This is a genomic window from Aeromonas sp. MR19 (genome assembly GCF_963899305.1).
Classification (GTDB): domain Bacteria; phylum Pseudomonadota; class Gammaproteobacteria; order Enterobacterales; family Aeromonadaceae; genus Aeromonas; species Aeromonas bestiarum.
Genome location: NZ_CAWQWZ010000003.1, coordinates 56,307 through 113,072 on the forward strand (window position 1 = coordinate 56,307; position 56,766 = coordinate 113,072).

At 60.5% G+C, this 56,766-nt stretch carries 48 protein-coding genes, 4 tRNA genes and 1 pseudogene (2 of these 53 running past the window's edge); 20 read left to right on the plus strand and 33 right to left on the minus strand.

Translation table 11 applies throughout. The features are described 5' to 3' along the window. Window positions 1-14 (plus strand): annotated as a pseudogene (locus AACQ95_RS22590) (hypothetical protein); its annotated part reaches 349 nt to the left of the window's first position; the annotation flags it as partial. Window positions 15-230: 216 nt separating this feature from the next. Then, window positions 231-1,493, plus strand: a complete 1,263-nt coding sequence (locus tag AACQ95_RS01780; RefSeq protein WP_241280424.1) for a hypothetical protein — start codon at window positions 231-233, stop codon at window positions 1,491-1,493. On the opposite strand, the gene AACQ95_RS01785 is transcribed toward AACQ95_RS01780, so the two are convergent. The 5 genes from AACQ95_RS01785 to AACQ95_RS01805 all read right to left on the minus strand — a co-directional run bounded on the left by AACQ95_RS01785 (window position 1,431) and on the right by AACQ95_RS01805 (window position 6,015). Continuing rightward, window positions 1,431-2,345: a DUF6216 family protein gene (locus AACQ95_RS01785; RefSeq protein WP_115522994.1), complete on the minus strand. Its 915-nt coding sequence runs from the start codon at window positions 2,343-2,345 to the stop codon at window positions 1,431-1,433. The two genes, AACQ95_RS01780 and AACQ95_RS01785, sit on opposite strands and share 63 nt — an antisense overlap. Before the next feature lie 627 nt (window positions 2,346-2,972). After that, entirely contained in the window at window positions 2,973-3,353 is a 381-nt protein-coding gene (locus AACQ95_RS01790; protein ID WP_241280425.1) for a VOC family protein, read from the minus strand. Window positions 3,354-3,418: 65 nt separating this feature from the next. Continuing rightward, window positions 3,419-4,123 carry a helix-turn-helix transcriptional regulator gene (locus AACQ95_RS01795; RefSeq protein ID WP_241280426.1) on the minus strand — a complete coding sequence of 235 codons (705 nt, stop codon included), beginning with the start codon at window positions 4,121-4,123 and terminating at the stop codon, window positions 3,419-3,421. 71 nt (window positions 4,124-4,194) lie between these two features. Further along, window positions 4,195-5,154, minus strand: a complete 960-nt coding sequence (locus AACQ95_RS01800) for a GlxA family transcriptional regulator (protein WP_241280427.1) — start codon at window positions 5,152-5,154, stop codon at window positions 4,195-4,197. A 90-nt stretch (window positions 5,155-5,244) separates the two neighbouring features. After that, window positions 5,245-6,015, minus strand: a complete 771-nt coding sequence (locus AACQ95_RS01805) for an MBL fold metallo-hydrolase (protein WP_241280428.1) — start codon at window positions 6,013-6,015, stop codon at window positions 5,245-5,247. Window positions 6,016-6,295: 280 nt separating this feature from the next. Between AACQ95_RS01805 and AACQ95_RS01810 the strand changes: the two genes are divergently transcribed. Further along, complete coding sequence (locus AACQ95_RS01810) at window positions 6,296-6,709, plus strand: Hsp20 family protein (protein WP_042873533.1); 414 nt, start codon at window positions 6,296-6,298, stop codon at window positions 6,707-6,709. A 93-nt stretch (window positions 6,710-6,802) separates the two neighbouring features. Next, on the plus strand, window positions 6,803-7,240 hold the full coding sequence (locus tag AACQ95_RS01815; protein ID WP_241280429.1) for an Hsp20 family protein: 438 nt from the start codon (window positions 6,803-6,805) through the stop codon (window positions 7,238-7,240). Between the two features lie 57 nt (window positions 7,241-7,297). On the opposite strand, the gene AACQ95_RS01820 is transcribed toward AACQ95_RS01815, so the two are convergent. Further along, a complete protein-coding gene (locus AACQ95_RS01820; RefSeq protein ID WP_241280430.1) occupies window positions 7,298-8,551 on the minus strand; it encodes a valine--pyruvate transaminase in 1,254 nt (417 codons plus the stop codon). 282 nt (window positions 8,552-8,833) lie between these two features. On the opposite strand from AACQ95_RS01820, the gene AACQ95_RS01825 reads away from it, so the two are divergent. Continuing rightward, the gene (locus AACQ95_RS01825) at window positions 8,834-9,067 is read left to right on the plus strand and encodes a hypothetical protein (protein WP_084214192.1); all 234 of its coding nucleotides are present in this window, start codon (window positions 8,834-8,836) and stop codon (window positions 9,065-9,067) included. Here the strand turns inward: AACQ95_RS01825 and AACQ95_RS01830 are convergent. Then, on the minus strand, window positions 8,997-9,821 hold the full coding sequence (locus tag AACQ95_RS01830) for an AraC family transcriptional regulator (protein WP_241280431.1): 825 nt from the start codon (window positions 9,819-9,821) through the stop codon (window positions 8,997-8,999). The genes AACQ95_RS01825 and AACQ95_RS01830 overlap by 71 nt on opposite strands. A 92-nt stretch (window positions 9,822-9,913) precedes the next feature. Here AACQ95_RS01830 and AACQ95_RS01835 point away from each other — a divergent pair, with 92 nt between their 5' ends. Next, window positions 9,914-11,041 carry a multidrug effflux MFS transporter gene (locus AACQ95_RS01835; protein WP_241280432.1) on the plus strand — a complete coding sequence of 376 codons (1,128 nt, stop codon included), beginning with the start codon at window positions 9,914-9,916 and terminating at the stop codon, window positions 11,039-11,041. Window positions 11,042-11,045: 4 nt separating this feature from the next. Here AACQ95_RS01835 and AACQ95_RS01840 read toward each other — a convergent pair whose 3' ends face one another. The 10 genes from AACQ95_RS01840 to AACQ95_RS01885 all read right to left on the minus strand — a co-directional run bounded on the left by AACQ95_RS01840 (window position 11,046) and on the right by AACQ95_RS01885 (window position 27,920). After that, complete coding sequence (locus AACQ95_RS01840; RefSeq protein WP_043135272.1) at window positions 11,046-11,729, minus strand: response regulator; 684 nt, start codon at window positions 11,727-11,729, stop codon at window positions 11,046-11,048. Window positions 11,730-11,812: 83 nt separating this feature from the next. Continuing rightward, on the minus strand, window positions 11,813-14,401 hold the full coding sequence (locus tag AACQ95_RS01845) for a sensor histidine kinase (RefSeq protein WP_241280433.1): 2,589 nt from the start codon (window positions 14,399-14,401) through the stop codon (window positions 11,813-11,815). A 347-nt stretch (window positions 14,402-14,748) separates the two neighbouring features. Then, entirely contained in the window at window positions 14,749-15,270 is a 522-nt protein-coding gene (locus AACQ95_RS01850) for a potassium-transporting ATPase subunit C (protein ID WP_043141658.1), read from the minus strand. Between the two features lie 158 nt (window positions 15,271-15,428). Then, window positions 15,429-17,486 carry a potassium-transporting ATPase subunit KdpB gene (gene kdpB / locus AACQ95_RS01855; protein ID WP_241280434.1) on the minus strand — a complete coding sequence of 686 codons (2,058 nt, stop codon included), beginning with the start codon at window positions 17,484-17,486 and terminating at the stop codon, window positions 15,429-15,431. Continuing rightward, window positions 17,486-19,168 (minus strand): potassium-transporting ATPase subunit KdpA, encoded by a 1,683-nt coding sequence (kdpA, locus tag AACQ95_RS01860; protein ID WP_241280435.1) that lies wholly within the window; start codon window positions 19,166-19,168, stop codon window positions 17,486-17,488. The genes kdpB and kdpA overlap by 1 nt, the downstream gene beginning before the upstream one ends. Window positions 19,169-19,615: 447 nt before the next feature. Further along, the gene (gene gorA, locus AACQ95_RS01865; protein WP_241280436.1) at window positions 19,616-20,965 is read right to left on the minus strand and encodes a glutathione-disulfide reductase; all 1,350 of its coding nucleotides are present in this window, start codon (window positions 20,963-20,965) and stop codon (window positions 19,616-19,618) included. 76 nt (window positions 20,966-21,041) lie between these two features. Beyond that, window positions 21,042-23,009: an ATP-binding protein gene (locus AACQ95_RS01870; RefSeq protein ID WP_205619636.1), complete on the minus strand. Its 1,968-nt coding sequence runs from the start codon at window positions 23,007-23,009 to the stop codon at window positions 21,042-21,044. 121 nt (window positions 23,010-23,130) lie between these two features. Continuing rightward, entirely contained in the window at window positions 23,131-26,211 is a 3,081-nt protein-coding gene (locus AACQ95_RS01875) for a multidrug efflux RND transporter permease subunit (RefSeq protein WP_098981181.1), read from the minus strand. Window positions 26,212-26,226: 15 nt separating this feature from the next. After that, on the minus strand, window positions 26,227-27,333 hold the full coding sequence (locus tag AACQ95_RS01880) for an efflux RND transporter periplasmic adaptor subunit (RefSeq protein WP_098981179.1): 1,107 nt from the start codon (window positions 27,331-27,333) through the stop codon (window positions 26,227-26,229). After that, window positions 27,330-27,920: a TetR/AcrR family transcriptional regulator gene (locus tag AACQ95_RS01885; RefSeq protein ID WP_042873563.1), complete on the minus strand. Its 591-nt coding sequence runs from the start codon at window positions 27,918-27,920 to the stop codon at window positions 27,330-27,332. Before AACQ95_RS01885 ends, AACQ95_RS01880 begins: the two co-directional genes overlap by 4 nt. Before the next feature lie 257 nt (window positions 27,921-28,177). On the opposite strand from AACQ95_RS01885, the gene AACQ95_RS01890 reads away from it, so the two are divergent. From AACQ95_RS01890 to AACQ95_RS01910, 5 genes are all read left to right on the plus strand, one after another. Next, window positions 28,178-28,254, plus strand: a tRNA-Arg gene (locus AACQ95_RS01890). Between the two features lie 51 nt (window positions 28,255-28,305). Continuing rightward, window positions 28,306-28,381, plus strand: a tRNA-His gene (locus AACQ95_RS01895). Between the two features lie 20 nt (window positions 28,382-28,401). Continuing rightward, a tRNA-Leu gene (locus AACQ95_RS01900) sits at window positions 28,402-28,487 on the plus strand. A gap of 74 nt (window positions 28,488-28,561) precedes the next feature. Next, window positions 28,562-28,638, plus strand: a tRNA-Pro gene (locus AACQ95_RS01905). A 186-nt stretch (window positions 28,639-28,824) separates the two neighbouring features. Continuing rightward, window positions 28,825-29,337: an RICIN domain-containing protein gene (locus tag AACQ95_RS01910; RefSeq protein ID WP_241280437.1), complete on the plus strand. Its 513-nt coding sequence runs from the start codon at window positions 28,825-28,827 to the stop codon at window positions 29,335-29,337. A 28-nt stretch (window positions 29,338-29,365) separates the two neighbouring features. On the opposite strand, the gene pyk is transcribed toward AACQ95_RS01910, so the two are convergent. Beyond that, a complete protein-coding gene (gene pyk, locus AACQ95_RS01915; RefSeq protein ID WP_241280438.1) occupies window positions 29,366-30,844 on the minus strand; it encodes a pyruvate kinase in 1,479 nt (492 codons plus the stop codon). 67 nt (window positions 30,845-30,911) lie between these two features. Further along, window positions 30,912-32,249 carry an MFS transporter gene (locus AACQ95_RS01920; RefSeq protein ID WP_098981175.1) on the minus strand — a complete coding sequence of 446 codons (1,338 nt, stop codon included), beginning with the start codon at window positions 32,247-32,249 and terminating at the stop codon, window positions 30,912-30,914. A 359-nt stretch (window positions 32,250-32,608) separates the two neighbouring features. Between AACQ95_RS01920 and AACQ95_RS01925 the strand changes: the two genes are divergently transcribed. From AACQ95_RS01925 to AACQ95_RS01935, 3 genes are read left to right on the plus strand one after another with little or no spacing between them, the layout of a single operon-like run. After that, a complete protein-coding gene (locus AACQ95_RS01925; protein WP_241280439.1) occupies window positions 32,609-33,823 on the plus strand; it encodes an ABC transporter substrate-binding protein in 1,215 nt (404 codons plus the stop codon). Continuing rightward, window positions 33,820-36,237 carry an ATP-binding protein gene (locus AACQ95_RS01930; RefSeq protein ID WP_241280440.1) on the plus strand — a complete coding sequence of 806 codons (2,418 nt, stop codon included), beginning with the start codon at window positions 33,820-33,822 and terminating at the stop codon, window positions 36,235-36,237. Before AACQ95_RS01925 ends, AACQ95_RS01930 begins: the two co-directional genes overlap by 4 nt. A gap of 18 nt (window positions 36,238-36,255) precedes the next feature. Then, a complete protein-coding gene (locus tag AACQ95_RS01935; RefSeq protein ID WP_241280441.1) occupies window positions 36,256-37,533 on the plus strand; it encodes a sigma-54-dependent transcriptional regulator in 1,278 nt (425 codons plus the stop codon). A gap of 4 nt (window positions 37,534-37,537) precedes the next feature. On the opposite strand, the gene AACQ95_RS01940 is transcribed toward AACQ95_RS01935, so the two are convergent. Continuing rightward, on the minus strand, window positions 37,538-39,181 hold the full coding sequence (locus AACQ95_RS01940) for a methyl-accepting chemotaxis protein (RefSeq protein WP_241280442.1): 1,644 nt from the start codon (window positions 39,179-39,181) through the stop codon (window positions 37,538-37,540). Window positions 39,182-39,390: 209 nt separating this feature from the next. Here AACQ95_RS01940 and AACQ95_RS01945 point away from each other — a divergent pair, with 209 nt between their 5' ends. Next, on the plus strand, window positions 39,391-39,705 hold the full coding sequence (locus AACQ95_RS01945; RefSeq protein ID WP_241280443.1) for a hypothetical protein: 315 nt from the start codon (window positions 39,391-39,393) through the stop codon (window positions 39,703-39,705). A 59-nt stretch (window positions 39,706-39,764) separates the two neighbouring features. On the opposite strand, the gene AACQ95_RS01950 is transcribed toward AACQ95_RS01945, so the two are convergent. From AACQ95_RS01950 to AACQ95_RS01980, 7 genes are all read right to left on the minus strand, one after another. Beyond that, window positions 39,765-40,577, minus strand: coding sequence for a Cof-type HAD-IIB family hydrolase (locus tag AACQ95_RS01950; protein WP_043140359.1), 813 nt, complete (start codon window positions 40,575-40,577; stop codon window positions 39,765-39,767). A 90-nt stretch (window positions 40,578-40,667) separates the two neighbouring features. Beyond that, window positions 40,668-41,708, minus strand: a complete 1,041-nt coding sequence (locus AACQ95_RS01955) for an alpha/beta fold hydrolase (RefSeq protein WP_241280444.1) — start codon at window positions 41,706-41,708, stop codon at window positions 40,668-40,670. Continuing rightward, the gene (trmH, locus tag AACQ95_RS01960; protein ID WP_241280445.1) at window positions 41,698-42,441 is read right to left on the minus strand and encodes a tRNA (guanosine(18)-2'-O)-methyltransferase TrmH; all 744 of its coding nucleotides are present in this window, start codon (window positions 42,439-42,441) and stop codon (window positions 41,698-41,700) included. The genes AACQ95_RS01955 and trmH overlap by 11 nt, the downstream gene beginning before the upstream one ends. Window positions 42,442-42,588: 147 nt before the next feature. After that, window positions 42,589-44,706 carry a bifunctional GTP diphosphokinase/guanosine-3',5'-bis pyrophosphate 3'-pyrophosphohydrolase gene (gene spoT, locus AACQ95_RS01965; RefSeq protein WP_043140283.1) on the minus strand — a complete coding sequence of 706 codons (2,118 nt, stop codon included), beginning with the start codon at window positions 44,704-44,706 and terminating at the stop codon, window positions 42,589-42,591. 135 nt (window positions 44,707-44,841) lie between these two features. Beyond that, window positions 44,842-45,117 carry a DNA-directed RNA polymerase subunit omega gene (gene rpoZ, locus AACQ95_RS01970; RefSeq protein WP_005307060.1) on the minus strand — a complete coding sequence of 92 codons (276 nt, stop codon included), beginning with the start codon at window positions 45,115-45,117 and terminating at the stop codon, window positions 44,842-44,844. A 79-nt stretch (window positions 45,118-45,196) separates the two neighbouring features. After that, complete coding sequence (gene gmk, locus AACQ95_RS01975) at window positions 45,197-45,823, minus strand: guanylate kinase (RefSeq protein ID WP_043140286.1); 627 nt, start codon at window positions 45,821-45,823, stop codon at window positions 45,197-45,199. Between the two features lie 299 nt (window positions 45,824-46,122). After that, entirely contained in the window at window positions 46,123-47,190 is a 1,068-nt protein-coding gene (locus tag AACQ95_RS01980) for a glycosyltransferase family 9 protein (protein WP_241280461.1), read from the minus strand. Between the two features lie 173 nt (window positions 47,191-47,363). Between AACQ95_RS01980 and AACQ95_RS01985 the strand changes: the two genes are divergently transcribed. Next, window positions 47,364-48,077, plus strand: coding sequence for a 3-deoxy-D-manno-octulosonic acid kinase (locus tag AACQ95_RS01985; RefSeq protein ID WP_043557361.1), 714 nt, complete (start codon window positions 47,364-47,366; stop codon window positions 48,075-48,077). A gap of 70 nt (window positions 48,078-48,147) precedes the next feature. Next, window positions 48,148-49,011 (plus strand): GGDEF domain-containing protein, encoded by an 864-nt coding sequence (locus AACQ95_RS01990; RefSeq protein ID WP_181003716.1) that lies wholly within the window; start codon window positions 48,148-48,150, stop codon window positions 49,009-49,011. On the opposite strand, the gene AACQ95_RS01995 is transcribed toward AACQ95_RS01990, so the two are convergent. After that, window positions 49,008-49,862 (minus strand): carboxylate/amino acid/amine transporter, encoded by an 855-nt coding sequence (locus AACQ95_RS01995; protein WP_241280446.1) that lies wholly within the window; start codon window positions 49,860-49,862, stop codon window positions 49,008-49,010. The two genes, AACQ95_RS01990 and AACQ95_RS01995, sit on opposite strands and share 4 nt — an antisense overlap. A 42-nt stretch (window positions 49,863-49,904) precedes the next feature. On the opposite strand from AACQ95_RS01995, the gene AACQ95_RS02000 reads away from it, so the two are divergent. Then, window positions 49,905-50,363, plus strand: a complete 459-nt coding sequence (locus tag AACQ95_RS02000) for a DUF6314 family protein (RefSeq protein ID WP_241280462.1) — start codon at window positions 49,905-49,907, stop codon at window positions 50,361-50,363. Window positions 50,364-50,516: 153 nt separating this feature from the next. Here AACQ95_RS02000 and AACQ95_RS02005 read toward each other — a convergent pair whose 3' ends face one another. Next, on the minus strand, window positions 50,517-50,678 hold the full coding sequence (locus tag AACQ95_RS02005) for a hypothetical protein (protein ID WP_098981153.1): 162 nt from the start codon (window positions 50,676-50,678) through the stop codon (window positions 50,517-50,519). After that, window positions 50,663-51,562: a DMT family transporter gene (locus AACQ95_RS02010; protein WP_241280447.1), complete on the minus strand. Its 900-nt coding sequence runs from the start codon at window positions 51,560-51,562 to the stop codon at window positions 50,663-50,665. The genes AACQ95_RS02005 and AACQ95_RS02010 overlap by 16 nt, the downstream gene beginning before the upstream one ends. Window positions 51,563-51,653: 91 nt before the next feature. Here AACQ95_RS02010 and AACQ95_RS02015 point away from each other — a divergent pair, with 91 nt between their 5' ends. Next, the gene (locus tag AACQ95_RS02015) at window positions 51,654-52,628 is read left to right on the plus strand and encodes a LysR family transcriptional regulator (protein ID WP_241280448.1); all 975 of its coding nucleotides are present in this window, start codon (window positions 51,654-51,656) and stop codon (window positions 52,626-52,628) included. Here the strand turns inward: AACQ95_RS02015 and trpS are convergent. Then, on the minus strand, window positions 52,607-53,620 hold the full coding sequence (gene trpS, locus AACQ95_RS02020) for a tryptophan--tRNA ligase (protein WP_103472802.1): 1,014 nt from the start codon (window positions 53,618-53,620) through the stop codon (window positions 52,607-52,609). The two genes, AACQ95_RS02015 and trpS, sit on opposite strands and share 22 nt — an antisense overlap. Window positions 53,621-53,812: 192 nt before the next feature. Next, the gene (locus AACQ95_RS02025) at window positions 53,813-54,247 is read right to left on the minus strand and encodes a universal stress protein (RefSeq protein ID WP_042873586.1); all 435 of its coding nucleotides are present in this window, start codon (window positions 54,245-54,247) and stop codon (window positions 53,813-53,815) included. A gap of 377 nt (window positions 54,248-54,624) precedes the next feature. Here AACQ95_RS02025 and fabV point away from each other — a divergent pair, with 377 nt between their 5' ends. Then, window positions 54,625-55,812, plus strand: a complete 1,188-nt coding sequence (gene fabV, locus AACQ95_RS02030; protein WP_241280449.1) for an enoyl-ACP reductase FabV — start codon at window positions 54,625-54,627, stop codon at window positions 55,810-55,812. A 61-nt stretch (window positions 55,813-55,873) separates the two neighbouring features. Here the strand turns inward: fabV and AACQ95_RS02035 are convergent, their stop codons facing one another. Further along, window positions 55,874-56,766, minus strand: partial view of a diguanylate cyclase domain-containing protein gene (locus tag AACQ95_RS02035; protein WP_339357745.1) — the 3' portion only. Its footprint extends 889 nt past the window's final position; 893 of the gene's 1,782 nt are visible here — the last part of the coding sequence; its start codon lies beyond the right edge, outside the window — the gene reads right to left on this strand; the stop codon is at window positions 55,874-55,876.

Consider the following 56,766-nt stretch of genomic DNA (forward strand, 5'->3'; position numbering starts at 1 on the left):
CGTCAGTGGTGTGTGCTGAACATGGAGGCTGGCTTAGAGATACCTGTCCGGCCTGTAACAGCCCAATGCTGTTCAAGGCTCGCAGTACCAAGCTTTGTAAGTGTGGTGCAGATCTATCTGAATCAGCCCTGTGCCTGGCCCCAGAAGCTGTGAGACGACAGCAAGGATGGTTGGAGCAAGGCTCCGTATCAAGGGCTTTGATAGCCGCAGGGCACAACCTGGATCTCCAAATGCGATCAGAGCTCATTCTGTTGTTTGCTCGTTTTGTCGGTCGTGACGGTATGGGTAAGACCGGCATCGACACGAGGGTGCTTCATATGGATACGTCAGCCGACGTGATGACCCAAGTAGCAGATGCGCTGTTTGGTGGGTCCGAGGGCTTTACCAAGTTCCTCGACACATCCTTTTCGGTGAGCGCCTCTGAGCAAGGAGAACGGCGGCTAAGTCGATTCTATAAAGCGTTCTACGGGTCTTTTGAGGATGGCTGCTTCGACCCCTACAAGCAACTGCTGGAACAGTATCTCAATGAGCACTGGCCAAAGGCTTTGAGCCGCCGGAACTCACTCTTCAAGGATCGAACCATCCAGTCCCACCCATGGCTCGCGCTGCAAGCTGCTTGCCGGGAGTTCGCAGTTCCCAAATCCCACATGAGGCGTGCTATTGCGGATGATGATGTACGCAGTATGTCAGTACAGGGGCCAAAGCGAGAATCGGTACTGGTGTGGAAGCCGGATGTGGTGAGGCTTAAGGAATGGCTGGCCAACTCCCTAACAGCTAAGGATGCGGCTGACTATCTCGGCGTTACCAAGAAGCAGTTCGGACAGCTACGCCAGAATGGATATATCACATACCAGAAGGCTCCAGGATCAGCCTCCAGGGGCGTTTGGGCCTTTTCAATGGCGCAGTTGTCCGGGTTTCTGAAGTCGCTTGCTCACAGCAGTTCAGCACCTCTCGAGGCTATGACCATGAATCAGGCGCTGAGGCGGTTTCGAGCAGGGGTGAAAGAGCCGTTGGTGATCATCATCGAGGCGATCAAACAGGGCTTGTTGGGTGCATATGCGTCGAGCCCAAAGCCAACAATCCGGGAGCTGGTTTTCGATAGTCACCAGTTCGAAGATTGGTATCGGGAGCGATCTTCCGATTCTGAGCTCTTTTCGATAACCGAAGCCGCGAAGCGTATGGGGATTCATCAGGAGTTTGCTTACCAGCTCGCCAATACAGGTCTTCTTGAAACATATTCCAGCAACCATTCGTCGGGGCAACTGGTCAGCCAGCACTCGATAGACAAGTTCTGCTCGGAGTATGTCTTGCTGCGTGACCTGGCCCGAGAAGCCGGTCGGAGTTCGGCCAGTGTGATGAACGACTTGGCTTCTCGGGGGATTCAGCCGATTGATGCTGTTTGGGATCAGCAGATGCGGCAGAAGGTGTACCTAGCTAGCAACCTCAGAGGTTTCTTGCGTGGGCTCTGTATTTCGAGCGTTGGAGCTGGATGATTGTTCGTTGGCTTCGGCCTTGATCCGTTTCCTATTGGCTAGATACGCAGCTGTTTCAACAGCCGTCAGCCTTCGGAAGATCTCAGTGAATGACGAAATTGCAAAGATTATGAACTGGAGAGCAAACACCAAGAATATTTTTTGACCTTTTATAATCTCGTCGATACGTGCCGCGTCGGCTGCATTGGTGAACGAATCGCAAATGCTGGCGATGGTTTCGGTCTTTAATTGAGTCTCTTTAGCTGCTGACTCTGCACTGAATGTTTCCTGTGAGCAGGTTCGTGCGGTGAACCGCCAGTCTTTGGTGAGATTGTAGGGGGAGTTGTACGCTTGGTCATGATCCAGCCAGATCCATTGGGATTCGCCTTTGAACTTGATCAACGCAGCATTTCTTAACCCAAGGTCGAGCGGCGGGACCGACACCAAAGCAAACGCAATCCCCAAAAGCATGAAGCCAACAGCTTGGGTTCTAGTCGCTTTCTTTATTTCCAGCTTTTCAATGTCAAACCAGCCCTTAAGGCGGGCGAATTTTTTATGGTCCAAGTCATATTCGTCGAACCATTTAATGAGCTTATGAGCGTCATCTAACGATTTGGCTTTGAAGTTGAAAATCGCATTAAAACGCTCAAGTTCCTTATTGCGTCGCCAGAATTCGGCAAGGGTGTCGTCTTGGTACTCTGAGCGACCTACAAGTAATGCATACAGCCTGCTTACAAAACCATATGAGGTTCCTGCTCTATAGTGGAAAAAGAGTCGCAATCCGATAAAAGAGACTACAAGTATGGCCATATTCAACAACGGGCCGGGTAAGCCCGAGATATCAATGACCATTCCGAAAACAGATTCTTCCATGACGATAACTCCTTGTGTATCAGATGGTTTCGAATCGCATAGACTACCGTGTAGCACGCCTCAGCGGAATCACTTCTGAGCCGGGGGGGCTAAGGAGGTTACGAGATGAGTTATCGGCGTCTAACAGAGCAAGAAATAGAAGATCTCAGGAATGAGATGAAGCGGGCAGGCCAATGGGTGAAAGAGGTGTTCAAGCGCCGGAAGCAGAGTAAAGATTCAGATCTTCAGGAACCGAGCTCTCCAACTGACCCGAAACCGCTGCGGGAAAAGCCATAATCTCCTTGGAATTGCTCAAGTCATCAGGTTTGTTCATAACTAACTGAAATTTAAGGCTTTTCATGGCTTATGAGATTTCGTAAGATTCATTGCAACATTGATGAGATTTTTCGTGCGCACGAAGGCCGATAAGTGGCTGTTTTCATTGAATGGTGATTTTCAGTAGGAGTGAGATCCGACAGTCAGACAGCAAAAGCCGCTCCTTGTGAGCGGCTTTTTTACATCTGTCGTCAGCGGTATTGCGTTATCCGTTCGGCAGTCTGGCCCAGGATTGTCTCGCCTCGTCATGGATGTTCCACGTGAAACATCGCGCCCTCCGACCATTGGCAACCAAACCCTTGTGGCTGTTTATCATGTGCCCAGTTCGGGGGCCGGGCAGTAGAGGCGCAGCCGATGGCCATCCGGATCGAGCGCCATGCCGGTGTAACCAAATTCCAGTCGGATCGGCGACTGGGTGATGGTGAGGCCGCGAGCCTGCCATTTCGCAAACTCGGCATCGACGCTGGCATCATCTGGCAGAGGGAAGGCCAGCTCCATGGCTCCGGCTCCTTGCGTGACCTTGGGCTCAACCGTGGCACTGGACCAGAGCGCCAGCCTGGCGCCTGACTCAAACACGAACATGGCGAAGGTGGGGGACTCCTCCACCGGCGAACGACCAAACAGCTCGCGATAGAAGCGGGCGCTGCGAGCCGGATTGGCGACATAGAGGATGGTGAACTGGGGAACAAGCATGGTGACACTCCTTGTTTCGGGATGGCGCATCTGCGCCGACCCCGTCAGCATGGCGCCAGCCGCTGTCAGTTTCTGTCAGCAATGAATTGTGGCTGCGGGATCTGCTGGGTGGCGCGCCACTCCTTGAGCAGGATAGTCCGGCTCCTGGGATAGCCGATCTCCTCCAGCTTCAGCCGGCTGATGCGATCCACCCGAAAGTGGCGAAAGTCCTGCCGCAGCTCGCACCAGGCCACCAGGACCCGCACCTGCTCGAAATAGCCGAGGGCAAATGGCCAGACGGTGCGCTCGGAACTCGCTTCTCTCAGATCGCGATAGCTCAGGGTTACCTTGCGCTGTTGACGGATGGCACTGCGCAGGGGAGCCTCATCGGTGCAGGCGTCGCTGCGGGATGAGCCGATCAGCAGGGTGTTGGCGTGGAGCTGCTGGCGGTACTCGGCGGGCAGCACGGCCTCTATCTTGGCCAGCGCACTGCGGGCACCGGCACTCAGGGTGCTGTCGGCATGTTCGGCCACCCAGCGGGAGCCCAGCACCAGGGCTTCCAGCTCCTCTTCGCTGAACATCAGCGGTGGCAGCATGAAGCCGGGGCGCAGCACATAGCCGATACCGGGCTCACCCTCGATATGCGCCCCCTGGGATTGCAGGGTCGCTATGTCCCGGTAGAGGGTGCGCAGGCTGATGCCGAGCCGGTTGGCCAGCTCTGTGCCTGTGATGGCGTAACGGTGATCGCGCAACAGCTGGAGCAGGGCCAGCAGACGTTCGGAACGGGACATGGCATGGCTCCTTGGGATCTGCGGTTAGGGTGCCATGTTTGGGCGAACCGGAACAGGGTGAGGTGAGAGGCTCACTCCCGGCTGCCACGAAAAGACCGCCGCCATTCGCTCGGCGAAACCTCGAAGCGGGCCCGAAAGTGCTGGCGCAGTGAGGTGGCTGTCTTGAAACCCACCAGTTCGGCGATGCGTTCTATGGGGTGGGTGCTGGCTTCCAGCAGCTCCTGGCAACGCCTGAGCCGCTCGATCAGCAGCCACTCTCCGACGGAGAGGCCGGTGGCCTGATGAAAGCGGCGGGTAAAAGTGCGCCGACTCATCAGGCTGTGGGCCGCCAGGCTGTCGAGGGTATGGGGCTCCGGCAGGTGGGCTCGCAGGTGATCGAGCAGCTGGTTCATCCTGGTGTCCCGGGTAGAGGCGGAGACCGGCTGCTGGATGAACTGGGCCTGGCCACCTTCCCGGTGGGGCGGGATCACCAGTCGTCGTGCCACCTGGTTGGCGATGGCACTGCCATGGTGCTGGCGTACCAGATAGAGGCAACAATCCAGTCCGGCAGCTGTGCCAGCCGAGGTGACCAGCCCCTCATCATCCACATAGAGGGCGTTGGTATCGAGTCGCACGCAGGGAAAGCGGCGGAGGAAATCCTGCTCGTACTCCCAATGGGTCGAGGCCTTGCGTCCATTGAGCAAGCCGGCATAGGCGAGCACATAGGTGCCGAGGCAGAGTCCCACCACCTGGGCCCCTCTGGCATGAGCCGCCATCAGGGCATCCAGCAGTGGCTGGGCCGGGCGCTCGGCCGGGTCTCGCCAGAAGGGAATGACAATGATGTCCGCCTCGGCTAGGGCCTCCAGCCCGTGAGGTGCCTGGATGCTGAACCCCTGTGACGAATGCGAGCTGGCCTTGCCATCCCCGGCACAGAGCCTGAGTTCGAACAGGGGCTGACCCGGCAGTATGTCACCGAAGATGAGGCAGGGTACTGAGCAGTGAAAGGGGCTGAAGTGGTCGAAGGCCACGACGGCAACTATCGGGATGGGCATGACGCTGGCCTCCTCTTTGTGCGATGAGCAACCATGATATGCGCTGGCAGCTGAAAGCCGAAGGGCCATGCGGATGCACGGCCCCAGTTATCACAGCGAGATCATGTCGCCATCTTCCGGCACCCGCACCCGATCCGCCATGTCGTGCTCGGCCAGATAGTCGCGCAACTCCTTGCGTGACAGTACGGCATGATTGACCGCCTCCATGTGGCTGGCAATCAGGGTGGCCTGTGGCGCGGCCTGATAGACGGCCCGCACATCCTCCTTGCCCATGATGATGGAGCCCAACCCCGGCACCTGGGCATCGCCACAGTTGAGGATGATCACCTCAGGCCCGTGTTGTCGCAGGCTCTGTGCGACCATTTCGTTCCAGACGGTATCACCCGCCAAATAGAGGGTTTTCTCTTGCGGGTGGGAGAAGACCACACCGCACACCTCACCCAGCCGCTCGGCCAACACCGCCATGACCTGATCGTTGCCGTGTTGCCCCTTGGTCTGCTGCAGGCGGATGCCGGCAAATTCGGCCTGCTCGCTCAGCAGGCGCACATCCTTGAAGCCACTAGCGCAGATGGTGTCGGCATCTTTCTGATGTTGCACAAACAGCGGCAGATGCTTGGGGATCTGCTGCTGAGCGACCGGGTCCCAGTGGTCCAGGTGATCGTGGGTGACGATCACCGCATCCACATCGAGTATCTCCGCCAGGGGCAGGGGTAGCTCGACCAGCGGGTTGCGCAGGTGGCTGTTGGCTGTTCCGGCGAAGGCGGACAGCGTGCCCTTCGCTGCCAGCATGGGGTCGATCAGAAAGCGGGTGCCGGCGTAGTCGATCAGCAGGGTGGCGTTGCGAACCTGGGTAATCTGCATTGTGTAGCTCCGTGATAGCGGCGAGGTGTGCAACCAGTATGACGGGGGATGCGGGGAGCCATGAGTGGCCCGCGGGTCGATTATCGATCCTATCGGGCCAGCTGAACGATACAGTTGTGCGTCGGACAAACTCGAAAAATTTCTTTGATTCTCGCCCTTGAAAGCAAAAAGCCGGACCCTATATAGGTAACAAGGCCGGAACGCTCGACAGAGGTTTCGACCAGACGCCCGTCCGACAGGAGGGCAAACCATCCGTTATCGCTCACAAGAGGGTAATACTATGCGTTCTATCGACTTTTCTCCGCTCTATCGTTCTGCCATCGGTTTCGATCGTCTGGCCAATCTCATCGAATCTGCGGCCAGCAATGGCAATGCCGGATATCCCCCCTACAACATAGAGCAGCTGGGTGACAACGACTACCGCATCAGCATGGCGGTGGCGGGCTTTACCCAGGAAGAACTGGAGTTGAGCTTTCAGGAAAACCTGCTGACGGTGAAGGGCAGCAAGCAGGCCGAGACCGACCGCAACTACCTGTATCAGGGCATAGCCGAGCGGGGTTTCGAGCGTCGCTTCCAGCTGGCCGATTATGTGCGGGTGAAGGGTGCCGACCTGAAGAACGGCCTGCTGCACGTCGAGCTGGTGCGTGAGGTGCCCGAGGCGATGAAGCCGCGCAAGATCGAGATCAACGGCTAACGCCCGATTTGAATCCATTTTTACCAAGCTTTCCGGGTGCCGATGGCGGGCTCGTGGAAATAGAAACCTGTTGCTTATTAGAAGGATAGGATTATGCGTAACCTTGATTTTTCTCATCTCCATTCCAATGCCGTCGGCTTCGAGCGGATGGCCCGTGAGCTGGAAGACCTGTTTGACCAGAAGGCGGTGGCCTATCCCCCTTACAACATCGAAAAGCGCGATCACGACGGCTATCGCATCACGGTCGCGGTGGCCGGTTTCGAGCGCGAAGAGCTGGAACTGGAAACCGAAAACGGTACCCTCAAGGTGAAGGGGCGCAAGGCAGCCTCTGATGAACGCCAGTTCCTCCATCAGGGCATTGCCGAGCGTGACTTCGAGCTGGCCTTCAAGTTGAGCCAGCACGTGGAGGTGCAGGGCGCCAGGCTGGAGCATGGTCTGCTGACCATAGATCTGGCGCGCGAACTGCCGGAGGCACTCAAGCCTCGCGCCATCCCCATCGGCAAAGCCGAGCCGCTGGCGCTGCCCAACTAAGCCATGAGAAATGAAAAAGGCCTGCGATTGCAGGCCTTTTTGTTTTTGGTTCACAGGTCAGTTGCTGCCGTAGAGGTCGTTGATCTCGTCCGCCAGTATGGCGATGCCACGGCGCACCAGCTCCTCGCTCTGGGAGTAGTTGAGGCGGATGCACTCCTGGCTGTGGCGCCACTTGGGGTCGTCGATGCCGGGGAAGAAGTAGTGACCCGGCACTATCAGCAGGTTCTTCGCCTTCAACCGCTCATAAAGTTCCTGGCAGTGAATGGGCAGATCTTCGAACCAGAGCCAGAGGAAGAGGGCGCCTTCCGGCTTGTGGATGTGGAAGCGCGGATCCGGGATCGCCTCACGCAGCAGCTGTACCGCCAGCTCGGCCTTCTGCCGGTAGAAGGGTTTCACCACCTGCTCGCTCAGGGGGATGATCTCGCCACTTTCGATCATGGGGATGGTGATGGCGGGTCCCAGGCTGCCCGGCGCCAGGTTGATGATGCCGCTCAGGTTGGTGATGGCCTGAATGATCTTCTCGTCGGCGATGACGATGCCGCAGCGGGTGCCCGGCAGTCCCAGCTTGGAGAGGCTCATGCAGAGGATGGTATTGGTATTCCAGAACGGCTTGGCCTCGCTGAAGATGATGCCAGGGAAGGGCACGCCGTAGGCGTTGTCGATAAGCAGCGGAATGCCCTTGTCGCGGGCTATCTGATCCAGATGCTCTATCTCGTCATCGGTCAGCACGTTGCCAGTCGGGTTGGTCGGACGGGAGACGCAGATCACCCCTATATCGTCGCCCACCTGCAGGCTCTCGAAATCCACGTGGTATTTGAACTGGCCATCGGGCAGCTTTTCCATGGTGGGTTTGTACGCCACGAAGTAGTCATCGGTGAGGGCTGAGTCGGCATAGCCGATATATTCCGGGGCCAGCGGGAACAGCACCTTCTTCTTGCGGCCATCGGCGAACTCGCCGGCCAGCAGGTTGAACAGGTAGAAGAAGGCATTCTGGCTGCCGTTGGTCAGGGCGATATTGCGGGAGGTGATATCCCAGCCGAGCTCCTTGCTGAGCAGGGCGGCCAGCGCCTTGGTGAACCTGTCCTTGCCTTGGGGGCCGTCGTAGTTGGCCATGGCTTTGACCAGTTCGCCATTGTCGAGCAGGTTTTTGGCTTCGGTTTGAAAACGCTCCAGCATGGCGGGGATGGGGGCCGGATTGCCGCCACCCAGCATGATGGCGTCCGGATTGGTCAGCCCCTGATTAAGGTCATCCATGAGTTGGGTAATGCCGGCGTGGCGAGTGAACTTCTCGCCGAACAAGGAAAATTCCATTCGGTGACGGATCCAGAGTCAGTTACGGGGATGTAGCACCATAGCTCAGTTTAAAAGCGGGTGTCGATCAAAATAACGGGACGTTCCACGTGGAACATGACTCGGGAATACACCGTGGTAAAAAATACCATTTATGGGTTTAAAAATGACCACATTGCTACCCAGATAAGACACAAATGGGGGATTTTAACTGATTAATTTAAGCAAAATCATCTAGTTATAAATATGGCACAAGTATTGGAATAGCTATCAGGTCATCTCAACCATACCGGAGCACACCAGATGAAAACCCTGATCGCCACCCTGATAATGAGCACACTGAGCCTGAATGTGATGGCAACTGAAAACCCCAGACCCGAGCTGGATACCGCCCAGCTGGATCAGGCTATCCTGGCTCAGCAGCAGGAGGCATCCCATGCCGTGGTACTGGATGCCATCAGCAACCTCAAGCCACTGGCACTGGATACCCTGGTGGTGGAGGTGAGTTCGGCCGATGCGACTCACCCCGGGAGTTGAGATGGCGCAGGGGAGTCTGCCCCGTATGCTGTCTGAAGAAGCTGATGAAGGCGCTGTCGCTGGAGAACTCCAGCGAAGCGGCCACCCGGCTGATGGGCACGTCTTCGGCCAGCAGTTCCATGGCGCGCAACAGACGCCACTGCTGGCGCCAGGCCTGATAGCTCATGCCTGTGTCTCGCATGAAGATACGGCCTATGGTCTTGTCACTGGCACCCACCCGTCCGGCCAGCCGGTTGAGCCGATCGGGCAGGGTGTCACCCCGTTTTACCTCCTGCAACCAGGCCGTCAGGCGCGGGTCTGCCGGTAGCGGCAGTTGCCAGGATTCCCGCGGCGCTTGCGCCAGCTCCTCCATGAACAGCGCCAGCATCCGGCTCTGCTCTACCTCCGGTTTCTCCCATGGCCAGAGTGCCATTCGTTCTATGATCTCCCGCAGCAACGGGTTGACCGCCATCACCTGCACACTGGCTGGCAGCTCGGGTTGTGGCCGGAAGTAGAGGGAGCGATAGGCCACCACACCGCGCATCAGTACTCTGTGAGGAGTGCCCGCCGGCAGCCAGGCTGCCCGGCTGGGTGGCAGCAGACAGACCTGGTTCGCCAGCTCTATGCTCATGCAGCCCGCCTGGGCAAACAGCAGCTGATGGCGCTGATGCTGATGCAGGCCCGAGTCATGCCAGCCGAGTGCGGAGGCAATGCCGATCACGCTGCCAGCCAGGCAGTCCGGGTCAAAAGGGTGATCGGGGAGAATAAAGGCCATGTGTCCGATTATTGATGTTTATAGTCCTGCTTATTGTAATCGGACAGTCGGCATCTCTCTAGAATAACGACCTCTTGTGAAGGAGGTTTGTCATGAACAACAAGTTGCCACCGCTCTGGCTGGTGGTCGGATTGATGATGTTTCCCCAGATAGTGGAGACCATCTACAGCCCTGTGCTGACGCATATCGCGAGCCAGTTCAGGGTAAGCGACGGGCAGGCATCCCAGACCCTGTCGGTCTATTTTCTGGCGTTTGCGGTGGGCGTGGTCTGTTGGGGGCGGCTCTGCGATCTGATCGGGCGACGCCCTGCCATGCTGGCGGGTCTGTTCACTTACGGGCTCGGCACCTTGCTGGCACTGCTGGCCAGCCAGTTCGAGGTGTTGCTGCTGGCCCGTATCATCTCGGCCTTTGGGGCCGCCGTGGGATCCGTGGTGACCCAGACCATGCTGCGCGACAGCTACCAGGGCAGCGATCTGGCCCGCGTCTTCTCGGTCATGGGGGTCGCGCTATCACTCAGCCCCGTGCTGGGACTGGTGAGCGGCGGCCTGTTGGCCGAGCAGTTTGGCTATCTCGGTGTCTTCAGCGGCTTGCTGGTGCTGGCCCTGATGCTGGGGGGGATCGCCGGCTGGCAGCTGCCGGAAACCCGTCCCGTGATGACCACTCGGGTTACCCTCTGGCCATTGGCGTGCCGCATGGTACGGGATGGCGGACTCTGGCGCAGCGCCCTGCTGGTCGCCCTGTTCAATACCATGCTGTTTGGCTACTACAGCCTGGCGCCGTTTCTGTTTGCCGGATTGGGATTGAATGCCAGCGAGTTTGGCTATTCCGGCCTGGCGTTGGCGCTGGCGACCCTGATCGGCAGCCTGCTGAACCGGCGTTTGCTGGGCATGGGCTGGTTGCCATCAGCGCTGATCCGGCTGGCCTCTGTGCTGGCGCTGGGGGCTGGGGTTGCCGTGTGGGCGAGCCAGGATTCGCTCTGGTTCCTGCTGCCCATGATGGGAGTCGTGGTGGCCTTTGGCATCGCCATTCCCAATGTGTTGAGTCAGGCCTTGCTGGGCTATCGGAAGGTGGCAGGCAGTGCCGGTGCCCTGTTCGGACTGGCCTACTACCTGCTGCTTAGCCTGGGATTGGCGCTGGCGGCCGCTTTGCAGGATCTGGGTCTGCTGCTCTTTGGCTGCGGCCTGCTGGCCGTGCTGTGCAGCGGCCGGCGTTCCACGTGAAACATCAGCTGCCGATAAAACGGTAGCCGATGCCGGATTCGGTCTCGATCAGGCTGGGTTGCTGGGGGTTATCTCCCAGCTTCTTGCGCAGGCTGGCGATGACGATGCGCAGGTAGTGGGTATCTTCCTTGTGGCTCGGTCCCCAGATGTCGTTGAGCAGCTGGGTCTGCATCACCAGCTTGCCGGGGTGGCACACCAGCGCCTGCAGCAGGGCGAACTCCTTGCGAGACAGGGGGATCTCTTCATCCTTCATGGTCACCTTGTGGCTGCTGGCGTCCAGGGTCAGGCCGCATTGCGGGAAGTGGCGGCATTCGCCGCTGCTGACCCCGGCTCGCTGGCGCAGCAAGACGCGAATGCGGGCCATCATCTCCCCAATGCCGAACGGCTTGCTCATGTAGTCGTTGGCGCCCGCGTCCAGCAGCCGCACCTTCTCCTGCTCCGAATCCCGCGCCGACAGCACCAGTACCGGGTGTTGATGGTGCTCACGAATCGTCTGCAGTATCTGGATGCCGTCTCCGTCCGGCAGGCCGAGATCCAGGATCACCAGATCGGGATTGAGGTGGCGATACTGCTCCAATCCCTCATTGACGCCCACCGCCTCGCTGACCTGATGGCCCTCGGCGATCAGGCTGATCCGCAGAAAGCGACGGATCGCCGCTTCATCATCAATGACCAGGATATGAGCCATCTAGCCTCCAGCGGCGAATGTTGGGGAGGGAACAGGCGATGGCAACATGCACTCTCTGCCGCTATGACAAAGGATGGGATCCATCATACCTCCGGTGAGTTGAGGGTGAGCGGCAGTGAGATGCGCATGCAGGTGCCGTTGCCGTTGGGGCCGGAAAACGCCCAGATGCGGCCGCCATGGGCCTCTATCATAGCGCGGGAAATGGCGAGGCCAAGCCCGGTGCCGCGACTGCCGCAATCACCGACCGGCTGGGTGTAGAACAGATTGAAGATCTTGTCCCGATCCGACTCGGCGATGCCGACCCCGATGTCGATGATGTCTATGATGAGATCCGGATCCGCCAGCATCACCTTGAACTCTATGGGGGTGCCGGCCGGCGAGTAGCGGGAGGCGTTGTCGAGGATATTGACCAGCACCTGCTCGATCAGGGCGCCGTGCACATAGAGCTGGGGGATCTGCTGATCGAAGTGCACCAGCAGCTTGTGCTGGCGCCAGGAGGACTCCAGCCGCTTGCGGGCGCTCTCCACCAGATCCGCCAGGTCGACCCAGTCCCGCTTCAACTGGAAGTCCGGCGACCCTATGCGGGTCATATCCAGCAGGTTCTGCACATAGCTGTGCAGGCGGCGCGCCTCGTCCTGCACCGAATGGAGCAGTTCGTTGCGATCCTCTGCACTGATCCGATCACCGTATTCCAGCAAGGTGCTGCCGGCCCCCATTATGGTGGCCAGCGGCGTCTTCAGGTCGTGGGAAACCGACGAGAGCAGGGCGGCGCGCATCCGATCCGTCTCCGCCTGCAGCTGGCTGTCGGCCAGCCGCTCGTTGAGATCGATCCGGGCCAGGGCGGCACGGATGTCGGTGAGCAGGGCCTGCAGCTGATGCTCGGCCGAGGAGGCGAGCGGGTTGGCCAATCGAATGCCGAGCACCAGATCATCGGTGAGATGGTGATATTGCGCCTCGGCGGCATTGAGGGTAGCCGTGTGGGCACCGGCGCTCTGCTTCTGGGCCAGGCACCAGTCGATGGCCGCCTTGTCAGTCTGTCCGGGTCTGTGCTGCGCCGATCCCGCCCTGTGCTGATAATCCTGATCGAGGGCGAAGACGGGCTGGGTCAGAGCCAGCGAGATGGCCTGGGTGCCTTGCCTGAGCACCTCTTCCGGGCTGCTGGCGGTGGCCAGCCCCTGGCTCAGCGACAGCAGGGCATTGCCGAGCTGCTGGGTCTCGCGCAGGCCGATCAGCTGTTGCCGCTGGCGGGAGGCGAGTCGTCCCGCCGTCATGCCGACGATGAGCAGCACGAACAGGGTGAGCAGGTCGCTGTGGCTGGCCACGTTCAGGGAGAAGTAGGGGGCGGTGAACAGCAAATTGTGAGCGACGAAGCCCAGCACGGCCGCCAGTATGGCGGGCACCAGACTGGTGGTGAGCGCCGTGGCCAGTACCCCCAGCACGAACAGCAGTGGCAGGGAGGCGGGCGGCAACCAGTGGGAGAGCCCCCAGGCGGTCGCCGAGGTCACCGCCATTATGGTGATGGCCAGCAGGCTCTGGCGAATATCCTTGGGGTGGAGTGGTTGCAGCCCCAGGCCTGGCTTGCGTTTCTCCGTGTCCACCAGGGTTATTTCGAGCCCCTGCGCCTGCTTGAGCAGGTGTTGCACCAGGGAGCGGCGCCAGGGGGCCTTGTGGGGTTTGCCGAGCAGCAGCTGGGAGACCTGCTGCTGTTCGGCGGTTTCCAGCAGGGTGCTGGCCACCGCCGGGCTGGAGAGGGTCAGCACCTTGGCACCTAGGTGGGAGGCCAGCGCCAGCGCCTGCTCCAGCTCGGCGGAGCGTTGCCCCTTGCTGTCGATGTGCACCACCAGCCAGGGCAGCTGGCGGCGCTGGGCGAAGCGGTGGCCGTAGCGCACCAGCGCCGAGCCGTGCTGATCGCCGAGGCAGACCATCAGCTTGCCCCGCAGCGGCAGCGTGGCCTTGCCCGCGGCCTGCCACTGCAGTTGCAGATCCCCCTCCACGTGGCTGGCGGCGGTCTGCATCGCCAGCTCGCGCAGGGCGGTCAGGTTGTTGAGGGAGAAGAAGGATTGCAGGGCGGCCTTGGCCTGATGGGGCACATAGACCTTGCCCTCCTTGAGCCGGCCGAGCAGCTCCTTGGGGGGCAGGTCTATCAGTATGATGCTGTCCGCTTCCAGCAGCACCTGATCCGGCAGTGTTTCCTTGACCCTGACCCCGGTCAGTTGCCACACCAGATCGTTGAGGCTCTCCAGGTGCTGCACGTTGAGGGTGGAGTAGACGTCGATGCCGGCACCGAGCAGCTCCTCCACATCCTGCCAGCGCTTCTCGTGACGGCTGCCCGGCGCGTTGCTGTGGGCCAGCTCATCCACCACCACTATGGCGGGTTTGCGTTCGAGCAGCGCATCCAGATCCATCTCCTCCAGCCGTTGCTGGCGGTGGAGATGGATCTGGCGCGGCTGGATGGCGAGCTTGTCGAGCAGGGCCAGGGTCTCCTGACGGCCATGGGTTTCCACCACGCCGATCAGGATGTCGACCCCTTCCCGTGCCTGTTCCCGCACGGCTTGCAGCATGGCGTAGGTCTTGCCTACGCCGGGGGCGGCGCCGAGAAAGACCTTCAGCTTGCCCTTGTGTTCCTGCTCCAGGCTCGCCAACAAGGCATCGGCCCGCACCTCGTCACGCATTCCCGTACTCCTGCTCCAGGCTTGCCAGCAAGGCGCCAGCCGTTACCTCATCACGCATTCCCGTACTCCTGCTTCAGGCTTGCCAACAAGGCGCCAGCCGTTACCTCGTCACGCATTTCCGTACTCCTCAGGCTTGCCAGCAAGTCGCCAGCCGTTACCTCATCACGCATTCCCGTACTCCTGCTCCAGGCTCGCCAACAAGGCATCGGCCCGCACCTCATCACGCATTCCCGTACTCCTGCTTCAGGCTTGCCAGCAAGGCGCCAGCCATTACCTCATCACGCATTGTTATCCTTATCGAGCAACCGCTGGCTCAGTTCGAAAATGTAGGATACCGGTCCTCTCTATCAAGCGTCCTTGTCGAGCTGCAGGTTCAGCTGGAGGATATTGACCACTTGCGGGCCAAGGATACCAGCTTGTGCACTGGACTTGACCTGCTCCGTCAGCAAGGCGGGATCCAGCCCTCGCTGCTTGGCCACTCTTTCCACCTGAGCCAGCACGGCATCCACTGGCAGATGGGGGTCCAGGCCGGAGGCGGATCGGGTCAGCATGGCGGGTGATGCGTCACCGGTTGGCGCCTGGGCCTCGGTGTTGGCAAACTGGGCCCGCAGCGGTGAGCTCATGCCCAGATTGGATGCACCACCGCCTATGGTGGCGAAGTCGCTGGCGGAGGGGCGGGAATGGAAGTACTCGGCCCGCTCGAATTTCTGCGCCAGCAGGGCACTGCCGATCAGCTGTTGTTTGCCGTTGGTCAGCTGGCTGCCGTTGGCCTGCCAGGGGAACATCAGCTGGGCCAGCCCGGTCACCGCCAGCGGGTAGCCGACACCCAGCAGCAGGGTCAGGGTCAGCAGGGTTCTGATTGCTATCATGATTTTCTTGCTCCAAACAGATTGATGGGGTGCAGGCCAGGCTTGCACCCCGCTATGTCGTTACACCAGACCCAGGCCTGTGATGACCAGATCGATCAGCTTGATGCCCATGTATGGGGGCACGATCTGGCCGTGGATACCATCGTGCGGCGTTTTCATCACACCAACCCCAGGCCGGTGATGACCAGGTCGATCAGCTTGATTCCAATGAAGGGCACTATCAGACCACCGACGCCGTAGATCAGCAGGTTGCGGCGCAGCAGGCTGGCGGCGGATCCCTTCAGGCTGACACCGCGCAGGGCCAGCGGTACCAGCGCCACTATGATCAGGGCGTTGAAGATGATGGCCGACAGAATGGCGCTCTGCGGGCTGCCCAGCTGCATCAGGTTCAGTGCACCCAGCTGCGGATAGGCGGCGATGAACAGGGCCGGCAATATGGCGAAGTACTTGGCCACGTCGTTGGCGATGGAGAAGGTGGTCAGGGCGCCGCGGGTCACCAGCAACTGTTTGCCGACCAGCACCACGTCCAGCAGCTTGGTGGGGTTGGAGTCCAGATCCACCAGGTTGCCAGCCTCCTTGGCGGCCTGAGTGCCTTCGTTCATTGCCAGACCCACGTCGGCCTGGGCCAGTGCCGGGGCGTCGTTCGCACCGTCACCGCACATGGCGACCAGGCGGCCATCGGCCTGCTCCTGGCGGATATAGGCCAGCTTCTTCTCTGGGGTGGCTTCGGCGATGAAGTCATCCACCCCGGCTTCGGCGGCGATGGCGGCGGCGGTCAGCGGGTTGTCCCCGGTGATCATCACTGTTCGTATCCCCATGTGACGCAGGATCTGGAAGCGGGCCTTGATGCCGGGCTTGATGATGTCCTTGAGGAACACTACCCCCAGCAACTTCTCATGGGTACAGACCAGCAGCGGGGTGCCGCCCTGGCGAGCTATGTTGTCGACCGACTTGAGGATCAGCTCGGGCACCGCCTTGCGCTCGAGGGAGAGGTAGTTGAGCACTGCATCCACAGCCCCCTTGCGATATTGATGACCGTTGCGATCCAGCCCGCTCAACCGGGTCTCGGCGCTGAACGGGATCAGCTTGTCACTCTCCAGCTGGCTCGGCTTGGCCATGCTCTTGCCTGCCAGAGTCAGGATGGACTTGCCTTCCGGCGTATTGTCGCCGAGGGAGGCCAGCATGGCTGCCTGGGCCAGCAGGGAGGGATCCACACCGGGGGCGGGGATCAGCTCGTCGGCCATGCGGTTGCCGAAGGTGATGGTGCCCGTCTTGTCCAGCAGCAGGGTGCGCACGTCACCGGCGGCCTCCACGGCGCGGCCCGACTTGGCAATCACGTTCAGCTTCACCAGCCGATCCATGCCGGCGATGCCGATGGCGGAAAGCAGGCCGCCTATGGTGGTCGGGATCAGGGTGATGAAGAGGGCCAGCAGGTAGAGCCTGGGCACCTGGGTGCCGTTGTAGTTGAGGAACCAGGGCAGGGTAGCCACCACCAGCAGGAAGATCAGGGTCAGACCCACCAGCAGGGCATCGAGTGCCATCTCGTTCGGGGTCTTCTGGCGCTTGGCCCCTTCCACCAGCGAGATCATCCGGTCCAGCGTGCTCTCACCCGGATTGTTGCTCACTCGTACCCAGATCTCGTCCGAAACCACAGTGGTGTTGCCGGTCACGCCGCTGCGGTCGGTGCCGGATTCGCGGATGACGGGGGCGGATTCACCCGTGATGGCCGCCTCGTTGACCGAGGCGATGCCGGCCACCACTTCACCATCGGCCGGGATCATCTCGCCGCTGCGCACCAGCACCAGATCGCCTTTCAGCAGGCTGGTGGCTGGCACCCATTCACCCTGTCCATCCTTGGCATCCGTGACCCGGCGCGCCTTGAGCTGGCTCATGCCGGCCTTCAGGCTGTCGGCTCTCGCCTTGCCGCGTCCTTCGGCCAGGGTCTCGGCGAAGTTGGCAAACCAGAGGGTCAGCCAGAGCCAGGCGGTGAGCTGCCAGGCCAGGCTGGGAGCCACGCCCGACAAGGGTTGGCCCAGCAGGGACTCCACGGTCGCCATCACGGCGGCCAGCCAGAGGGTGAACAGTATGGGGCTGCCAAACAGAGCCTTGGGGTTGAAGCGATAGAGGGCTTCGACCATGGCTTGCACAATCTGCGAGCTCTGTTTCTTGGCCTTCACCTTCTCGGTGCTGGCCGTCATTGAGATGGACTTGCTCATTAGAAAGCTCCCTGTATCAGGCTCAGATGTTCGGCCACGGGTCCCAGTGCCAGCAGTGGCAGGAAGGAGAGGCCGCCAATCAGCAGTACTGTGATGATCAGCAAGGTAATAAACAGTGGCCCCCGGATCGGGAAGTCACCTTCACCCGTCTCCTGGCGCGGAGCGCGGGCGAGCTGGCCGGCGATGGCCAGCACGGGGATGATGTAACCGAAGCGGCCGAGCAGCATGGCCAGTGCGATGGCGATGCACTGCCAGCTATCGGCGGCGGCAAAGCCCGCGAAGGCGGAACCGTTGTTGCCGGCAGCCGAGGCGTAGGCATAGATCAGCCGTGACAGGCCGTGCGGGCCTTCGTGACCTATGACGGTGGCGGCATCCGGCATCAGCAGGGTCACGCCACCGATCACCAATACCCCGACCGGCATCACCAGCATGCTGGCGACCACCCACTTCATCTCTGTGATGCCGAGGCGTTTGCCCAGATAGGTCGGTGTGCGACCCACCATGAGGCCACACAGGAACACGGTCAGCAGCACGAACAGCATCATGCCGTAGATACCGGCACCCACGCCGCCGAACACCACTTCACCCAGCAGCATGTTGATCATGGCGACCATACCGGCGAGGGGGGCAAAGCTGTCGTGCATGGCGTTGACCGAGCCGTTGGAGGCGGCCGTGGTCGCCACTTCCCAGATGCTGGATAGCACTGGGCCGAAGCGGCTCTCCTTGCCTTCCCAGTTGCCCATCTGAGTGGTGAGGTGAGCGAGGTTGGGATCCGGCTTCATCTCCTGGGAGAGGGAGAGGCAGAGCCCCAGCACCAGCATGATGGTCATGGCGATGAGGATGGCGCGACTGTGGGCCACATCCTTCACGTAGCGGCCCAGGGTGCAGACCATGGCGGCGGCTATGGTGAGCAGGGCGACCATCTCCAGCCAGTTGGAGAGGGCGGTCGGGTTCTCGAACGGATGGGCCGAGTTGATGCCGAAGAAGCCACCGCCGTTGGAGCCGAGCTGCTTGATGGCGATCTGGGACGCGGCAGGGCCGAGCGGCAGCAGCTGTTCCTGACCTTCCAGGCTGTGGAACGGCAGATAGGCCGACAGCGTCTGGGGCACGCCCTGCCATACCAGCAGCAGCGCCATGATCAGCGCCATCGGCAGCAGCACGTAGAGGCAGAAACGCACCAGATCCTGCCAGAAGTTGCCGATGTGGGTAGTTTGCTGGCGGGCTATGCCGCGGAACAGGGCGATGGCGACGGCCGCGCCCGTCCCGGCGGAGACGAAGTTCTGGGTGGTGAGCCCCACCATCTGACTGAAGTAGGAGAGGCTGGCCTCACCGGAATAGGCTTGCCAGTTGGTGTTGGTCATGAAGCTGACCGCCGTGTTGAAGGCCATTTGCCAGCTCAGGCCGGGCAGTTGCTGCGGGTTGAGGGGCAGCAGGCCTTGCGCCATCAGGATCAGGAACAGCAGGCCGAAACCGGCGCCGTTGAATGCCAGCAGGCTGAGGGCGTAGGACTTCCAGTCCTGCTCTCGCCCGTCCGTGCCGCAGCAGGCCAGGGTGGCGCGCTCTATGGGCGACAGCCAGCGGCTCTGCCCCTCGAATACCCGATACAGGTAGCCGCCAAGCAGGGGGGCCGGCAGCAGGATCAGCAGCACAAAGGCCACCGGATAGATCACTTCTTGCCACATAGTCAGTTCCTCACTCGTGGCTGCGCGTTAACGCACGCAACAGATAGCCCATCAGGGCGAGGACCAGCAGCAGATATAGCCAATTCATATCGACTCCATTGAGATAATTAGCTGCGAGAGTCGATGTAAAACCCTATCGACTCCGTTGGTGTCATTGACGTTGAAAGGGTATGTAAAACCGGCGTAAAGGCGCCATAAAGCGGCATGGAGGGGGCGTAAAATCGGCGTAAAAAGCGCAGGTTTGTCGGGGTTGTCGAAGGGCTGATATGAAAAAACCCGGCCTGGGCCGGGTTTGGTAGCAAGTTGCTGAAGCTAGCCTGATGGTGATGAGGTCAGCTTCATATGCGGTTAGCGCATGGTCACGAACTCTTCTGTGCTGGTGGGATGAAGAGGGGGAACGCAGTTGTTGAAGTTGGCCTGATAGTGACAGGCCAGCTTCAAACGTGCTTATCGCATTGTCACAAACTCTTCCGCGCTGGTCGGATGGATGGCCACGCAGTTGTCGAAGTCGGCCTTGGTGGCCCCCATCTTCATGGCGACGCCAAAGCCCTGCAGTATCTCGTCCATGGCAAAGCCGATGCCGTGCAGGCCGACCACCTTCTCTTCCGGGCCGACGCAGACCAGCTTCATGCGGGTAGGCTGGCGATGCTGGGTCAGGGCCGAGTACATGGCGGTGAACTGGCTGCGGTAGACCTTGACCTGGCTCTCGCCATACTCGGCGATGGCTTCCGGTTCGGTCAGCCCTATGGTGCCGATGGGCGGGTGGCTGAACACCACGGTCGGCACCAGATCGTAGTTGAGGTGCTCGTTAGGCTTGTTGTTGAACAGCCGTTCGGAGAGACGACGGCCCGCCGCGACGGCCACCGGAGTGAGCTGGATGCGGCCCGTGTTGTCACCGACGGCATAGAGGTTGGCGACGGTCGTGTTCTGGAACTTGTCGGTCGGGATGAAGCCCTTCTCGTCAAGCGTGACACCGGTGGCGGCCAGGTTGAGGTTGTCGGTGGCCGGAGTGCGGCCTATGGCCCAGATCAGGCAATCGACGGTCAGGTGGCGACCATCTTCCAGTTGCAGGGTCAGGCTGTTATCGGCGTTCTTGACCACAGCCTTGGGGATGGCGTGGGTGTGCAGTTTGGGCCCTTCCTGCGCCATGATTTCAACCAGCGTCTCGTGGATCATGGGGTCGAAGTTGCGCAGCGGCGCGTGCTTGCGCACCACCAGGTGGGTCTCGGAGCCAAGCGCCTGCATCACGCCGGCTATCTCCACGGCTATGTAGCCGGCGCCGACCACGGCAACCCGCTTGGGCTGCGCCTGCAGATCGAAGAAACCATCGGAATCTATACCCAGCTCTGCACCCGGAATGGCGGGTACTTCGGGACGGCCACCTGTGGCGATCAGTATGTGATCGGCGCTGTACTGCTCGCCGTTGACCTCGATCGTGTTGCTATTGACGAAGCGGGCGAAGCCCTTGACGACAGTGATCTGGTTCTTGCCCAGCACGTTCTCATAGGACTTGTGAATGCGGCCGATGTAGGCCTGGCGGGACTCGACCAGCTTGGCCCAGCTGAAGTGGTTGAGTGTGGTGTCGAAGCCGTAGTCGGCGCCATATTTCAGGGCATCGGCGATCTGGCCCGCATACCACATGGCCTTCTTCGGCACGCAGCCGACGTTGACGCAGGTACCACCCAACTCTTTGGCTTCAATCAGGGCGACTTTCTTGCCGTACATGGCAGCCCGGTTGGCCGAGGCGATGCCGCCGCTGCCGCCACCGATGGCGATATAGTCAAAATGCTGTGCCATTGCGAGGTTCTCCGCTCATTAAGAATGCAATCACAGCATGATGGGGATAAAGCGGCTGGCTCACAAGAGCCAGCGCTCAGTTATGTTGGATCGGCAGACGAATATGGAACTGGGCGCCGTTGCCCGGTTCACTGACGCAGTTGATGCGGCCACGCAGCAGCTGCACCACCAGGTTGTAGATGATGTGGGTGCCGAGCCCGCTGCCGCCCTGGCCCCGCTTGGAGGTGACGAAGGGGTCGAAGATGCGTGGCAGTATCTCGGGCGGGATGCCGCGGCCGTTGTCGCTGTAGTCGATCATCAGCTCCTCACCCTGTTGCTCCACCTTGATGGTGATCTTCTTCGGCTTGTCCCAGTTGTCGAAGCCATGGTTGATGGAGTTGAGGATCAGGTTGGAATAGATCTGGGTGAAGCTGCCGGGGAAGGAGAAGATCGACAGCTTGGGATCGCACTGGATATCCACCTCGCACTGGGCCTTCTTCAGCTTGTGGCCGAGGGAGACCACCACCTGATGCAGGTTGTCGGCGAGGCTGAAGTTGTAACGCGCCTCGGACGACTGATCGACCGCCACCTGCTTGAAGCTGGCGATCAGCTCCGAGGCGCGTCTCAGGTTGCCCTGCAGCAGTTGCATGGACTCGTCGAGGTTGACGGTGAACTCGTTGAGATAGGAGCGGGAGAGCTGCTTGGAGTCGATGTGCAGCTTGAAGTCGGCCACCCGCTCCTGCAGATAGGAGGAGGCGGTCACGCTGATGCCGATGGGGGTGTTGATTTCGTGCGCCACCCCGGCCACCAGCGAGCCGAGGGAGGCCATCTTCTCCGATTCCACCAGGGTCTGCTGCGCTTGTTTCAGGTCGTCGTAGGCCTTGCCCAGCTGATCGTTGGCGTCGCTCAGGCTGCGGGTTCGCTCCACCACCTTGCCTTCCAGCTGTTCGTTGAGGGAGATGATCTCCCGCTCCACCTTCTTGAGGCGGGTGATGTCATAGCCGAACCCGATCAGGTACTTGAGGTTGAGGCCCTCGTAGAAGGGGGCAAAGGTCCACTGCAGCACCAGCTCATGGCCCTGCTGGTCATGCATGATGACCTCTTTGTCCTCAATGGAGCCGTGATCGGCCAGGATCAGCGCCAGCTCTTCACGCTGTTCCTGGCTGACGAACAGATCCAGCCAGCTGTGCTGCAAGATCTCCTGCTGGTGGTAACCGGTCAGCAGTATGGCGGCCGGGTTGATGCTGGCGATGGTGAGATTGGGTTCCATGCAGCAGATGAGCATGTTGGCCGAGTTGATCAGGGTGGCGGAGAAGTCCCGCTCCTGTTGCAACTGTTCCGCCGCCTGATGGCGCGCCGCAAACTCGTCGTTCAGCCGTGTTCGCATCTGGTTGAGGGTGGCGACCAGGGTATCCAGCTCGTCGGGTTTCTTGCGGGGCAGGGGGCGCCCCTCCAGCGTCAGCTCTATGGCCAGCCGATCCAGATTGAATTTCTGGGCATAGTTGGCGATGCGGTTGAGGTGACGGACCACCAGATAGTAAATGATGATCAGGATGCAGAATGAGACCACCAGCGTCTTGATGGTCTGGCTGACCATGATGAGCACGGATTTTTCAATCAGGCGCTGGTAGATCTGTTCGAGGGAGGCGGCGACGAACAGCTTGCCGACCACTTCACCCTGATAGGTGAGATTGAACTCGCGGGAGATGTCGTAGCTTTCACGCTCCACCCCCTGGGTCAGCAGCGGCACTTCCGAGTTGCCGAGCATCTCCTTGACCATCACGAACTGCATGTTGGGCAGGTTCATGATGCCTTCTATCTGTACCTTGACCTGCTCCTCATCCAGATTCCACAGGCTGGCGGCGATGGGTTGCAGGAAGGAGGCCTCGATCTGGCCGATGCTGTCCTCGATGACGGCGACATCCTTGCGGTAATCCCAGGCAAGTTGCAACACCGTAATGATCATCGCCAATACGGTACTGCACACCAGAATGTAGGAGAGCAGGCGGTATGAGAGCCCGTTACGGCCGACGGCCCTCGCGGTCTTGGAGAAGAGTCCTGACATGGCGTCCTTGCGGTCTGGATATATTGCCATTTAGTTTAACTGCTTCATGCACTTATGTCGTGTTTCGTTAGCGGGATAAAAAAAGGCCCCGAATCGGGGCCTTTTGCATTCAAATTGGTGATCAATGACTCCCTTTCGCCTTGGGCGGGATGGATTCATCAAACACGGGCAAGGGTTTGTGTTCGGAGGCCAGGTAGGTGTAAATCACCGGCAGCACGAACAGGGTGAAGATGGTACCGATCGCCAGACCGGCCACTATCACTATGCCTATGCTGAAGCGCTGGGCCGCACCGGCACCGGCCGCGTACAGCAGCGGGATCAGACCCGCGATCATGGCCGCCGTGGTCATCAGGATGGGGCGCAGCCGCACCTTGGCCGCCTGCATCACAGCCTGGGTCCGGTTCAGACCGTGCAGCAGCTGCTCCTCCTTCGCCACCTCGCAGATCAGGATCCCGTGCTTGGTAATCAAGCCTACGAGCGTGATCAGGCCCACCTGGGAGTAGATGTTCATGGTGGCCATGCCCCACGCCAGTGCAATCAAGGCACCACTGATGGCGAGCGGGACCGACACCATGATCACCAGGGGGTCACGTACGGATTCGAACTGGATGGCCAGCACCAGGAAGATGATGGCCAGCGCCAGCGCGAAGGTGGCATAGAGGGCGTTGCCTTCGGTCACGAACTGGCGAGCCTCACCCATGAAGTCGTAGCGATAGCCTTGCGGCAGCTTCTCTTCGGCTGTGGTCTTGAACCAGTTGATCGCGTCCCCCATGGCCACACCCGGTGCCGGTACGGCGCCTATGGTGGCGGAGTTCAGCTGGTTGAAGTGGGGCAGGGCACGGGGCTCGCCCACGACTTCGATGTTGATCAGGCTGCCCAGCGGGATGGATTTGCCGTCGGCCGCACGCACGTAGTAACCCTTCATGGATTCCGGGTTCATGCGGTATTTGCGCTCGACCTGAGGGATCACCTCGTAGGAGCGGCCATCCAGGTCGATGCGGTTGACGTAACCGTCCGCCATCATGGTGCCCATGGTGATGCCTATGTCCTGCATGGTGATGCCGTAGGCACCCGCCTTGTCCTTGTCGATCTTGATCTTCATGGTGGCGGAGTCGTAGTTCAGATCGAGATCCGAATAGACGAACTGGCCATTGGCCTGGGTGGCCGTCAGCATCTCGCTGGCGATCAGGAACAGGCTCTCGAAGCTGTTCGGGGTGGTGATGACGAACTGGATCGGCAAGCCGCTCGATGCACCCGGCAGTTCAGGGAACTGGAAGGTGGTGATAGCCATCCCTGGGATGTCCTTCACCAGTCCGGCGACCCGGTCCAGCACCTCTTTCTGGCTCGCTTCACGCTGGCTCCATGGCACCATGGAGGCGATACCAAACGCCTGATTGGCGTTGAATACCCCGGAGAAGACCTGGGAGTAAGCGATTTCCGGCTGCTCATCCAGGATCTTGTTCACGTCCGCCATGGTGTTTTCGATGTAGTCCAGGTTGGCGTTGGAGGGCGCCGTACCCAGCACCGCCATGACGCCCTTGTCTTCCGACGGTGCCAGCTCGCTCGGGATGAACTTGAACAGCAGCGGCAGGCTGCCGAATACGATGACGGCGAACACCACGACCACGATGCGCTTCTGCATCACGGCGTGCAGCATGCTGTCGTAGCGTTCCGTCATCCGATCCAGCAGGTGGTGTACCGTGCTCTCGAACTTGCCCGGTTGCTCGTTGGCCTTGAGCATCTTGGCGCACATCATGGGTGACAGGGTCAGCGCTATGATGCCGGAGACGAATACCGCCCCCGCCAGGGTCAGCGCGAACTCCTTGAACAGGGAGCCGGTGATGCCTCCCATCAAAGCGATCGGCGCATACACGGCGGCCAGGGTGACCGTCATGGCGATAACCGGCACGGCTATCTCGCGGGTCCCTATGATGGCGGCCCGGAAGGGCTCCTCCCCCTGCTTGATGTGTCGGTCGACGTTCTCCAGCACCACTATGGCGTCATCCACCACCAGACCGATCGCCAGCACCATGGCCAGCAGTGTCATCAGGTTTATTGAGAAGCCGAACAGATCCATCATCATCACCACGCCGATCAGGCTGAGCGGAATCGTGATGATGGGGATGATGACGGCCCGGAACGAGCCGAGGAACAGGGTGATCACCACCAGTACGATGGCGGCCGCCTCCAGTATGGTCTTGATGACCTCGTGGATGGATTCGTTGATGGCGATGGTGGAGTCATAGAGCACGTTGGCCTGCATGGTGCTCGGCATGTTGCTCTTCAGGCTCGGCAGCAACTCCAGCACGTCGTGGGCAATGTTGATGGGGTTGGCGGTCGGCGCCGCGTTGACCGCCATGACCACGGCTTCGCGGCCGTTGGCACTGGCCCGGTAGATGTCGTGGCTCTTCTCCAGCGTCACCTTGGCGATGTCGGAGAGGCGGATCACCTTGCCGTCACGGGTGGCCACCACCAGTCGCTTGAGCTCCTCGGTATTGCTGACCTGGGTCTTGGCATTGCCGTTGAACAGGGTGAAGTAACCCGTCGCCTGACCGGTGGCCGACTGATAGTTGTTGCTGTTGAGCACAGTCATCACGTCGCTTGAGGTCAGGTTGAAGGCCGCCATCTTGGCCGGATCCAGCCATACCCGCAGGGCAAACTCGACACCGCCGTAGAGATCAACCTTGGACACGCCGCCCACGGTAAACAGCTGCGGCTTGATGACCCGTTCCAGATAGTCGGTGATCTGGCTGGAGTTCAGCTCCGGGCTGGTGAAGCCGAGGTAGAGCACCGCCGTGGTGGAGCCGGTGGAGGAGGTGACCGAGGGGTCTTCCGCCTCTTTCGGCAACTGGGAGCGCACCGAGTTGACCTTGGCCAGTATGTCAGACAGCGCGGCGTTCGGGTCGGTGTTGAGCTTCATGAAGGCCGTGACGGTGGAGCTGCCCAGCTGGCTGGAGGAGGTCATGAAGTCGATGTTGTCGGCTTGCGCCACCGCCTGCTCCAGCGGCTGGGTGATGAAGCCCTGGATCAGGTCGGCACTGGCACCGTAGTAGCTGGTGCTGACCGTGATCACCGTATTGGTTACCTCGGGGTATTCCCGCACCTGCATCTTGAAGATGGCCTGAAAGCCCAGCAGGGCGATCAGGAAGCTGAGCGAGATCGCCAGCACAGGCCGTTTTATGAATATGTCAGTAAATCGCATTGCAGATCTCCGCGCTTACAGCATCGGGGTTTGTGCCGGAACGGCCAGGGCATCGTTTTCGACCACGCGCACCTTGGTGTCGTTGCTCAGGCGAACCTGGCCCGACAACACTATCTCGTCCCCGGCCTTGATACCGGACAGCACATGTACGTCATTACCGCGACGCTCGCCCGCCTTGACCACGACCTGCTTGGCCCGTTTCATACCGTCCACCTCGTGGATGACATAGACGTTTTCGCCATACAGGGTGAAGGAGATGGCCGATTGCGGGATCACCATCTGCTCTTTTACCGTGGGCAGTATGATGCTGGCGCGGGCGAACATGCCTGAACGGAGCTGGCCGTCGTTGTTCGGGATGTCAGCCTGTACCTGGATCAGGCCGCTCTGGTAGTTGACGGCCGGCTCGATGGCGGTGATGTGGCCATCAAACTGGGTCTGGGGATAGGCATCCACGTTGATCTTGATGATCTGGCCCAGAGTGATTTTCGAGATGTCGGTCTGGGGCACGGTGAAGCGCAGGCGCATCACGCTGGTGTCTTCCAGCCGCACTATGTCGGTACCCGGTTGCAGGTACTGGCCGAGGAAGACGTTGCGCAGGCCGACCACACCGCCGAAGGGGGCGCGGACTTCACGGCGGGCTATGGTCGCCTTCAGGCTCTCGATGTCGGCCTCCAGCGAGCGGTAGCTGGCTTCGGCATCATCCAGCTGATCCTTGGAGATGGAGCTCTTCTTGAAGAGGTTCTGGAAGCGCTCGTACTTGGCGCGCGCCGCCGGCAGCTTGGCCAGGGAGGCTTGCAGATTGGCCTTCTCCACGCTGGAGTCCAGGCTCAGCAGCAGCTGCTCCGCCTTGACTGGCTTGCCGGATTCGAAGGTGATGGCATCGATGGTGCCCGCCAGTTCGGTGGACAGTGTCACCCCCTGGTTCGGTTCGATGAAGCCGATCGCTTCTATGGTCGGTACCCAGTCCTGCGCCTTGGTCACCATGGCGGTCACCGGGAACTCGGGTTCAGGCCGGTTGGCCATGAACTCTGCAATCTTCTTCTGCTTGAACATATTGAAGCCGATGACGCTGCCAAACAGGGCAAGCGCTATCAGCAACATGATGGCCATCCACTTTTTCATGAACAGGCTCCTGAGGTGGAAAAATTGGGGTTTAAAATGGCATTCCAGCTGGCCCGGATCACGGCTTCCAGCTGTTCTTGCGTCAGTTCAAAGTGGTGAACCTGGCGTTGCAACGCCAGACTTCCCACGCAATCCAGGCTCAGCACCTGCAGTGCCCGGACGGGTAGATCGATAAACAGACCTTGTTCACGTCCCCGTTCGAAGAAGCGATCCAGAGGTGCCCAGGCGGCCATGATGACCGGGTCTTTCTCCAGCTCGGCTCCCAGCGGAGAGCTCTCATACTGCAACTTGCATTTGAGCGCGTTGGGCTCGTCGGCAAAAATGGCGTGGATGTTGAGCCACAAGCGCCGAAATTGCTGAAACGACACCTCCTCTATCTGCACCCCTTCCATGACCAGGGGATGACACTGGAGTATGGTGTGCTGATAGAGCTGGCGGATCAGATCATCTTTGTCGCTGAAGTAGCGATAGATGGTGCCTGCCGCGACCTTGGCTTTCTTGGCCACCACGGCAATGGATAGCCCGTGGAAACCCTGCTCGCCGAGTACTTCATGCGCCGCATTGAAAATGCGTTCTTTCTTGTTCATGACTCGATTATCACAACGGCTGAATGAACGTTCATTCATTTTAGGGGGGCCTTGAGGCAAGTCAAGTTCTGCTGCGCGTTTGACCACCATAGTGGGGGGACAAAGTAACGGGGGAGGACTGGATCCAGCCTGAATGAAGGAAAAATGGCATAAAACAGCCATAAGCGATGGAAAAACAAGCGGTTGATTCAGCGCAGGCAAAAAAGTGTAGACAAGCATGCTCCCATCATCAATAATGCGCCCCGTTCGACAGCGTAGCGCCCGTAGCTCAGCTGGATAGAGCGCTGCCCTCCGGAGGCAGAGGTCACAGGTTCGAATCCTGTCGGGCGCACCATCAAACGTGCGCCAGTTAAACGGGCGTTGTTGTGGAACGAAAACAGCTGTGGTGGCTGTAGCTCAGTTGGTAGAGTCCCGGATTGTGATTCCGGTTGTCGTGGGTTCGAGCCCCATCAGCCACCCCATTTTACAGCTTGTCAGGTATGCGAAGGTGGCGGAATTGGTAGACGCGCTAGCTTCAGGTGTTAGTGCCCCCCGGGTGTGAGGGTTCGAGTCCCTCTCTTCGCACCATACTTGCTGTATGACGAGGATGATCGCAAGTGGTCGTCTTTGTGCTTTAGAGTAATTAGTAAAGAAAATTGTCTCGGTGATTAGCGCAGCCCGGTAGCGCATCTGGTTTGGGACCAGAGGGTCAAAGGTTCGAATCCTTTATCACCGACCATATTCAGAAAAACCTCGCTTCGGCGGGGTTTTTCGCTTTCTGGCGTTTGCCATCTCTCCTGTCGTCACACCTTGTCACGTCTGTTTACACTTCTGTTGGCACTTTCTCGCCGCGGCTTCGGGTATGCTGGGCCACAGACCCACAGCAAGTGGGCATCATTGAACACATTTCAGGCCAACATGTCATATGCACCCTAATATCGTTCGCGTCAGCACGCTGGCGCTTGTTGTCGTGGCCCTCAGCGGCTGCTCGTTCAAACCCAAGCCGGATGAGATCCTGATGGGCGCCGCGTCCAGGCAGGCCGCTGATACCCCCTCCACCCTGGTGACCAGCGGTGGTTTCTGCGTGGCATTGAATGCCCAGGATCAGCTGATCACCCAGCCTTGCGACCAGACGGCCGGTCAGCAGTTCAGCTGGGATGCCGGTGCCTTGCAGCTCCAGCAGCGCTGTCTGGTGGCGAAGGGAGGGAGTGAGATCGCCATGACGGAGTGTCAGGACGAGAGTCGTCAATGGCAGTGGCAGGCGGATCGCCTGTTCAACCGCAAGGTCGAGCTATGCCTGGATGTCGCCGGACGCCGTCACAAACCCGGTACCCCGCTGCGGCTGGCGGATTGCTACGGCGGCGCCAACCAGAGCTTCGAGTGGAAGAATGAAACGAGCGTGCTGGACCAGCTGAACCTGAAAAGCCTCATCTGGTGAGGCTTTTGAGATAGACGAGTGGCTCCCCTCAGTGTGAATGCGCGGCATTTATCGGACGTTCTGGCTGGGGTATCGTAACGGGCAATGGCACCAGGCGACAGACATCCTCATGACCAGACCCCTCGAGCGAGTCGAGGCGACTGATCAGCAGGGAGTGGACCCCCTTCAGCTGATCGGCCCGTCGCAATGTGTCTATCAGCTGGTTGTGATGGTGCTGGGGGTCGCTATCCCGATAGTGGATCGGCCTGACGCCGCGCAAGATCGCCATTTGATTGAGCAGCTGGCGGTTGTCTGACAGTGCCCAGATCGGATTGTTGAGACCGCCCCGGGATATGGCGATGACCGCATCTCCCTGGCGGGTCAGCACGGCAATGCCGCAGGCGCTGTCTTGGCTGAAGGCGGAGGTCATGGCGGCCAGCGCCATACAGTGGCTGGACTGATCAATCTGGCTGGTGTCCCTGCGCCAGCGTGGTGGCATGGGCTCCATCTCTTGTTCGGCTCCCAGTGCGATGCGGGCCATGGCTTCGACCGCTTCTACCGGATAGAGTCCAGCCGCCGACTCGGCCGACAGCATCACCGCATCCGTGCCATCCATGACCGCGTTGGCCACATCCAGTACTTCGGCCCGGGTAGGCATGGGGCTGCCGATCATCGACTCCAGCATCTGGGTCGCGGTGATGACGGGGCAACCGAGTGCACGGCAGCGCTTGATCAACTTCTTCTGTACGCCGGGCAGTCTGGCATCTCCGATCTCCACCCCCAGATCGCCACGGGCCACCATGACGATGTCGGCGGCGTGAATGATCTCGTCCATGGCCTCGACCGAGGCGACAACCTCTGCCCGCTCGACCTTGGCGACGATGGCTGCCTTGCTGCCGGTGGCACGAATGAGCGCTCTGGCCTCGTCGAGATCAGCGGCGCAACGGGGGAAAGAGATGGCCACGAAGTCGGCCTCGAGCTGGTGGGCGGTCAGGATATCTTCCCTATCCTTGGCGGTCAGCGCCGGGGCACTGAGGCCGCCGCCCAGTACATTGATGCCTTTGCGATTCGACAATATGCCGCCCACCAGCACGCGGGTCGCGATGTGCGTTCCCTCGATCTGTTCCACCCTGAGCTGGATACGGCCATCGTCCAACAGCAGGATATTGCCCGCGTACACCTCGTTCACCAGTGCCGGGTAGTCGATCCCGACCCGATATTGGTCGCCCTGCCGGTCATCGAGCCCGGCATCGAGTACGAAGGATTCTCCCGCCTGCAGCCGTATGCTGCCCGCAGCGAAGCTGGCTATCCGGATCTTGGGGCCCTGCAGATCCACCAGAATGCCGATGTGGGTATCGAGGCGTACGGCCGTGGTGCGGATCAGCGCTGCCAGTGCCAGGTGCTGCGCCGGACTGCCGTGGGAAAAATTCAGCCGAAAGACGTTGGCTCCTGCCTGGATCAGCTTCTCCACCATGGTGGCGGAGCAGCTGGCAGGGCCAAGAGTGGCGATGATTTTGGTCTTGCGCATGGGATTCTCCTGTTGCGACAACAATGCAAAAGGGTGGTCACCAGACCACCCTTTTCTTGGGCATGTATCAGTAGTTGACGACTTTTTTGGCGTTCCACACCGTCAGAGCGAGCAGCATGGAGACCACAGAGGCGCCCAGCCAGAAGTACTGGGCACTGCTGAAGTCATAGTGAGTCACGCCATCGATCACGCTGGTCTTGATCAGCGCAGAGGAGACCAGTTCCTGGCCGGAGGCGGCGATGTAGGAACAGAGACCGATGAATCCCTTCACTGCACCCACCGCCGTTTTGGGCATCAGGTCACAGGCGGTCAGACCGGCCAGGAACACCACCAGACCACCGATGGCATAACCGATCAGGGCGAGGGCGACCGCGTCCATCATGCGGCTCTGCGGACCCCAGAACATCAGGCACATGCCGGCTATGTTGGCCAGACCGTACAGCAGAGTCGGGATGTGGCGGTTGGCGTTGAACAGCTTGTCGGAGATGACCCCTGCCAGGATGGCGCCAACGAAACCGGCGATGGGGTAGGCTGACATGGCGAAACCGGCATCGATCAGGCTGTAACCCTTCTGTTCCTGCAGGTAGAGCACGGCCCAGGAGCTCATGGCGTAGCGGGACATGTACATGCAGGCGCAGGCTGCGGCGATGAGCCAGACGGTGGGTTGCTTGAGGATGAACAGCTGGGCGCGGCGGATCTCGGCCGGCTCCACTTTCTTGGCGATTTCGGCCTGCTCACCGAAGGCGACGGCCGGTTCCGGCAGAGCATAAGTCTGCGGGCGATCCTTCAGTACCAGGAACATGCACAGAGCCGCAATCAGAGAGGCAATACCCGCCCCGATAAAACCAGCCTGCCAACCGAAGTAGCTGACGATGGTGGCTGTCAGGATCCAGGAGATGCCTTCCCCTATGTTGCGTGAGCCACCCCAGATCGAATAGACGGAGCCCCGTTGCTTGGGTGAGAACCACTGGAAGATGGAGACACAGGAGGGCGCCGAGCCGACGGACTGGAACCAGCCGTTCAGGCCCCACATCAGCACCAGGAAGAAGGTCGCTGTGTTCATGCCCATCAGGATGGTACAGATGGATGACAGCCCCAGCGAGACCGACATGAAGCGGCCTATGTTGGCGTAATCGGAGAGGAAGCCGTTGGAGAACTTGCCGACGGCGTAGGTGAACAGGAAGGCGGAACCTATGACCCCCAGCTCCTCCAGCGTCACTATGCCGGCATCCAGCAGGGGTTTCTTGACAACGTTAAGGCTCATTCTAACCACGTAAAACATGGCATACCCCAGCACCAGTCCCAGGAAAACCTGCCACTGGTACTTGCGGTAAATGGAGCGGATTTTATCGGGCGAGGCATCCATGACCGGCAGGTCTGCTCGCGTCTTGAAAAAGTTGAACATGTCGTTCTCCGTTTATATTTGGCAGCATGGTTTCAGAGGAAGCTCTGATAGCGGTTGCCATCATATGAAGGGAAAATTTCAGGCGGCAAAATGACAGATATGGGTCAACACTGACTCAATCATAGGGATGTCATGAGTCAAAAGTGACATATTCAGACTGTCCTATTGATATTCAATGAATAACAATAGCGATCCCGACGGGGTGATATGAGTCAGAACTGGCTCATCCCCCATTTAATAAAAATAATGGCATGTGCTGAATATTAGATGTGCAGCACATAATCTGACATTGATAGCGAGCCGACAGACACCCTATGCCAATATTTTGCCGACTGCTACCCCTCTGTCTGGCCGTGGTAATGTTGCCATTCAGCACCATTCAGGCCGCGTCATTGACTGTGCTTACCTCCTTCTCGGAGACACCGGTCAGGGCGGTGATCGACGGTTTCGCCGAACAATATCCGGAGATCCGGGTAGAGGTTATTTATCGGCGCACCATTCCATCCTTGCGATTATTAACGGAGGCGGAGGCGCCTCCGGTTGATATTATCATGTCATCGTCGCCGACTTTTTTTAACACACTGGATAAGGCGGGTTTACTGGCGCCTTTGCCGATCGTCACAACTCCTCCGGACTGGCTGAGTCCGCATACTCTGGGATTAAGCAATAAAGTGGCGGTCGTCGGATATTCCAGTAGCGGCATCATGTATAACCGCCACTATTTGACCAAATATCAGTTACCCCTTCCCACCACTTGGCAGCAGCTGGCTTCACCTGTTTTCATGGGGCATGTCATGATGAGCTCCCCCTCCCAATCTGGCACGACCCACATGATGGTGGAGAGCGTGCTGCAGCAGTATGGCTGGGAGCAGGGATGGGCCCTGTTGATGCGACTCGGTAGCAACCTGTCGGCCATTACTGCGCGCAGTTTTGGGGTGAGCGACGGTATTACTCGCGGGCTGGCCGGCGCCGGTCTGGTGATCGACAGTTATGCCCTCAACAGCCAGTCCCGCTTTGAGCACGTCGGTTTCAACATCATGCCGGACTCAGTGATCCTGCCGACCTATCTGGGGGTGACCCGCAGCAGTGCCAATCCGGCCAATGGGGCCCTGTTCATCCAATATCTGTTGTCAGCCAGGGGGCAGGCCATCATAGGGACTCCCGGCATGGCCAAGGCCACACTGAGTCAGCCGGCGCTGGCCAGGCAGACCCGTTATGTTACCGACAAGGCGCTGCTGTACCGGCGAGCTGGCCTGCTCAAAGCTCTGTTCGAACAGACCATTACCCAGCAGATGCCCAGGCTGAAAATGACCTGGCAGGGGATTAACGGAGCGGATACCCAGCAGGAACCCTGGCGGATCAAACTGCTGGAGCAGGCGCGCAGCAAGGCCAGCACGCCCCCCCTGAGCGAGCAGCAGGCGAGGGATCCAGCGTTGCTGGCGTTGTTCGATGGCATGTACGATCGAGAGCAGGGCAATCCACAGGCAGAGCGGGTGATGCACCAGTGGCGTCAGGTGACGGAGGGGCGACTGAACGAAGCACAGCGCCTGGTCGAGCAGGCGGTCAAGCCATGAGTCGGCTGGGGCGCAGCTTGCGCATGCCGAGCAGCCTGGGACGTCGGCTCATCCTCGCCTTTGTGGCCATCACGGCCCTGACCGGGATCATGGGGATGGCCGCTTATATGGTATGGGAACGGCTGGGACAGCAGGTCAACCTGATTGTCGAGGAGAGCCTGCCCGCGATCGGCAGCGCCTATCAGCTGGAACGCGCCAGTTCCCGCTTGTTGCTGTTGCTGGCTCAGTTGCGTGACACCCGGGATCCGGTGCAGTACCAGCGGCTCTCCATTTCGGTTTCCTCCACCCTGCTGGACATCCAGAATGCCTACCTGCTGGGAACGCCGGGAGATCAGGAGACACCATCGCAGCGGCAGGCGTTCGATGAATTGAGCTCCCTGGTAGCTGATCACGCCCGCTATCTGAAGCAGCAGATCGATCACTTCGAAACCCTGCAGCAGCTGCAAAAGCGCAGCAACTGGCTGCATCAGGATCTGGTGGACGATGTTGCCCCTCTGCTGCAGGAAGTGGAGTGGCATCTGACCAGCATGGTGGCCAGCTCGGATGACATGGGCGAGTTTGGCAGTGTCATCAAGGAGTTTTCCGCCCTGCAGGATCTGACGTTCAAGGAAAACGAGCTACAGGCTCTGGTCAACGAGGTCATTGCCCAGCGTTATCAACAGGATCTGGAAAGCGCGTTTCTGTTCATCGGTTACAAGATTGACGAGATAGATGAGCTGACCTTCCGCCTGGCGGAGTACCCCTCGACCGTCAGCTATCGCCAGATCCTGCAGGATATTGTGACCTTGGTGAAGCCGGATGGGCAGCTGCACCAGTTGCTGCTGGCGGATGCCTTGACTCACCAGCGGCTGGCTGCTCTGCGGCCCCAGCTGGATGATGCAGTCTCGCGCTATCACCAGCGAGTGAGCTTGATGGTGAGCGAGGCAAACCGTTCTCTCAGTACGCTGGGACACAACAGCAGCCAGATGGTGGCTACCGGCAAGCTGGTGATCCTGGTGGTACTCGCGCTCGCCATCTTGCTCAGCATTTTTGTGCTGGTGGTGTTGATCGGCCGTCGGCTGATTGGGCGGCTCGATGTACTGGGGCAGGATCTGGCCCGGGTTGCGGCGGGCAAGATGGATCTGCCGGTCAGGACTAGCGGGCGGGACGAGATCGGCCAGCTGGGGGAGAGCCTGCGCCATTTCTGTCAGCAACTGCAGCAGATGGAACGGGCCAACGCCCTGAATCTCATCAACAATACCCAGGCCTGTCTCATCACCTGCCATCCGGATGGCACCATAGAATCGGTCAACCCGAGTGCGTTGACCCTGTTCCAGCAGACGACCATCAAACCGGATCAGCCGCTGTGGCAGGCTTTTCCCGCAGAGGCCAGGACAGTGCTGGCCAGCCAGTTCCTGCCGGGGCAGCCGTTGTACCAGCTAGGTTACAGCGAGTGTACGGTTGCCAGCGAGCGGGAGGGCAAGCCCCGTTTCTTGCATTTCAATCTGCGTCGCTTCGAACAGGGGCGGGGGCACAGATTCATCATCACCATCACGGATGTGACCCGCCAGGAGCTGACCGCCAGGGATCTGGCTCAGCTAGTGGAGGAACGTACCCGGGAGCTGACCGAGAACAACCATTTGCTGGCAGCAGAAGTAGTGCAGCGTCAGCATGCCCAGCGCAATCTGCTGCAGACCCAGGATGAGTTGATCCAGGCCGCCAAGATGGCGGTGGTGGGGCAGGCGATGACCAGTCTGGCCCATGAACTCAACCAACCCCTGTCGGCGATGATGACCTACCTCTACACCAGCCGTGCCGCGCTCGATACCGGACAGCTCCAGACACTGGGCGATGACCTTGGCAAGATTGAGAAGCTTAGCCAGCGCATGAGCCGCATCATCACGGCGCTGCGAAATTTTGCGCGCAAGTCGCCGACCGAAGAGACCCGCATCCCGCTCGAGCTGGGCCAGGTGGCCGAGCAGGCCCTGTTGCTGCTGGAGACGAGGGCCAGACGGGATGGCTGCACCCTGAGGAACGAGCTGCCCACCGGGCTCTGGCTCGAGGCCGATCCCGTGCTGGTGGAGCAGGTGCTGGTCAATCTGCTGGTGAACGGGATGGATGCCATCGCCGGGCGGGCAACCCGCGAGATCCGCCTGTTGCTGCTGGAACAGGATGGCAGTCAGCTCAAGATTGCCATCGCCGACAGCGGTACCGGTTTCGGTGAGGCCATACTGCCCAGATTGTTTACCCCCTTCACTACTTCCAAGGAGGTGGGGTTGGGACTGGGGTTGACCATCAGTCGCTCCCTGCTGGCCCGTTGTGACGCAGGGATCTTGCTGGGCTCGGCTCTGACGGGCGGCGCCATGGTGATCCTGGAGTTCGGCGGGGCCGTGTACTTTGCCCATCCGGGGGCCCAGTATCCGATGAGCATATGAACGAGGAGAGGTCAGTCAATGTTGTTACCCCATAGCCGCCCGGCCAACGTCTTGTTGGTGGATGACGATGAGGACGTGTTGGAGTCTTATTGCCACCTGTTGCGGCTCTCCGGTTATCATCCCAAGGCTACCACCTCGGCCCACGAGGCATTGACCCAGCTCACTGCCCAGTGGCCTGGCGTGGTGGTATCCGATATCTACATGCCTGCCATGAACGGCATGGATTTGCTGATCCGGGTACAGGAGATAGACGTCGAGATCCCGGTCATCATGATCACGGGTCACGGCGATATTCCCCTGGCGGTGCGGGCGGTGAAACAGGGCGCGTTCGACTTTCTGGAGAAACCGCTCAACCCGCATGCCTTGCTGGCCCTGCTGGAGCGAGCCTGCCATCAGCGCCGCGTCACTCTGGCGCGCCGCAGCGAGATCCAGGCGGCCGTCGATGACGAGCTGATTGGAACCAGCCCGCAGATAGTGGCCATTCGCAACCAGATCAACCAGCTGGCACAGACCGACAAGGATCTGATGCTGGAGGGGCCTGCCGGCTCTGGCCGGCACACGCTAGCACTGCTGCTGCACAGGATCAGCGCGCGCAAAGCACAGCCCTGCCATCTGCATGACTGCGTGTCGGCAGGCTCGCTGGCCGAGATACAGGCCAGTCTGGCGCTCGCCGAACAGGGCACCCTGGTACTGCAGTCTCCCGCCAGACTGACGGCCGAGTGCCAGCGCTGGCTGGGCAACCATCTGCTGGAGCAGGAGCGCAAGGGGAACAAGTCCCTGCGCACCATAGCGCTGTTTGACGAGTCGCCGGAAGGGCTGGTGGAGCGACAACAGTTGATGCCGGAGCTGTACTACTTCCTCTCTCAGGTGCGGCTCAAGTTGCCCCGTCTGGTCGAACGCAGTTGCGACATCATCCCCCTGTTTCGCGCCTTTCTGCGTCAGGGCTGCAAACGGATTGGCCAGCCTGTGCCGGCGGTGGACCGCGCCTATCTGGAGACGCTCAAGCGGCATCAGTGGCCTGGCAATTTGCGCGAGCTCAGGAACGTGGCCGAGCTCTATGCGGTGGGCATCGTCAAACTGGCTGGTGTTGAGCGGGCCATGCCGCTGGCCAGCGCCAAGGAGCCGTTGGACGATCTGGTGGAAGAGTTCGAACGGCGGGTGATCGAAGATACCCTGTTCCTGTTCTCCGGCCGGGTGACCGAGGCCGCCCACTACCTCGGGATCCCGCGCAAGAAGCTCTATCTGCGCATGAAGAAACACAATCTCGACAAGGAGCAGTTCAAGCCTGCCGGCTGAGCCGTCAGAGTTTGAACTGCTGCACGGTGGTGGCCAGTTGTTGGCTCTGGGCCCCCAGCTGGCCACAGGTCTGGCGAATGATCTCCAGGTTCTCCAGCATGGCGCGGCCGTTGCACGCGACGACGCTCAGATTGTGGTTGATCTCGGTGCTGACGCCGCTCTGTTCATGGGCTGCATCCCGGATCTGGCCGTTCATCTCGTTGATGATGGTGATCGCTTGCGTCATCTGACTCAAGCTCTCCCGGGTCTGGTGCGCCTGGGCGACGGCCTGGGTGCCGCTGTGGCTGCTGGCTTCCATCTTCTGCACAGCCAGTTGGCTACCCTGTTGCAGCCGCTCGATCATCTGTTGTATTTCACCCGTGCTGTGCTGGGTCTTGCTGGCCAGGGTGCGGACCTCGTCTGCCACCACGGCGAAGCCGCGTCCCTGCTCCCCGGCCCGTGCCGCTTCGATGGCAGCATTGAGTGCCAACAGATTGGTCTGCTCGGCAATGCCGCGGATCACATCCAGCACTGACGAAATGTGCCCGACATCTTGCTCCAGCCGTTGGATACCCTGTTCCGAGCTGTGAATGTCCCGTGCCAGTGCTTCCATTGCCGCGACCGTATTCATCAGATCCGTCGTGGCGCTGTGCACCTGACCGGCTGCTTTGGTCGAGGCATGTTCGGTCTGGCTAGCGTGTTCCACCATGAGGGTGCTGGTGGCACTCTGCTCCTCCACGGCAGCGGCAATTTGATCGCTCTGGCGCTGCTGCTCCTCGGCATTGGTGAGCATCTGCTCCATCAGGGAGTGCAGCTGCCGTGATGCCGATTGCACAGTGCAGGCGATCTGGCTGACGTCGCTGACGATCTTGTGCACCTGATCGATGAAGCGGTTGAAGGCGGAACCGAGGGCGCCGATCTCGTCGCGCGAGGTGATGGTGAGGCGCCGGGTGAGATCGCCCTCGCCCTGAGCTATATCCTCAAGCGCCCGCTGCATCTGGTTGAGGGGCCTGAGCGTGAGCCGGGTGACCGACCAGGTGAGTGTCAGGGCCAGCAGAATGGCGCTCAGCGTGCCCATGCTCAAGACCTGCTGCGCATGCTGGCTCGATGCCTGAACCTCTTGTCTGAGAGCCTGCTGAGATAGCTCGATGGCGTCCTTGAGCAGGTTGAGCTGCTGGCGGATGCTGGTGAACTGCTGCTGTGACGCCTGGAAGTGATTGGTGAGCAGCTGGCTGCTCTCATGGGGATCGGCAAAAACGGCCTGATAGTGTGCGAGCCAGCGATCAAACTCCGCCAACATGAGGTCAAGATTGCTCTGGTACTGCTTGCCGAGGAGGCCTGCATCGATCAGGGTCTGCACCTGACTCAGCCTGTCCCTCGCCTTGTTGCCATTATCAAGAAATTCCGCTTTCTGATGTGCCACATTTTCGGTGGTGAGGCCACCCACGATCAGCCCCTGGCCTGCGGCAATGACCTGATAGAAATCGCGATAGGCATCTTCAAGGGAGTTTTGTACCGGCAGTATCTGCTCGACAACGGTGCGATTGACCCGCTGCTGCTCGGTGAAACTGGTGTAGGCGACGGCAACGACGCTGGACATGATGATCAACACCATCACCACGGGAAGACGGGTTTTGGTCGTGAGGGATAAGCGATTCAGAAGTTTCATGATGGTGAGTCTCGCTGAGGCGATAAATGACGTTCCATTATCGGGTTTGAGGCTTTGAAGGGATTCAGGCGAGGGTCACGCTATCGAACAGGAACCGTAAAAATTTGAGTTATTACCGGTACATAATCGAGTGCAGCCGATGCAGATAAGAGCGAAACTTGTTCAGGGCGTGAACAGCGGATTCTATTCTGTCGGCTAAGGGGTACATCATGAGATGTCCGAGGTGTCTGAAAGAAGAGGTTGATAAAGCATTGGATGAGCGGGTGGGACGGGCCTGCGCCATAGGATGTGGTGCCGCCGGCGGTTATGCCTGCGCAGCCACGTTCGCCAAGGTCGGTGCCGGCATGGGGGCTGCGTTGGGAGGGATAGGCGTGCCCATCGGTGCCGTCGCCGGGGCTCTGGGTGGTGCCCTGTTGGGGGGCGCAACCGGAGGAGGGCTGGGGTTATGGCTTGGCCGCACCATAGATCGCCAGATTTCGCGGCAATATAGGTGCAGGGCGTGCGACCACAGCTTCAAACGCTAGGGGCGCAAGGCCGGAGCGTCATGGATACCACGCACGGGTGGTATCCATGACGGCAGGGATCAGGCTGCGCCGGCGGTACTGATGGCGAACAGCTGTTCCAGATAGACGGCGACGCCATCTTCATCCGAGCTCAGAGTCTGTTCGTGGTCTGCCAGGGCCAGCTTGAGGCGATCGTGGGCATTGCCCATCACCACGCCGCGACCCACCATGTTCAGCATCTCGAAGTCATTCATGCCATCCCCGAAGGCAACGGCCTGGGACATCTCCAGCCCGTGCTGCTCCAGCACGGCGCGCACGGCATTGCCCTTGTGCACCCCGGCGTGCATCACCTCGAGACAGTCCGGCAGGGAGAAGGTGACGTTGAGTCGATCACCATAATGCTGGTTGAGCTGGGCCTCGATCTGCAGCAGCTTCTCATGGTCACCGATGTAAAACACCTTGTTAACCTTGTCCATCGGATGGGTGGCGAGGTCGGTCAGGCGGTAGGTAAATCCGGATTCGTCATGGAATTGCAGCAACCAGGGCAGTTCCTCTTCCACCAGCCACTCGTCGCCATAGTAGACGTTGAGGTGAATGGAGGGGTCGCGCTCCAGTGCGATCAGCTCGGCGGCCACGGCGGCTGGCAGCGCCTGATTGAAGATGAGTTGATCCTGCTTGTCGTGCACCACGGCACCGTTGGAGGTGATGAGGTAGATGTCCAGCCCGAGCGTGTCGCGAATGCTGCGCACGTCCACATGGTGCCGGCCTGTGGCCACCACGAACTTGATCCCCTGTTCCACCAGACGGTGCAGGGTGTCACGGGTGCGGGGGGAGATCTGGTGCTGCTTGTTGAGCAGGGTGCCATCGAGATCGGATACAACTACCTTGAACATCATTACCTCGGCATCAATTGAACGCCGGGGCAGTGTACCCCAGCGTTTTGCGTCACCCCATTTATTTAGGGATCCAAAAAATAACCAGTGTCAGAAGCGATCGAAGAAGGCCAGGGTGGCATTCAGCGCTACCTGACGCTGGGGATCGGCTTCCATGAACAGCTCGTGCCAGGCTCCCTCTACCCGCAACGGCTTGCCCCCTTCACACCGAGCCCGGGCGCAGAAGGCATCCTGCACGGCATTGTCCACCACGCTGTCTTCCCCCGCCTGCAGCAGCAGCAGCGGTGTTTTGATGCGATCGGCGGCGGCGATGGCGCTGTCTCCGGCGGCTATCCCCTCGCGGATCCAGTGGGCTGTCACCCCGCCCAGCTTGATCTGCGGGCGCTGCTCGTAGAGCTCGCGAAACGCCTGATAGCGCGGCTCGCTGTGGCTCAGGCCATTATCGGCAAATTCGTGAGACTGGTAGCTGCCCTGGCCCGGGCCATAGGGCGGTTCGCCCAGCCAGCTGCCGACCGTGTCTATGCTGGCCGCCAGCCCCTGTGCCAGCCATTTGGGCAGGCCGCCAAGGTTGATGCCCATCATGGGGGAGGAGAGCACGGCGGCCTTGATGTCATCCGGCCAGCGCTCCAGATAGAGCGCCGAGATGGCGCCGCCCATGGAGTGGGCCAGCAGGAACAGCTTGGCGGGCTTGTCCGCCACTATGACCTGGTCGTGAAACTGCTTCAGATCCAGCACATAATCGTCGAACTGGTCGACATATCCTTTCTCCTGGTCGTCCAGCAGACGCTCGGACAGGCCCTGACCACGGTGATCGATGAGATAGAGGCTGTAGCCCTGACGCCACAGATCCCAGGCCAGCTCCTGATACTTGAGATAGCTCTCGACCCGGCCGTTGACGATGAGAATGGCGCGATCCACCCTGGCCTGGCGCAGGGCGGCATAGCGGATGGTGACGCCGTCCTTGCCCTTGAATTCCCCTTCGACGGCGTGCTCGCGCCAGAAGTCGGGCAGGGTCTGCTGATGGAGGGTGGCAACCTCGGCTTCGGATGTCAGCGGATAGGGATTGGTCACGGCAAGGGCTCCGGCAGAAAACAGGGTCAGGGCCAACAGGGGCAAATAGTTAGGCTTCATCAATGTACTCTTCCGAAGTGTCGTCCGACTGCTGTGCGGCCCAGCCCTTGCGGGTCAGTTGCATCTGTTGCCACCAGGCCTCGTCCGCCAGGATTTCGCCGGCCGGACCGAGCTGGGGATAGGGCATCTCTTTTTCTTTGCAGAGCTGGGCATAGATGGGGTAACCCCCCTCGAACAATATGCTGTTCTGCTCTTCCAGATCGAGCGGGCAGCCGCGCTGATAGCAGCCGGCCAGCTCGCGCTGGCGCTGGGCCTCATAGAGGATGGCGGCTGCGGCCACAGAGACGTTGAGGGACTGCACCATGCCCACCATGGGGATGACAATATGGTGATCGGCCAGGGCCAGGGCCTCTTCGCCTATGCCGTGCTTCTCCTGGCCCACCAGGATGGCGGTGGGCTTGGTGTAGTCTATGGCGCGAAAATCCACCGAGCTCTCCGAGAGATGGGTCGCCAGGATCTGCATGCCAGCGGCTTTCAATTCGGCCACTGCGCTGCCGATGTCCGGGTGCAGTTTCACGTCCACCCAGTTCTGGCTGCCGCGGGCCGTGCCCTTGCGCTTGTGGATCCAGCTCTTGGGCCAGACGGCATGCACCCTGTGGATGCCGATGGCATCGGCGGTACGCACTATGGCGGCCAGGTTGTGAGGTTTGTGGACCTCTTCCATACAGACGGTCAAGTCGAGCTGGCGCTGGGCCAGCATGTCAGAAATTCGTTTAAAGCGTTCAGGAGTCATATCAGTTTCTATCGGGTGAGGCGGGTGTGCCAGGCAAGCGGGTCGAGTCGGGCTGACGCCGGGTCAGTATGGTGCGGATTTGCTCGAGGCGTTCGGGGCTCATGGCGTGTCTCTATAAAAGCAGCAGGCGGCTTGCGCCGCCTGTATTCAGTTCTTTTGTCGGCTCACCTTGAGCACGTTGGGCATCACGCGGATCTTGCGCATGATGTTGGCCAGGTGGATACGGCTCTTGGTGGTGATGAGCAGGGTGACCAGATAGACACGGCCATCCTTCTCTTCGGTGCTGATGGCGTGAATGTTGGCGCCGGTGGCGGCAATCACGTTGGCCAGCTCGGCCAGCGCACCCTGATGGTTGACTATCTCTATGCTGATGCCGGTGCGGAATTCCTGCTCCTGATCCTTGTCCACCTCCCACTGTACCGGCAGGTATTTGTCCGGTTCGCGGCTGTAGCCCTTGATGTTGCGGCAGGCTTCCTGGTGGATCACCAGCCCCTTGCCCGGGCTGATGTGGGCAATGATGGCATCCCCCGGGATCGGGCGGCAGCAGTTGGCGAAGGTGACCAGCATGCCGTCGGCGCCCTTGATCGGCATCTTCTTGCTGCTGGACTTGGGCTGCTCTTCCGGCGGCAGTTCATCCCCCAGCATGCGGCGCGCCACCATGACGCTCATGGCGTTGCCCAGACCCACGTCGGCCAGCAGGCCCTGCAGGTTTTCGTGCTTGGTGTCGGCCAGCACTTGCTTGATGCGAGGCTCAGGAATGTCTTCGATGTTCTTGGCGCCGAGCGCATGGTTGAGCAGGCGACGACCCAGCACCACAGACTCTTCGGTGCGCAGGTTCTTGAGGAACTGGCGGATCTTGGAGCGGGCCTTGGTGGTCACCACGAAATTGAGCCAGGCCGCGTTGGGGCGGGCGCCCGGCGCCGTGATGATCTCCACCGTCTGACCCGAATGCAGCGGGCTGCTCAGGGGATAGGGGTGGCGATCGACCCGCGAGCCAACACAGGCGTGGCCTATGTCGGTGTGTACCGTGTAGGCGAAGTCCACCGGCGTGGCGCCCGTGGGCAGCTCCATGATGCGGCCTTCCGGGGTGAAGACGTAGATCTCGTCCGGGAACAGGTCGGTCTTGACCCCTTCGATGAATTCAAACGAGCTGCCGGCGCTCTGTTGCAGCTCCAGCAGGCTCTGCATCCAGCGCTGGGCGCGGATCTGGGCGGTGGTGCCCGAGCTGTCGCCATCCTGCTTGTAGGCCCAGTGGGCGGCAACCCCCTTGTCGGCCATCTGATCCATGAACTCGGTGCGGATCTGCACCTCGACCGGTACCCCGTGCGGCCCCACCAGCGAGGTGTGCAGCGACTGGTAGCCGTTGGTCTTGGGGATGGCGATGTAATCCTTGAAGCGGCCGGGGCGCGGCTTGTAGAGGCTGTGCATCTGCCCCAGCACCCGGTAACAGGTATCTATGTCCTTCACCCTGACGCGAAAGGCGTAGATATCCATTACCTCATGAAATTGCAGCTCTTTTTTCTCCATCTTGTTGTAGATGGAGAAGAGGTTCTTCTCGCGGCCGCTCACCTGGGAGTCGATACCGGCATCCCGCAGACGGCCCTCGATCTCGCTCTGGATGGAGTCGATGATTTCGCGGCGGTTGCCACGGGCACGGCGCACCGACTCTCGCAACACGCGGGAGCGCATGGGGTAGAGCGCCTCGAAGCCCAGCTCTTCCAGCTCGTTCTTCATGGTATGAATACCGAGGCGGTTGGCGATGGGGGCGAAGATCTCGAGGGTTTCACGGGCGATGCGGCGGCGCTTGTCCGGCCGCAATGAGCCGAGCGTGCGCATGTTGTGGGTGCGGTCGGCCAGCTTGATCAGGATGACCCGGATATCCTGGGTCATGGCCATCACCATCTTGCGGAAGTTTTCAGCCTGGGCTTCTTTGCGATCGCGGAATTTCAGCTTGTCGAGCTTGGAGACGCCCGCTACCAGCTCGGCGACGGCATCGCCAAACAGTTCGGCCAGATCGGCCTTGGTGACCGGGGTATCTTCGATGACGTCGTGCAGCACGGCGGCCATCAGGGTTTCGTGATCGAGTCGCATGTCGCCGAGAATCCGGGCAACGGCAACCGGGTGGGTGATATAGGGCTCGCCACTGGAACGCATCTGTCCCTGGTGGGCATCACGGGCCACCACATAGGCTTGCCTGAGCTTCTCAACCTGCTCTGATGGCAGGTAGGAACTGGCTATTTCTTTAAGATTTTCAAATAAATACAAGACAGTCCCCGCAGCGGTGAAACGGCAATCCGTGGAATAGAGGGTATAGTCCTGAGTTTGCGAGGTTTTCGAGCGGTTGTAAATGGGAAGAACAGTCGGCACCCGGGCGGGCGCCGACTATGAGAAATAACTGACTTAACCGCGGCCTTCGGCGATGGCAGCAACGGCAGCCAGCTCGGCGGCTTCCTGTTCTTGCTGCTCGTAGCGGTCCTGGGTGTCCATCACCTGGTTGTTCACCAGACCCAGCTCGATCTCGCGCAGGGCGATCACGGTCGGCTTGTCGTTCTCTTCGTCAACCAGGGGATCTTTGCCTTGAACCGCGATTTGGCGGGCGCGGCGGGCGGCGACCAGCACCAGGTCAAAACGGTTACCTACCTGTTTTACAGCATCTTCTACAGTAACGCGTGCCATGCAGGACTCCAGTGTTTGGGCTTTCTGTGTTTAGAAAAGCGGTGTTTAAAAATGACGCAAAAGTTTACTTGTTTTTGGCCTATTCTGCCAGTAGCTGTTGCAGCAAGTTTTGTTGTGCCTGCTGTTGCTGACGCATTTCCAGCCGTTGGCACTCAATAATGGCCCTGAGCTGGAACAGCGCCAGCTCAAAGTCTTCGTTGATAATGACATAGTCATACTCGTCGTAGTGCACCATTTCGGCAATGGCTTTCGCCATCCGGCCGGCGATCACCTCGCTGCTGTCCTGACCGCGCCCGATCAGGCGCTGTTCCAGCTCGGCACGGCTTGGGGGCAGGATGAAGATGGACTTGGTCGGCATCTGCTCGCGGATCTGACGGGCGCCCTGCCAGTCGATGTCGAGGAAGACATCGATCCCCTTGGCCAGGCAGGCTTCGATGGCGGCGCGTGAGGTGCCGTAGTAATTGCCGAACACTTCGGCCCACTCCAGAAAATCACCGCGGGCGATCAGCGCCTTGAATGTCTCCACCGGCACGAAGTGGTAATGCACCCCGTGCTCTTCGCCCGGGCGCATGGCACGAGTCGTGTGGGAGACCGACAGTTGCATCTTGCCTGCTGCGTTGTGTTTGGTCAGCAAGGCATTGAGCAGGCTGGATTTACCCGCCCCGCTCGGGGAGGAGATGATATAGAGAGTGCCTTGTTGCGCCATGTCATTACCTTTAATTGAAACCCGTGTTTTGGTTGTAGCAGAGGCCGCCGTCTTGTGCCCGAAAGGGAGACAGCCAAACGCAAAACGCGGAAAATTCTTGGATCAGGGGGATGTAAAGGCGGCGAATTTTAACAGAAGGCGGCGGATAAAAAAACGGCCGGAATCATATTCCAGCCGATCAAAGTATTCGTAGCTTGCTGCGGGAGCGTAACCCACATCGGCCGCTATTGTGCCTTTGGGGGCGGGTAGAGGCCAGCAGGTTATCCCTGCCTCAGGGCTCGGAATTTCCGAGTTGCCTCTCAGCCTGGCAGATGGCGATCGGCGCAGAGCCGGTCAAAGGTGGCGATGACACGTTCACTCGTGATCTTGCTCATGGCATCCGGGTCCTTGAGGCGGGTGCGCCAGCTCAGCTCGGCCAGCGGCTTGCCGGTCTCCTGTTCGATCAGTTCCTGATAGACGCTGACCGCGTAGTCGCGGCACAGATAGGGGCCGGTGCGGGCCGGATTGTGATGGGCGTAGAGGCCGATCACCGGTGTGCCGACCAGGGTTGCCATGTGGGTAGGGCCCGTATCCGGGGCCAGCACCAGGCTCGCTTCATCAATCAGGGCCAGCAGCTGCTTGAGGTTGGTCTGCCCCACCAGATCCACCGGTTTACTCTGGCTCAGCCGCTGTATGTCGGCGGCCAGATCCCGTTCCAGCTTGGCCGGGCCCCCGCACAGATAGACCTGAAAGCCCTTGTTGGCCGCGTGATCTGCCAGAGCGGCATAACCCGCGGCGGTCCAGTTCTTGAACGCCTTGCTGGCGGCGGCGCAGATGAGCAGGGTCGGTTTGCCGCCAATCTTCTCCCGGGCCCAGGCCTGATGCTCGGCGCTGATGGGCAGTTGCCAGTCCGGGGTCAGATCCTGGATGCCCAGCTCTTTGGCGAAGGCGAGAAAGCCATCCAGCACATGAGGAGATGAGGGGGACGGCACCCTGTGGTTGGTGAACAGCCACTGACCGTCGTTGGCGCGTGCCTTGTCGAAACCGAGTTTGATGTTCGCCCGGATGCCTAGGGTGGCAATGCTGGCGCGCATGGCCGCCTGCAGATGGAGCAGGGCATCGAACCTGCGCCCCTTGAGGGTCTGCCAGAGGTCACGGTAGCCGCGCCAGCCCTTGCTCTTGTCAAAGGCGATGACCTCGACCCCGGGCAGATCGGCGAAAAGTGTCGCCTCTATCTTGCCGGTGATCCAGGTGATGCGGGTCTCTGGCCACTCCCGCTGGATGACGCGCACCAACGCCAGCGCGTGGCAGCAGTCGCCGATGGCGGAGAGCCGCAGGATGCAGATGGAGGAGGGCGGCGTTTGGAACAGCGGCATGATGTGGCGCAATGGTGGCAAAATGGATGGATGGCATTATGCAAACTCCCCTGTGGATTGTAAAATTGCGCGCAACTGGCAGCCGGTACTGGCCCTGATCCTCACAAGGAGCACGGGTCCGTGCCGACAAGCCGCCTTATCGTGAATCGAACCATTGCGATTACTGACCGACCGGAATCACCAAGATGCGAATTCAGACCGAACACAACCAGATCTGCTGGTACGCCGAAGGGATTTTTCATGACCCTTCCCCCGAGCTGTTTGATCCGGCCTGGTGGCAGACCCATCGCCAGGTGGTGGGTTCCTCCATAGGTCGCGGGGTGACCTGGTTCGTGAAGGATGAATCCCGCCATCTGGTGCTGCGCCATTACTATCGCGGGGGCATGGTGGGCAAGGTGGTGCGGGATCGCTTCTGGTTCGAGGGGGTGGAGAGCAGCCGGGCCATGGCCGAATACAGCCTGCTGGCCAAGCTGAGCGAGCAGGGCCTGCCGGTGCCGCGTCCATTTGCGGCCCGCATGGCCAAGCAGGGCCCCTTCTATCGGGCCGACATCCTGATCGAGCGCATTCGCGGCGCCAAGGATCTGGTGGCGCTGCTCAAGCAGGGGCCGATCGCCGGCGAGGTGTGGCACAAGGTCGGTCAGACGGTGCGCCAGCTGCACGATGCCGGTGTCTATCATGCGGATCTCAACAGCCACAACCTGCTGCTCGACAAGGAGGGCAAGGTGTGGGTGATCGACTTCGATAAGGGGGCAATCCGTTCCCCAGGCAGCTGGCAGCAGGCCAACCTGGAGCGATTGCTGCGCTCCTTCACCAAAGAGTCCCAATTGCATACCAGTTTCCACTTCGTGCCGGACAACTGGCAGGCCTTGATGCAGGGTTATCAAGGAAAAGCGGGCTGACCCTGTTGCTCGCCGCGAGAGCCAATGTTACTTATTGGGCAGGTATTCAGATTCGGTTTCGAGGCGCTCGATGGACATGCTCAAGGCTCCCCTGAGGGAAGCAATCACCCGGTTTGATCTGGCGCTGATGGCGGATGCCATGGCTCTGCTGGCGGCGGGACTCTGGAGCTGGAGCCCGCAGCAGGGGGTGCAGCGGGATCTCTCCTGCCTACGCCTGCTGGGATTGGATGAGACTGGGCTGGACGATCTCGGCTGGCTTGAGCGGGTACATCCCGACGATGTGGCCGCACTGCAGGATGCGCTCGGTGCCTGCCAGAGCGGACGAGTGGCCCAGATCCGGCTCGAATACCGCATCCTGCATCACGATGGTCACTACGTGCGGCTGGAAGAGCGGGCCCGGCGCGATGTGCACGGTCAGGTGCTGGGGGTGGTGCGCCAGCTCGACCCGCTGGCCGTGATCGTGGAAGAGCGCCACGGCATGGATCCCCTCACCGGACTGGAGAGCCGCGGCCACTTCGAGCAACTGCTCGACGAGCGGCTGGCGACCGAGAGCGGTGGCTTCAGCCTGCTGCAGTTCACCGTGGACCACAGTGCCAAGATACTGCAGCTGTTTGGCGAGGCGGCCTGCGATGCCATGCTGGCCAAGCTGGCGCGCATAGTGCGCCACGAACTGCGGCGGGAAGATCCCTTCGCCCGCTGGGACCAGGATGGCTTCATCCTGATGCTCTCCCAGACCGATCGGCTGAGCGGCCTGGAGATTGCCGAGCGGTTGCGCCTGGAGATCGCCGATGCCAGCCTGCTGCCGCAGCGGCCGGTGACCGTCAGCATAGGGCTGGTGCAGAGCCAGAGTGGCGAACATATCGATCACCTGCTGGCCCGTCTGGCCACCTGCCACGGTCAGGCCAGACGGGAGCACAATACCGTCGTTGGTTAATGCTTGCTCACGTTGGCGCGCTGGCAAATCCAGAGGGAGGCCAGCATCAACAGGCCGCCGAGCGCGAGTCGGAGCAGGTCGGTTTCCCGTCCCCATAGCAGCAGATTGACCAGCAACCCCGCCGGGATCAGGGCGTTGTTCATGATGGCCAGCACACCGCTGCTGACCTTGGTGGCGCCCTTGTTCCACAGGAAGTAACCCAGCCCGGAAGCGCCTATCCCCAGCCACAGCAGAATGCCCCATTGCAGACCGCTGGTTGGGTATTGCGGCTTGCCCAGCAGCCACCAGGCGGGCAGGGCGACAGCCAAGGCTCCCAGATAGAAGCAGCCGAACACCGCGAGCTGGGGGGGCTGTTTCTTCTCCCGCGCCAGCAACACCTTGTAGCCGACCTGGCCGATGGCGAAGCAAATGTTGGCACCTTGCACCACCAGGAATCCCAGCACATAGCTCTCGGTCAGTCCATCGAAGCGGATGACGGCCGCTCCCAGCACCGCCAGCAGGGCGCCCCACAGATAGACGGGTTTGAAGCGCCGCTCCAGCAGATCGTGGATCAGGGTGACGTAGATGGGGGTGAAGATGGTGAACACCAGCACTTCCGGCACCGTCAGCAGCAGGAAGGACTGGTAATAGAACAGATACATGATGCCGAGCTGGATGGCGCCCAGACTCATCAGCTTGACCACCAGATCGGGCCGCAGCCAGCGGCGTCTGAGAAAGGGCAGGAACACCAGGCTGGCGAGGACGATGCGGGTCAGCACGGAGAAGTAGGCATCCACCTGGCCGGCGAGATAGACCCCGATCAGGCTGAAGGAGAATGACCAGAGCAGGGTTACCCCTATCAAGTAGTTCATGTGATTGAATTGTCGTCAGTTGTCAATTTGGAGGGCGCTATGATGGCCGAGTTGGAAAGCGCGATCCAGCGTTTATGGGAGCAGTTGCCACAGATCGGAGCATTTGCCTTCGAGGCGAGCAACGGGGGAGGGTCCGCGACCGACTGGTGCGGTCGTGGTGAGGGTGAGGTGCTGGTGACCGATCATCAGGGTGGTTGGCTGTTCGCCGAGACAGGCCGTTACACCACGCCCCATGGCCGGGTGCTCACCATGCACAACCGTTTCTGGTGGCGGCGCGGCGCGCGCGGGATCCTGCTTTCCCACCTGCGTTACGAGCAGCCGGTCGAGTTGTTCGAATTGCTGCCTCAGGTGGATGGCCGCTGGCTCACCGCCGAGCCCCACCTGTGTGGCCAGGATCACTACAGTGCCGAGCTGACGCAGACCACGAGTGGATTTCTGCTCGGCTGGCAGATCACTGGTCCGCGCAAGAACGAGCGGCTCAGCTATCGCTACCGGGAGTGATGTGCAAGGGGGCTTGGCGTCTGTGCTGGCAGGGAAAGGCAGGCATAAAAAAACCGGCGCAGTGCGCCGGTAGAGGGGACAAATCGGAGGTTTTTAAAAAACGGTCCCAAAAACAGGAGAGATACACTCTCGTCACACATTCAGAGATGGACTTCAGGCACTCAACGCATAGCTCAGCATGGCTTGCAGCTTGCTGTCGAAGAACCAGGGCAGCAGCACCATCAGCAGGCCGAGCACGCCGGCCAGCCGCTGGCGGTATTGCCAGCCGGCAATCAGCACCAGGCCGCCACACAGGGTGGTCAGGATGCCTGACATAGGGTGGCCTCCCGCTGGGCGCGACGTTGCTGTGCCCACTGGTTCAGGGCGACCGAGCCCAGGATCAGGGCCAGCGCCACACCCGTGGTGGACTGGATCTGTTCGCCGAGGAACAGGGCACCCAGCATGACGCCAAACAGCGGCACCAGGTAGTTGCTGAAGGAGGCAAAGGTCGGGCCCGCCTTCTGGATCAGCGCCATGTAGAGGAAGTAGACCAGACCGGTACAGAAGACACCCAGCACGGCCACGGCGCCTATGACCTGCTGGCTCGGCATGGTGAGGGCGCTCAGATCGGTGACGAAGGGGGCGGCCAGCATCAGCTGGATGGCGGACGAGATCAGTATGTTGCGCGCCACCACCACAGGGTGGTCTTTGGCGAAGCGCTTGATCATCAGCAGGCCGATGGCAAAGCAGCTGGCGCCGAACAGGATCGCCATGGCACCGAGCAGACCGGCGTTCATGCCGCTGGCCAGTTTCGGCCAGAACAGCACCAGCACGCCGACGAAACCTATGATCACCGAGATCAACCCGCCCTTGGTGATTCTTTCACCAGAAATAAACAGGGGTGCAGCCAGAATGGTCACAAAGGGGATACAACCCATTACCACGGCGGCGATGGCGCTATCCACATACTGTTGACCCCAGGCCACCATGATGAAGGGCAGGGTGGCATCGAGCAGGGCGATCAGCATGTAGGTACGCCAGGGGGTATGCTCGCTCTTGAGGCGCATGAACAGGCAGAGCAGACCCAGGGTCAGGCTGCCGCACAAGGCGCGACCGGCTGCCACCATGATGGGGGGCAATTCGGTCACGGCCTGATGCATGAAAATGAACTGGGATCCCCACAACAGGCCAATCGCCAGCAACAACAGATAGCTACGCATTTTAATCTCCGATGTAATTCGCCAGCGCATTCTATGCAATCTGCTACTATGCCAAAAATGAATTGTCGTCATTCAACTATGGCCATTATCGATGGAACTCCCGCTTTCCCGCCTCGACCTCAACCTGCTGACCGTGTTCGACATGCTGATGCAGGAGCGCAACGTCACCCGCGCCGCCGAGCGGCTGCACCTCTCCCAGTCCACCGTCAGCCATGCGCTGGGGCGGTTGCGCCAGGCGCTGGATGATCCCTTGTTCGTCATGAGCCGGCGCGAGATGATGCCGACCGAGCGTGCCAAGGCGCTGGCCGGGCCGGTGCGCCAGGCGCTGGCCATGCTGGAGCAGGGGTTGCGCCAGGCGAAGGGATTCGATCCATCCAGCGCACGGCGGATCTTTCGCATCGCCACCCCGGGCTCGGTGGAACATGGCCTGGTGCCAGTGCTGGTGGAGCGGCTGCACCGGCAGGCGCCCCACTGTCGGCTGGAGGTGTGCGAGCTGGCGGACAGCGACTATGAGCGGGAGCTGGAGAAAGGAGAGCTGGATCTGGTGATAGGGTTCGCCGATGCCAACCACCTCTCGCCCCGGCTGTGGCGCGAACCCTGGTTCAACAACCCGCTGGTCTGTTTGTCACCGCTCGGCAGCGAGCTGCCGGACGTGCTGGGGCCGGCCGAACTGGTCAGCCGCCCCCATATTCATACCTCCAGCTGGGGCCACAGCCAGGCCATGGTGGATCTCTGGCTGGCCCGTTTCGGGGTCGAGCGTGAGCTGGGGGTACGGTTGCCAAGCTTCATGGCGGTGCCGCCCCTGATGGCGACCGGCCGCTATCTGGTGGTGGTGCCCGAGATGATCGGCCGCCACTTCTGCCGCTATTACCCGCTGCGCCTGCATCAGCTGGATCCTGACATCCCCATCGTCTACCTGATGGCGGGCCACCCGCTCACCGCCCATGACGAGGCCATCGGCTGGTTCAAGGGGCTCTTGCACCAGCTCGCCTTCGAGCGTTACGGCGCGGATGCGCTGGGCAGCCCGGCGCAGCGCGGGGCGGATCAGGTCAATGCGGCGAAGTAATCCAGTCCCATGGCGCTTTTTACCTCAGCCAGCACCTCGTCGGTGAGCGCACGGGCCTGCAGCGTGCCTTGCTGCAACAGCTGCAGCAGCTGACGCTTGTCGGCAATCGCCGCCTGGCGCCGCTCCCGCATGGGGGCGAGCAGGGTCTGCAGGCAGTCATTCAACACCTGCTTGCAACGCATGTCGCCCAGCCCGCCGCGCTGGTAATGGGCCTTCATCTCGGCCACCAGCGCCTTGTCCGGGTGGAAGGCATCCAGATAGGCGAACACAGTATTGCCCTCCACCTGACCCGGATCGCTCACCTTGAGGTGATTGGGATCCGTGTACATGGCGAATACCGCCTGTTTCACCTCATCGCTCGACATGCCGAGTTCTATGGTGTTGCCGAGGGACTTGGACATCTTGGCCTTGCCGTCTATGCCGGGCAGGCGGCCGGTGTCGCTCAGGATCGGCTGGCACTCGGTCAGCACTTCCTTGCCTACCAGGGCGTTGAAGCGGCGCACTATCTCGTTGGTCTGCTCCAGCATGGGCAGCTGATCCTCGCCCACCGGCACATGGGTGGCGCGAAAGGCGGTGATGTCGGCAGCCTGGCTGACCGGGTAGACCAGAAAGCCTGCCGGCAGGCTGCGCTCGAACCCTTTCTGCTGGATCTCCGCCTTGACGGTGGGGTTGCGCTCCAGTCGGGCGACGCTGACCAGATTGAGGTAATAGGTGGTGAGCTCGGCGAGGGCGGGCAGGGCACTCTGCAGGCAGAAGGTGGTCTTGGCCGGGTCGAGACCGACCGCGAGATAGTCGGCCATCACCTCCAGCACGTTGTCGGTCACCTTGGCCGGGTTGTGGCCGTTGTCGGTCAGCGCCTGCAGATCGGCGATCATCACGAATTGGCGGTAATGGTGCTGGGCCTCGACGCGCTGGCGCAGGGAACCGACGTAGTGGCCTATGTGCAGTTTGCCGGTGGGACGGTCGCCGGTCAGTATGATGGGGTTGTGCATGTCACTCTCTCCAGTTGGGGTGGGCCGGGAGGCGACAAAGGGATAAAAACAATGACCGCCTCTCGGCGGTCACGGTGTTTTCTTTGGAAAATTTTACATAGAAAAGCAGTGCCGCCTGTTTATAAGCAGCACCACCAGTAGTTGTGATTGAAGATGGTCATATTCATGGCAAATCAAGCTACGCCTGTTTGATCACTTCTGCAAGGGCACCACCAGCAGATCGCAGGGCACTGTATTCATCAGCTGGCGGGCGCTGGAGGTAAGCAGGCTCCAGAAGCTCTGGCGATGACCGCACACCAGCAGATCGATCTGGTAATCCTTGACCGCCTGGTTGACCCGTTCGCTCAGATCGCCGCAGATCACCAGCTTCTTCTCGATGGGGTAGTCCACCGAGGCCAGGAAGGTTTCCAGCTTCTCTTTCGCTTCGGCGATCACCTGATCCTGCACGTTGTCGATATCGATATCGATCATCTCGGTGTAGAGATCCTTGAGGTCCACGTCCACATGGATCACCGACAGCTTGGCGCCGTTGGAGCGGGCCCGGTCGACCGCCTTCTCGATCACCTTGCGGTTGTCCTCCGACAGGTCGATCGCGGCCAGTATGTGTTTGTAATAGGTTCCATTCATGGGAGTTCTCCTCACTGATCCTGAGTCCACTATACCAATGTCTGATGAAACTAAAATGGTGTATCCGGCACAGTTTTGGGATTTAAACGAGTTTCTTATGGGGCTCTCTTTCGGCCGCAGGCGAAAAATCGGCTATAAATCGAACAGGAGTTTGAAGCAGGTCACACCCGCCGGCTTGCCCGCAAGGGGTGACGGGCATAGGATGTGCCCGTGCTTCGCAATGAACACAAAACAACAAAAAGCATCTGAATACCGCTTTGGGGAGCCTAGTGCTCCCTCTTGTTTTTCTGCCCCCTGACTGCCGATATCCCGCCCGACATCAAGGTAATCCGCGACTTCTTGGTTATGCTGTAGCCAGTTCCTTTGGAGATCCCTTCATGATCATTCACCCGCAGATCCAGGGTTGCGTCGCCCGCAACTGTCACCCCATCGGCTGCCGCGCCGCCGTGTTGCAACAGATCGCCAGCGTCAGGGCGGCGGGCCCGTTCGACGGGCCCAAGCGGGTGCTGGTATTGGGGGCCTCCTCCGGATTCGGGCTGGCGTCGCGCATCGCGCTCACCTTTGGCGCCGGTGCCGATACCGTCGGCGTCTCGTTCGAGCGGGGCCCCTCCGACAAGGGGCTCGGCAGCGCGGGCTGGTACAACAACATCTGGTTTCGCAAGGCGGCGGAGCAGGAGGGGCGCATCGCCGTCAACCTGATCGGCGATGCCTTCTCGGATCTCATGCGCCAGCAGGCCATCGACAGCATACGCCAGCAGCTGGGTCAGGTGGATCTGGTGATCTACTCGCTGGCGAGCGGCATTCGGGTGCTGCCGGATGGCACTCAGGTGCGCTCGGTGCTCAAGACCACGGGCCAGCCGTTCAGTGGCTGGGGGCTGGATCTGGAGCATGACGCCCTGGTGCAGCAATCATTGGCGCCCGCCACCCCGGAGGAGATCCGCGATACCGTCACGGTAATGGGCGGCGAGGATTGGCAGCTCTGGCTGCAGGCGTTGCAGCAGGCCGATTGCCTGGCACCCGGCGCCCGGACTGTGGCCTACTCCTACATAGGCCCCGAATCCACCTATCCCCTCTACCGGGACGGCACCATCGGCTATGCCAAGGAGCATCTGCACGCCACCGCCGAGACCATCAACCTGCAGCTGGCCGATATCGGCGGCCACGCCTGGGTGTCGGTCTGCAAGGCGCTGGTGACCAAGGCGAGCGCCTATATCCCCGTGCTGCCGGTCTATCTGGGTTTGCTGATGGGGGTGATGAAGGAGCGCGGCGTGCACGAGGGCTGCATCGAGCAGATGCAGCGGTTGTTTGCCGCCAAGATGTACGGGCCCCATGGGGTGGTGGCCGACGGCAACCGGTTGATCCGGATGGATGACCACGAGCTGGACCCGGCCGTTCAGGCCGCCGTCTCAACCCTCTGGTCCAAGGTGACACCGGACAACTTCCATGCCCTGGGGGATTTCGCCGGGCTGCGGCAGAATTTCATGCAGCTCAACGGCTTCGAGCTGCCTGGCGTGGATTATGGGGCGCCTGTGGATCTGGCTTCGCTGACCGAGCTGTTGCCCTGAGCCAGATTGGGCTGTTGATCCATCCCTCCCATTTATTCAGAGCCTGTGGCTGGGAAGATCATCAGGCCACGCTGCTGGCCAGTTCATCCTGCGCCGAAGGGGTCGTCGCCAATATGGTCTGGTTGCGGCCCTGGCGCTTGGCTTGATACATGGCCATGTCGGCCCGGTGAATGAGCTGGCCCAGCCCCTCGTCGACCGGTGAGCGCCCGGCGACACCTATGCTGATGGTCATGCGGGGGTTGTCCAGCTGGGCAATCCGCTGGCGCAGCCGCTCGGCCAGATGCCAGCAATCCTCCGCCGGCAGCGGCACCGCCACCAGAAACTCCTCGCCTCCCCAGCGTCCCACCAGTTGCAGGTCGGGCGCCCAGGATCTCAGCTCCCGCGCCAGCCGCTGGATCGCCCTGTCCCCCGCCTGATGACCATGGCGGTCGTTGATCTGCTTGAAGTGATCTATGTCGATGATGAGCAGGGTGAGCGGACCCTCTTGCTGCCACTGGGTGGCCAGCCGTTCCAGCAGGGCGCGGCGGTTTGGCAGCTCGGTCAGCTGATCGAAGGTGGCGAGCTTGTAGAGGTGGCGTGAACTGCGGTGCAGCCTGTGGGTGGTGATCCCCAGCAGCAGCAGGGCACCGGCCAGCAGGCCGACCAGCACCAGCTGGTAGTTGCGGGCACTCTGTTGATGCAGCAACTGCTGACGCTTGCGCTCGTTCTCCAGTTGCAGTGCCCGGTTGCTGGCCTCGCTGCGGGCCAGATCCATCTCGGCCTGGAAGGCGGTGGCATGCTGGCTCAGGGTCTGGTTGAAGTGCTGCTTGTAGTCGCTCATGTAGTCGGTCAGCGCCTGATAGGCCTCGGGATAGCGGCCCTGATCGGCCAGCAGGCTGGCTTGCAGCGCCTTGCTGCTGACACTGACTTGCCCCTGGGAAGTCAGCAGCTGCAGCGCCAGCTGCTTCTCGCCGC

Excerpts from the sequence above, each read along its gene's own strand:
- AACQ95_RS01815 (WP_241280429.1), top strand. The coding sequence starts at position 6,803 with ATGCGTAACCTTGATTTTTCTCATCTCCATTCCAATGCCGTCGGCTTC.
- AACQ95_RS01785 (WP_115522994.1), bottom strand. The coding sequence starts at position 2,345 with ATGGAAGAATCTGTTTTCGGAATGGTCATTGATATCTCGGGCTTACCC.
- AACQ95_RS02010 (WP_241280447.1), bottom strand. The coding sequence starts at position 51,562 with ATGCGTAGCTATCTGTTGTTGCTGGCGATTGGCCTGTTGTGGGGATCC.
- AACQ95_RS01885 (WP_042873563.1), bottom strand. The coding sequence starts at position 27,920 with ATGAACAAGAAAGAACGCATTTTCAATGCGGCGCATGAAGTACTCGGC.
- AACQ95_RS02025 (WP_042873586.1), bottom strand. The coding sequence starts at position 54,247 with ATGAATGGAACCTATTACAAACACATACTGGCCGCGATCGACCTGTCG.
- AACQ95_RS01825 (WP_084214192.1), top strand. The coding sequence starts at position 8,834 with ATGAAAACCCTGATCGCCACCCTGATAATGAGCACACTGAGCCTGAAT.
- AACQ95_RS01850 (WP_043141658.1), bottom strand. The coding sequence starts at position 15,270 with ATGATAGCAATCAGAACCCTGCTGACCCTGACCCTGCTGCTGGGTGTC.
- AACQ95_RS01995 (WP_241280446.1), bottom strand. The coding sequence starts at position 49,862 with ATGAACTACTTGATAGGGGTAACCCTGCTCTGGTCATTCTCCTTCAGC.
- trpS (WP_103472802.1), bottom strand. The coding sequence starts at position 53,620 with ATGCACAACCCCATCATACTGACCGGCGACCGTCCCACCGGCAAACTG.
- AACQ95_RS01945 (WP_241280443.1), top strand. The coding sequence starts at position 39,391 with ATGAGATGTCCGAGGTGTCTGAAAGAAGAGGTTGATAAAGCATTGGAT.
- AACQ95_RS01790 (WP_241280425.1), bottom strand. The coding sequence starts at position 3,353 with ATGCTTGTTCCCCAGTTCACCATCCTCTATGTCGCCAATCCGGCTCGC.
- AACQ95_RS01870 (WP_205619636.1), bottom strand. The coding sequence starts at position 23,009 with ATGTCAGGACTCTTCTCCAAGACCGCGAGGGCCGTCGGCCGTAACGGG.
- AACQ95_RS02015 (WP_241280448.1), top strand. The coding sequence starts at position 51,654 with ATGGAACTCCCGCTTTCCCGCCTCGACCTCAACCTGCTGACCGTGTTC.
- AACQ95_RS01800 (WP_241280427.1), bottom strand. The coding sequence starts at position 5,154 with ATGCCCATCCCGATAGTTGCCGTCGTGGCCTTCGACCACTTCAGCCCC.
- gorA (WP_241280436.1), bottom strand. The coding sequence starts at position 20,965 with ATGGCACAGCATTTTGACTATATCGCCATCGGTGGCGGCAGCGGCGGC.
- AACQ95_RS01795 (WP_241280426.1), bottom strand. The coding sequence starts at position 4,123 with ATGTCCCGTTCCGAACGTCTGCTGGCCCTGCTCCAGCTGTTGCGCGAT.
- AACQ95_RS01930 (WP_241280440.1), top strand. The coding sequence starts at position 33,820 with ATGAGTCGGCTGGGGCGCAGCTTGCGCATGCCGAGCAGCCTGGGACGT.
- AACQ95_RS01880 (WP_098981179.1), bottom strand. The coding sequence starts at position 27,333 with ATGAAAAAGTGGATGGCCATCATGTTGCTGATAGCGCTTGCCCTGTTT.
- AACQ95_RS01940 (WP_241280442.1), bottom strand. The coding sequence starts at position 39,181 with ATGAAACTTCTGAATCGCTTATCCCTCACGACCAAAACCCGTCTTCCC.
- AACQ95_RS01875 (WP_098981181.1), bottom strand. The coding sequence starts at position 26,211 with ATGCGATTTACTGACATATTCATAAAACGGCCTGTGCTGGCGATCTCG.
- AACQ95_RS02000 (WP_241280462.1), top strand. The coding sequence starts at position 49,905 with ATGGCCGAGTTGGAAAGCGCGATCCAGCGTTTATGGGAGCAGTTGCCA.
- AACQ95_RS01780 (WP_241280424.1), top strand. The coding sequence starts at position 231 with ATGCGATCAGAGCTCATTCTGTTGTTTGCTCGTTTTGTCGGTCGTGAC.
- AACQ95_RS01820 (WP_241280430.1), bottom strand. The coding sequence starts at position 8,551 with ATGGAATTTTCCTTGTTCGGCGAGAAGTTCACTCGCCACGCCGGCATT.
- AACQ95_RS01935 (WP_241280441.1), top strand. The coding sequence starts at position 36,256 with ATGTTGTTACCCCATAGCCGCCCGGCCAACGTCTTGTTGGTGGATGAC.
- fabV (WP_241280449.1), top strand. The coding sequence starts at position 54,625 with ATGATCATTCACCCGCAGATCCAGGGTTGCGTCGCCCGCAACTGTCAC.
- AACQ95_RS01830 (WP_241280431.1), bottom strand. The coding sequence starts at position 9,821 with ATGGCCTTTATTCTCCCCGATCACCCTTTTGACCCGGACTGCCTGGCT.
- gmk (WP_043140286.1), bottom strand. The coding sequence starts at position 45,823 with ATGGCGCAACAAGGCACTCTCTATATCATCTCCTCCCCGAGCGGGGCG.
- kdpB (WP_241280434.1), bottom strand. The coding sequence starts at position 17,486 with ATGAGCAAGTCCATCTCAATGACGGCCAGCACCGAGAAGGTGAAGGCC.
- AACQ95_RS01910 (WP_241280437.1), top strand. The coding sequence starts at position 28,825 with ATGCACCCTAATATCGTTCGCGTCAGCACGCTGGCGCTTGTTGTCGTG.
- rpoZ (WP_005307060.1), bottom strand. The coding sequence starts at position 45,117 with ATGGCACGCGTTACTGTAGAAGATGCTGTAAAACAGGTAGGTAACCGT.
- AACQ95_RS01925 (WP_241280439.1), top strand. The coding sequence starts at position 32,609 with ATGTTGCCATTCAGCACCATTCAGGCCGCGTCATTGACTGTGCTTACC.
- AACQ95_RS01985 (WP_043557361.1), top strand. The coding sequence starts at position 47,364 with ATGCGAATTCAGACCGAACACAACCAGATCTGCTGGTACGCCGAAGGG.
- AACQ95_RS01840 (WP_043135272.1), bottom strand. The coding sequence starts at position 11,729 with ATGGCTCATATCCTGGTCATTGATGATGAAGCGGCGATCCGTCGCTTT.
- AACQ95_RS01845 (WP_241280433.1), bottom strand. The coding sequence starts at position 14,401 with ATGCGTGACGAGGTGCGGGCCGATGCCTTGTTGGCGAGCCTGGAGCAG.
- AACQ95_RS01990 (WP_181003716.1), top strand. The coding sequence starts at position 48,148 with ATGGACATGCTCAAGGCTCCCCTGAGGGAAGCAATCACCCGGTTTGAT.
- kdpA (WP_241280435.1), bottom strand. The coding sequence starts at position 19,168 with ATGTGGCAAGAAGTGATCTATCCGGTGGCCTTTGTGCTGCTGATCCTG.
- AACQ95_RS01920 (WP_098981175.1), bottom strand. The coding sequence starts at position 32,249 with ATGTTCAACTTTTTCAAGACGCGAGCAGACCTGCCGGTCATGGATGCC.
- AACQ95_RS01950 (WP_043140359.1), bottom strand. The coding sequence starts at position 40,577 with ATGTTCAAGGTAGTTGTATCCGATCTCGATGGCACCCTGCTCAACAAG.
- AACQ95_RS01810 (WP_042873533.1), top strand. The coding sequence starts at position 6,296 with ATGCGTTCTATCGACTTTTCTCCGCTCTATCGTTCTGCCATCGGTTTC.
- AACQ95_RS02005 (WP_098981153.1), bottom strand. The coding sequence starts at position 50,678 with ATGTCAGGCATCCTGACCACCCTGTGTGGCGGCCTGGTGCTGATTGCC.
- AACQ95_RS01835 (WP_241280432.1), top strand. The coding sequence starts at position 9,914 with ATGAACAACAAGTTGCCACCGCTCTGGCTGGTGGTCGGATTGATGATG.
- pyk (WP_241280438.1), bottom strand. The coding sequence starts at position 30,844 with ATGCGCAAGACCAAAATCATCGCCACTCTTGGCCCTGCCAGCTGCTCC.
- AACQ95_RS01805 (WP_241280428.1), bottom strand. The coding sequence starts at position 6,015 with ATGCAGATTACCCAGGTTCGCAACGCCACCCTGCTGATCGACTACGCC.
- trmH (WP_241280445.1), bottom strand. The coding sequence starts at position 42,441 with ATGACTCCTGAACGCTTTAAACGAATTTCTGACATGCTGGCCCAGCGC.
- AACQ95_RS01955 (WP_241280444.1), bottom strand. The coding sequence starts at position 41,708 with ATGAAGCCTAACTATTTGCCCCTGTTGGCCCTGACCCTGTTTTCTGCC.